We start from the raw sequence: 57,671 nt of genomic DNA on the forward strand, positions 1-57,671 counted from the left end.
GAAGATCCCCCTCTTCTTTGGTCCGTAGACGTTATGCGGTATTAGCCATCGTTTCCAATGGTTATCCCCCACACTAAGGCATGTTCCCAGGCATTACTCACCCGTCCGCCGCTCGTCAGCAAAAGAAGCAAGCTTCTTTCCTGTTACCGCTCGACTTGCATGTGTTAGGCCTGCCGCCAGCGTTCAATCTGAGCCATGATCAAACTCTTCAATTAAAAGTGTTTGCTGCTATAAATAGCGRCTCAATGAAAAACTGTTTTTGTTCATTACCGAAGTAACGAACGAATTGACTGTGCCAAATCATAAGTAAACTTATCATTTGTATTGGTCACTCAGTATCATTGATAATTCTTTTGTTGACTATCATTTCACGAGTGCCCACACAGATTGCATGGTCAAATTGTTAAAGAACAATACTGAGTTACGTCACCGGCTAGCGCCGCTGTCCGTGTCAGTGAGGTCGCATTATAGAGTGTTCGATCACATTGGCAAGGGGCGTTTCAAAAAAACTTCAGATTTCACGTTCGAGTGTGCAATTATCGAACAAAGCCTGTTTTTTATGATGTTAATGCCATCAATAGTGGGCTTCTTATACAGACTTGATTTCTCTTTTTAAGGCATGACTCCATGAATACGCATCTTCGTCCCTATAAAGGAACCTTTCCCATTCTCGCGGCGACGGCTTATGTTGACCCCGCGGCAGTACTCATTGGTGACATCACCTTAGCGGAAGATACCAGTATATGGCCGCTGGTCGCCGCACGCGGTGATGTGAATACGATATCCATTGGTGCCCGTAGCAACATTCAAGATGGCAGCGTCTTACACGTCAGCCGCCCTACGGACGATAATCTACACGGTTATCCTTTATTGATTGGTGAAGACGTGACGGTCGGTCATAAGGCGATGCTGCATGGCTGCCAAATTGGCGATCGTGTATTAGTCGGTATGGGCGCCATCATTTTAGACGGGGCTATCGTCGAGTCTAACGTCATTATCGGGGCAGGTAGCTTAGTCCCACCCAACAAACGATTGGAGAGTGGCTACCTCTACATAGGCAGCCCAATAAAAAAAGCGCGTCCCTTAACCGAGAAGGAGCGCGCTTTTCTACCTCGTTCAGCGGCGAACTATGTCTTGCTTAAAAACACGTATGCTGACGAACGTAATCACCGTTAGCGTTACCCTATCTCGATATCGCCGTCTTGATTGAACGCTTCGTCTTCAATCAAGGCTTCTGCGTCTTCTTCCAAATCGAAACGGCATTCACCAAAGGCCGCTAATATTGCGACCTCTGTTGGCAATGTACGTTGGGTAAATTGCTCTAACCAAGTACGGGTCACCCAGCACGTAATTAACTGTCCGCCTTGCAGGGCAGGGAAGCTCACGGCTTGACGCGTCTCATCCCATGTTTGGCGATCATCAAATAGAATATTTTGGTTCATACTTCTCTTCTTCTATATAGAGGCCGCTTTAGCACAGTGTGATTTAACACTGTAATGTACGGCGCAATTCACGCTGGACTTGTCGGGCTCCCGGACGGATCCCCCGCCATAACATGAAACTTTCAGCAGCCTGACCAACCAGCATCCCTAAGCCGTCCATCACCACCCGGGCGCCCATATCTCGGGCCCATTGATTGAAGGTTGTCGTCCCCGAACCATACACCATGTCATAACACACGGTTTCTGGCTGGATCAGGCTCGCGGGAATGCCCGGTAATTGCTGGCTCAAACTGGCAGAGGTAGAATTGATGATAATGTCAAAACGCTCTCCCTCTAACTGATCCAACGTCAGTGCAGTCACGCTGCCGTGCTGCGCAAACGTCGAAGCCAGTTGCTCTGCTTTTTCAGCGGTACGATTAGCAATGATCAAACCAGCAGGTTGCTGTGCCAACAAAGGCAAAATCACCCCACGTGCCGCACCACCCGCACCAATTAATAGAATACGTTTTCCCGCCAGTGGTAACGCATGCTGCAATAAGTCTTGTACGAGACCTTCACCGTCGGTGTTATCCCCGAGGATCTCGCCATCATCCAGCTTTTTTAAGGTGTTCACTGCCCCAGCCAAACGAGCGCGATCTGTCAGCCTATCGGCATAAGCAAAAGCCTGCTCTTTAAAGGGCACGGTAATGTTGCACCCGCGACCGCCTGCAGCAAAGAAGTGATCGGCCGCCGCCGTGAACCCATCCAATGCCACCCACTGCGCTTGGTATGTCATGCTTTGAGCGGTTTGGCGCGCAAATAGGGTATGAATAAACGGAGATTTACTTTGATCGATCGGGTTACCAAAGACGACATACTTATCCATGCAACATTTTCCTTTTATTTTCGGCGGGCGACCCAATGAGTGACGCCGCATACCAATCCACCCAACAGTGTGCCGACAACTCAACACACCGTGTTTTTTCTACCACTCACGCGGTGTCAGATACTCATCATAGAGTGCGGCTTCAGCCGATCCTGGGACTGGCGTGTACGCATATTCCCAACGGGCGAGGGGAGGCATCGACATTAAAATTGACTCGGTGCGTCCACCGCTTTGCAAACCAAACAAGGTACCGCGATCGTACACCAAGTTAAATTCCACATACCGACCACGACGATACAACTGGAATTCACGTTCACGTTCACCGTAGGGCAGGGCATGGCGCTGTGCGACGATAGGTAAATACGCATCAAGATAACCGTTCCCTACCGCTTGCATATACGCAAAGCTCTTCTCAAAGCCCCATTTATTCAGATCATCAAAAAAGAGCCCACCCACACCACGGGTTTCATCGCGATGAGGCAAATAGAAGTATTTATCGCACCACGCTTTGTGATCGGCATAGACCGTGTCACCAAACGGCGCACACAAAGCTTTGGCTGTATCATGCCAATGCTGGCAGTCTGCCTCAAACGGATAAAACGGCGTCAAATCAAACCCACCGCCAAACCACCATACCGGCGCTTCGCCGTCTTTCTCGGCAATAAAGAAGCGCACATTGGCATGTGAGGTCGGCACATAGGGGTTATTGGGGTGCACCACCAGCGAGACGCCCATGGCTTCAAAACGACGTCCCGCCAACTCCGGACGGTGTGCCGTCGCAGAGGCGGGCATCTGCGCGCCAAAGACATGAGAGAAATTCACCCCCGCCTGCTCAAACACCTGCCCCTGACGCAACACGCGGCTGCGGCCACCGCCGCCCGCTTCACGCTGCCATTCATCTTGCTCAAAGGTTGCCCCTCCATCTTGACAGGTTAAGGCCTCACAGATCCTGTCTTGAAGATCGAGTAAGAACGCCTTTACGGCCGCTTTATCCACTGCCTGCATGCTGTTTATCCTTGTCGGAAGACATTTCCGGTTTGCGCATCCCGGATCTCAGACGGGTTATCCCGCCCCCCTGTTGCTCCGTGTAAAACGGCCGCCAAGTGGTCACCTAACTGCTCCGTCACTTCGGCAACGGTACGACCCGGCTCTAGCCCCGTCAAATTGGCACTGGTTGAGGTGATCGGCTTGCCGAACGCCAAGCATAAAGCCTGTACCTGAGGGTGATCCGTCACACGCACCGCAATGGTGTCAAACTGACCAGTTAAAAACGCGGGCACCTGTGGCTGCGTCGGCATCACCCATGTAACCGGTCCAGGCCAAGAGGCAAAAATACGCGCTTTTTGCGCTTCACTTAATTGGCTGTCATCCACATACGCGGCCAATTGGGCGTAATTGGCGGCAATCAAGATCAGGCCCTTCTCAATCGGACGCTGCTTCAATGCCAACAGTTTCTGTACTGCCTGCTCACTATCAGGATCACACCCCACCCCAAACACCGCTTCGGTTGGGTAGGCAATGACCTCTTCCTGCTGCAAAGCAGCAACCACTTGATTCAGGTTATCCACGTATTCCTCGTTGAGTGCTTTGGCCGCAGCCTTTTTTAACCTTCTTGTTACCTATCTTACCGACTCCTTTGTCACAACTCCATGCTCGTTATGGTTTGTTTCAATTTCACCGACGCAAACGTTTTCCTTCACATATTTTCACCGTATAATGCGACAACACGCAGTAGTACTCTCAACGTTTAGTTACCCCAAAGGAGATCGGGATGAAAGTGGGAATCATCATGGGCTCGAAGTCTGACTGGCCAACCATGCAGCATGCTGCCGAGATGTTAGATCGTTTCAATGTCGCATACGAAACCAAGGTGGTTTCAGCTCACCGGACTCCACACCTGCTGGCGGAATACGCGGAAAGCGCGCAAGCACGCGGCATCAAAGTGATCATCGCAGGGGCGGGCGGGGCGGCTCACCTGCCGGGCATGACCGCGGCCTATACTTGCTTACCTGTACTTGGGGTACCAGTACAATCTCGCGCCTTAAAAGGCATGGACTCCCTGCTATCTATCGTACAGATGCCAAAAGGTATTGCCGTCGGTACGCTTGCTATAGGGGAAGCCGGTGCAGCAAATGCTGGCCTGCTTGCCGCACAAATCATCGGGACACAAGATGACACCGTGCAGGCGGCCATTCATGCCTTCCGCCAAGCACAAACCGATACCGTGCTAAGCAACCCCAATCCGGCAGAGGACACAGAATGAAAGTCTTAGTTCTGGGTGCAGGGCAGCTGGCACGGATGATGTCACTGGCCGGTGCGCCGCTCAATATTGAGGTGTTTGCTTACGACATTGCGACCGGTAATGTCGTGCATCCCTTAACCCAGCAAGTCAGACTAAAAGGACTCGATACCGCCATGACTTACGCCGATGTCATCACGGCCGAGTTTGAGCATGTTCCTCATGACGTCTTAGCGATTTGCGAACAGAGTAAGAAATTTCTACCGACCACTGCGGCCATTAAAGCGGGTGGGGATCGTCGCTTAGAAAAAGCCTTGCTGGATCAGGCTGGCGTTCGCAATGCCCGCTATCACACCATTACCAGCCGTGCCGATCTCGATACCGCCATCGATCACATCGGACTGCCGATGGTATTGAAAAGCGCGCTGGGTGGTTATGACGGCAAAGGGCAGTGGCGTCTGAAACACCTTGAAGACGTTGAGGGGATCTGGGCGGAAATGGCCGACTTTATGGCACAAACGGACAATCAAGCCATTGTGGCCGAAGAGTTTGTGCCGTTTGATCGTGAAGTATCCTTGATTGGCGTACGAGGCAAAGACGGCAGTGTGGCCATCTACCCACTGACGGAAAATGTGCACACCCAAGGGGTATTAAGCCTGTCGACGGCGCTCACCAACAACGAAACCTTGCAAGCGCAAGCTGAATCAATGTTCCACGCCTTGGCAACCTCGCTCGATTATGTCGGCGTATTAGCCATTGAATTTTTTGATGTGGGCGGGCAACTGCTGGTCAATGAAATCGCTCCACGCGTCCATAACTCCGGCCATTGGACCCAACAAGGCGCTGAAACCTGCCAGTTTGAAAATCACCTTCGTGCGGTGACCGATTTACCGCTCGGCAGCACAGCACTGATCCGCCCAACGGCGATGATCAATATCTTGGGTGAAGATAGCGTGTCACCCGCCATCTTGGCCGATGCGCATTGTCACGTACACTGGTATGGAAAAGAAAAACGCCCCGGTCGCAAAATGGGGCACATTAACGTGTGTGCAGCCACACCTGCCGCGTTGCAAGATGCCCTGCGAGACGTCGCCCAACATTTGGATCCCATCGCGTTTCCCGCCCTTGAGCGCGCTTAATCCCACACGCTAAAACGCTCTAAAACGAAAAAAGCCAGCAATCGCTGGCTTTTTTGTGTGTGGTGCGAATTGGGTCGTGGATCTCTGACGTGGACGTTCTACTCTGCCTCGGCAGTATCCTGATAAGCGTGACAACGGCGATCCGCACACTGCAAGCGGAGACCACTCGCCAGTTTCTTTTCGAGCAACAGTGGAAAACCGCACTGCTGACACTGGCCAGCGACAGGCTTCATATTGACGGCAAACCGGCACCCTGGGTAACTGTCACACGCATAGAACACCTTGCCGTAACGCGATTTACGCTCAATCAAATGCCCTTTGCCACACTCCGGACAAGCCAATTGTGTCGCTGCCGATTTTTTCTCTGGCGACGCGATATAGTGGCATGTCGGGTAGCTATGACAGCCGATAAACATGCCATAACGGCCTTGGCGTAAAACCAACTCATCCCCGCAATCCGGACACGCCGTGGCCAGATGCTTCACGATATGGCCATCGTTTTGATGGAGAGGTTTGATATACGCGCAGTCAGGATAACCACTGCAACCCAAAAACGGACCGTGCTTACCATGACGCATCACCAATGCTTGCTGACATTGCGGACATGTTTGTCCATGTTCCAATGCTTGCTCATGGGCGGAAAATAATTGCGGGTTAATTTTACCTGACATACGACTCGACTATCTTAGGGTGTCTCGCCACCCATCAATGGATATGGCCATCTTCCATGCCATACAGCAGCTCTTCCATCTGGCTGTATTCACTTTCATTGCCTGGCGCATTGAACAGCACCATCAAAATGATCCACTTGAGATCATCTAAACAGAAATCGTTCGCTTCAAGTTCCATTACGCGATCAATCACCATTTCACGCGTATCAGCACCCAGCACATCAATTTGCTCAAGATACGTCAGGAAGCCACGGCATGTCACATCCAAACGGATCATTTCTTGCGTCGTATAAATACGCATCGATGTGATCGCGCTGCTCTGCACGTAAGGCGTATTTTCAGTTTCCTGTAGCGCCGCCAGCTTTTCAAGCCAGTTTAACGCTTTATAGATATCATCTTTATGGAAGCCGGCGCGCAGCAATTCCTCAGACAACTCATCCTGATCCACCATCAGATCCACATCGCTGTGGATATAGGTTTCAAACAGGTACATAAGGATATCCATCATAATTAGCCCCTCCTCGTTCTGATATAGCCACCTGGCACGGAAGTGACCCACCCTTGCAGCTCAAATTCTAATAACTGCATCATGACTTCATGGACGGGTAGCCCACTTCGTTCAGCAACTACATCTACGGGTGTTGCCTCACTGCCTACGGTAGCCAACAGTGCTGGAAATGGCAATTCTTCATTTTCAGGTTCCTCACCCCGCCGGTTTGAATGGTTATTTTTCACACACTCCGTCAGTGCGCCCACCTCTTCAAAGATATCAGCCGGGGTTTCAACCAATTTCGCCCCATTCTTAATCAAGGCATGGCAACCTCGACTCCCGGCATAACGGATCGGGCCCGGTAAGGCAAAGACCTCACGCCCTTGCTCCAACGCATAACGGGCGGTGACCAAAGAACCACTCTTTTGCGCGGCCTCAACCACTAATACGCCCACCGACAACCCACTGATCACCCGATTTCGACGCGGGAAGTTCTGTGGACGCGGCGCTTCATCCGGCCAAAACTCGGACACCAAGGCCCCTTGTTCCGCAATCGCTGCGGCCAAATCACGGTGCTTAGCCGGATAAATCCGATCTAACCCCGATCCCAACACCGCCACGGTCGCGCCGCCATTTTTTAATGCGCCATAGTGCGCCTGCCCATCAATGCCCAATGCCAATCCGCTGGTCACCACATAATCGGCCGCCACCAAGGCGGCAGCAAACTCATACGCCGCTTCTCGTCCGTCCAAACTGGCCGAGCGACTGCCAATCACCGCCAATTGCGGTTCATGCAGCCAACGCGTTTCCCCGCGCACAAACAGTAATGGGGGTGGGGAGGCAATTTCTTTGAGCAGTAAAGGATAGTCCGGCGAGTCGAGCGTGAGGAGTGTCTGGCCCGGCTGTTCAGCCCACTTCAGGCTATGGGCAATTTTTGTAACAGGAGGATGGAGATAATGCTGAATTTGCGCGGGTGTCAGGCCAGTTTGCGCTAACTCCACAGCGGTCATGCGCGTTAAGTCTTGCGGGGTCGAGTGTTGCAGTAACCGAGTAATGCGGTGCCCACCCAGGGTCGGCACCGCAGCCAAGCGTAACCAGGCGTGAAGATCAACCATTCGTCTTTGGCGGCAGGGCAAGGGTGCCCGGTGCTACAGGTTCAGACGACTTGGTGATCACGGCAATACTGAAATGCTCGTAAGGGCGGATCACCACAATTTCCCCGACTGGTATTTGATGCAATGTGAAGTTTTTCTGGCTACCCAGCTTCTGGTACTCATAGTCACCTTTACGGCCAACCACATCCACACCGGCACGGAACAGTTGGAACACATGCCCCGCAGCCACACCATCAAGGTGACCATGATCAATCACCACGGTTTCGTGTGTGGCGATGAAATTGATCCCGCTAAAGTGACCTAAAATTTTCGCATTCAAATCTGCTGGCGGCTCAGACGGCGAGAAGCTCAGGTTCAATTGCTCACTCGGCAACGGCGCTGGCAGCAACACATCGTTCTGACGCACTTCGTAGCCCAAGGTCGTCAGCGTCAACGCACTCATCTTATCTTCGGTGCCCGCGACGGTTCCGCGTGCGATCTCTTTCATCGTCATGACTTTCACTTCTCGGCTTTCGCCATCTTCAAGATCACGCTCAAAGACCATGTCAGGACGGTAAATCCACCACTCATCGCCGGTTTCCAGTTCACTGTCGACCCAGACGGTATCGCCTTGCGTCATGAAATCACGGGCATTACTTTCACCCAACACGCGAGGCAAACGCTCAAGGTGTTGCGGGGTCATCAATTTGTCCTGTGCCAAATACGGCATCATCAAGGAAGATTGCAACGTGGTGATCGGCGCACGGATCACACGTGCTTGCGGTGAGAGATGAACGCGTTTTTTCAAACTCAAACGCGGTTGGCCATCCACCCAGATCAGATGTAACTGATCGCCAGGATAGATAAGGTGGGGGTTTTTAATGTAGTCATTAACCTGCCACAGTTCAGGCCACAACCAAGGGTTCGATAAAAAATGTGCCGAGATATCCCACAAGGTATCGCCTTTCTTAACGGTATACACCTCTGGCGCACCTTCGATAAGCTTTAACTGCTGGGCAGTTGCCCAAGCACTCGCAGTCAGACCGGCCAGCACCAATATCATGACTCGCAGCCACATGCATCACATCCTTTTCTTAACTCCGTTGCGTCCCATCCACCATGGGGGACCCATCCCACAACGTTGTAGGCTGACATTGGTGACAACCTCTGTCTAGCGCAAGCCAATAATATTCATCGAGTTTTAGGTCTATCTCACTTTTTAACTCAAGGTGTTGCAAGCGGTTTACCCAATCGCCCCGCGCGCGGCGGATCCCCCCGTCTCGTCGATTCATCGGAGTACTGTTATTTGACCGGTAAAATGACTAGAATTAGACCAACTAAACGCACCACCTATCAGTACTGTCTTTTAAAACGAGTTTCTATGTCTGTATTGCAAGTATTAACATTTCCTGACGACCGCCTACGCACAGTAGCAGCACCGGTTGAAGCCGTTACACCCGAGATCCAGAAAATTGTCGATGACATGCTGGACACCATGTATGACGAAGAAGGGATCGGTCTCGCTGCAACGCAAGTAGATATCCACCAACGTATCGTGGTGATCGACATCTCAGAAGCGCGCGACGAACCAATGGTGCTGATCAACCCAGAACTCATTGAAAAACGCGGTGAAGACGGCATTGAAGAAGGCTGTCTATCGGTACCGGGTGCACGCGCACTGGTTGAGCGCGCGGCAGAAGTGACCGTCAAAGCACTGGATCGCGATGGCAATGCGTACCAATTTGAGGCTGACGATCTGCTGGCCATTTGTGTGCAGCACGAATTGGATCACCTTAACGGCACACTTTTCGTTGACTACCTGTCACCGCTAAAGCGTAAGCGCATTCAAGACAAACTGACCAAAATTAAACGCTTTAACGAAAAAAACGCGCACAACGCGTAGTCAATGACATCAAAAGGAAACGTACCTTGAGCAAACCTTTGAAAATCGTTTTTGCAGGTACTCCGGACTTCGCCGCCCGTCATTTGGCGGCGTTGTTGTCTTCGGAGCACGAGGTTATTGCGGTCTACACCCAGCCTGATCGCCCAGCTGGTCGCGGTAAAAAACTGACCGCCAGCCCTGTGAAACAAATGGCCCTTGAGCACAATATTGCGGTGTACCAGCCGGAAAATTTCAAGTCGGACGAAGCCAAACAAGCCTTAACCGATCTGGATGCCGACCTGATGGTGGTCGTGGCCTATGGCCTACTGCTTCCTCAAGCGGTACTGGATACCCCGAAACTGGGTTGTATCAACGTACACGGTTCGATTTTGCCACGCTGGCGTGGTGCTGCCCCAATCCAGCGCTCAATCTGGGCCGGTGATACCGAAACGGGTGTGACCATCATGCAGATGGATATCGGCTTGGATACCGGTGACATGCTGAGTATCGCCACTTTGCCGATCGACGCGACCGACACCAGTGCCACCATGTATGAAAAATTGGCGGAACTGGGCCCAGTGGCTTTGATTGATTGCTTGGGGGATATCGCGAACGGCACGGCCGTGCCAGTGAAACAAGACGATGAACAAGCGAACTACGCCAAGAAGCTGAGCAAAGAAGAAGCGCAGATTGACTGGGCGATGGACGCGGTGGCGATTGAACGTTGCGTACGTGCCTTCAATCCGTGGCCAATGAGCTACTTCACCGTGGCCGAGCAAAACGTCAAAGTATGGCGCACCGACGTTGTCGCGGTTGATCATGGCCAGCCTGCGGGCACCATTTTGTCTGCGGACAAACACGGTATTGTCGTGGCAACCGGTAAAGACGCGTTGCGCCTGCTGGAACTTCAGCCTCCGGGTAAGAAAGCCATGGGTACACAGGATATCCTGAACTCGCGCCGAGAATGGTTTGAACCTGGCTCCGTACTGTAAATTGTTAAAGGGCCAGTGCTAGCACTGGCCTTACTTTTTCCCCTCTGATCCCACTGCTGCGACAGCGTAGGGGAATCGAATGCAGGATACCCGCATGAATGTAAGAGCCGCTGCGGCGAAAGTCATCTATCAGGTCGTCGATCAAGGTCAGTCCTTGTCAAACGCCCTGCCAGCCGCACAACAAGAGATTAAAGATCGCGATCACGCCCTGTTGCAAGAGATCTGCTACGGCGTATTGCGCTGGCTACCGCGCCTTGAGTCGGTCACCAACCAACTCATGGACAAGCCACTGAAAGGCAAACAACGTGTCTTCCATCACCTGATCCTTGTCGGTCTGTATCAACTAGGCTACATGCGCATTCCTGCCCATGCGGCAGTAGCAGAAACCGTGGATGCCACGAAAACCTTGAAAAAGCCGCAACTGCGCGGGCTTATCAACGCCATTTTACGTAACTACCAACGCCAGAAAGACGCGTTGGACGCACAGGCGCTCAGCCATGATGCGGGTCGCTACGGTCACCCAAGCTGGTTGCTGAAACTGCTGAAAGCCAGTTACCCAGACCAACTGGACAGCATTGTCGAAGCGAATAATACCAAAGCCCCAATGTGGCTGCGTGTAAACCGTCAGCACCATACCCGTGATGCGTACCGCGTGCTGCTGGATGAGGCTGGTATCGCGACCGATCTACACCCAGAAGCCCCTGACGCACTGAAACTGCACAGCCCGTGCGATGTCACCAAGCTGCCAGGTTTTGCCGACGGTTGGGTGTCGGTACAGGATGCCGCGGCGCAATTGTCCGTGGAATTCTTACAGCCCCAGGCGGGTGAATTGATCCTGGACTGCTGTGCAGCCCCTGGCGGTAAAACCGCACATATCATGGAGCGCCAGCCGGATACGCGTGTGGTTGCGATTGACTGTGACGATCACCGTCTCAAGCGTGTGCACGAAAACCTGCAGCGCCTTAACTTGGATGCACAAGTGCTGTGTGCCGATGCCCGTTACCCTGAGCAATGGTGGCAGGGCGAGCAATTTGACCGCATTTTGCTGGATGCACCGTGTTCAGCCACGGGCGTTATTCGCCGTCACCCTGACATCAAATGGCTACGCCGCGCGGATGACATTACGGCACTGGCTGTTTTGCAGGCCGAAATTGTCGATGCCATGTGGCAGCAGTTGAAGCCTGGCGGTACCTTGGTGTACGCAACCTGCTCTATCACCCCACAGGAAAACCGCGATCAAGTCTCGGCCTTCCTGAGCCGCACCGCCGATGCCACTTTGATCGGCAGCGAACTGGATAATCCAGGGCGTCAAATCCTGCCCGGTGAGCATGATATGGATGGCTTCTACTACGCAGTCATGAAAAAATCCGCATAATACCTATGCATTTTAAAGCGGAACTTGGCGACCAAGTTCCGCTTTTTCGTCCCATTATGCGGATAAAATACGACTGTTAATGACACTTTACCCAAAATGGGAAAGGACAGCAGGTAAGCGTTCTGCATGACCCTCATGCCAAAGCGTAGTAACCTACAACGAGTAAATTAATCAGGCACATGCTATGAAAATTATCATTCTCGGTGCAGGCCAAGTTGGCGGCACCTTGGCCGAAAACCTGGTCGGCGAGAACAACGATATCACCATCGTCGATAAGGATCCCGAGCGCCTGCGCGAACTGCAGGACAAATACGATCTGCGGGTTGTGCAAGGCTACGCCAGCCACCCACGCACCTTGCGTGAAGCCGGCGCCCAAGATGCCGACATGTTAGTGTCCGTCACCAACTCTGACGAAACCAACATGATCGCCTGCCAAATCGCGTTTACCCTCTTCAATACCCCTAATCGCGTGGCTCGTATCCGCTCACCGGAATACCTCAAAGAAAAAGAACATTTGTTCCAGTCTGACGCTGTGCCAGTCGATCACCTGATCGCGCCGGAAGAATTGGTCACCGGTTACATCGAACGTTTGATCGAATACCCGGGCGCCTTGCAAGTCGTCGGGTTTGCAGAAGACAAAGTGGGGCTGGTTGCGGTCAAGGCTTACTATGGCGGGCCACTGGTCGGGAACGCGTTGTCAGCACTGCGCGAACACATGCCACACATTGATACGCGTGTTGCCGCCATTTTCCGCCAAGGCCGTCCGATCCGTCCACGCGGCACCACCATCATTGAAGCCGATGATGAAGTCTTCTTCGTCGCTGCCAGCAACCATATTCGCTCGGTCATGAGTGAATTGCAGCGTCTGGAAAAACCATACAAACGCCTGATGATTGTCGGCGGCGGTAACATCGGTGCCGGCTTAGCTCGTCGTTTAGAGCAGAACTACAGCGTCAAGCTGATCGAACGCAACCCTGAGCGCGCTGAAAACCTGTCTGAGATGCTGGAAAACACCATCGTCTTCTGTGGGGATGCCTCCGATCAAGAATTGTTGAGCGAAGAGCACATCGAACAAATCGACGTGTTCATTGCGGTGACTAACGACGACGAAGCCAACATCATGTCAGCCATGCTGGCCAAGCGCATGGGCGCGAAGAAAGTGATGGTACTGATCCAGCGCGGCGCGTATGTCGACTTGGTTCAGGGCGGCACCATTGATATTGCCATTTCGCCGCAGCAGGCCACCATTTCCGCCTTGCTAACGCACGTGCGTAAAGCCGATATCGTGAATGTCTCCTCCTTGCGCCGTGGCGCTGCCGAAGCGATTGAAGCCATTGCCCATGGGGATGCGAGCACCTCGAAAGTGGTGGGGCGTGCCGTCGGTGACATCAAATTGCCACCGGGCACCACCATCGGCGCCGTGGTGCGGGGCGAAGAAGTCCTGATCGCCCACGACCGCACCGTGATCGAGCAAGATGATCACGTCGTGATGTTCTTGGTCGACAAGAAATACATTCCAGACGTTGAGCGCCTATTCCAACCGAGTCCGTTCTTCCTGTAATTATTATGGTTAACTATCGTCCTATCCTGTTCGTGATCGGGCTGGTCTTATCGAAGATCGCTCTGTTCATGTATGTGCCTACATTAGTGGCATTTTTCACCGGCACCGAAGGGTTCATTGATTTTGCCACCTCAGTGATCATCACGCACTGTGTGGCTTTTCTGTGTCTGACATTTGGCCGTACCAGCGATTTCAAACTGGGGGTGCGGGACATGTTCCTGATCACCACCTTGGTCTGGACCATCGCCAGTGCGTTCGCGGCGTTGCCGTTTGTCTTCATCAACCACATCAGTTTCACCGATGCCTATTTCGAGACCATGTCGGGGATCACCACGACGGGATCCACGGTCCTGAGTGGGCTCGATGGTATGGCGCCGAGCATTCTGTTGTGGCGCTCGACCTTGCAATGGCTCGGCGGGATCGGGTTCATCGTGATGGGGGTGGCGATCTTACCGATGCTCAATGTCGGCGGGATGCGTTTGTTCCAAACGGAATCGTCCGATTGGTCAGAGAAAAGCTCCCCCCGTACCAAAAGTGTGGCCAAGAACATCGTTAATGTGTACCTCAGCCTGACCGGCTTGTGCTTCCTCGGCTTTATGCTGGCAGGCATGGACACCTTCGATGCGATCAACCACGCGTTCACCACCTTGTCGACCGGCGGTTACTCAACCTCTGACAGCTCGATGAACGGCTTTTCCCACAGTGCCCACTGGGTGGCAACGCTGTTTATGTTTGCCGGGGGGTTACCGTTCCTGTTGTTTGTGCAGGTGTTGCGTAAGAAAGCCCCGATGGCGCTGCTCAATGATGCGCAGGTGCGCGGCTACACCTTATTAGTGTTGGTCACAGGGATTGCCGTCGCCATCTGGCTCACATTGACCTTGAATTACACCTTCCTCGATGCGTTGCGGGTGTCCTTGTTCAATATCGTCTCTGTCGTCACCACAACCGGCTTTGGTCTGGATGACTTCACGGCATGGGGCCCGTTCCCGATGATCGTGTTTGCCTTCATTATGTTGGTCGGGGGCTGCTCCGGCTCAACCGCAGGCGGGATCAAAATCTTCCGTTTTCAGGTCGCATTTGCGCTGCTGCGTAAGCAGATGATGCAGCTGATCCACCCGTCTGGCGTGTTCATTCAACGCTACAACGGCCGTCCTGTGACCGATGATATCGTGCGCTCGGTGGTCGCCTTCGCACTGACCTTCATCCTGACCATCGTCATTGTGGCGGGGATCTTGGGCATGATGGGGCTGGATGCCGTCACCAGTATTACCGGTGCCGTCACCGCGGTGGCCAACGTGGGGCCGGGCATGGGCACCATTATCGGCCCAACCGGTAACTTCTCGACCTTGCCTGACTTGGCCAAGTGGACCTTGAGCTTTGGCATGCTAATGGGGCGTTTGGAAATCCTGACCGTGTTGGTGGTGTTCTTCCCGGCCTTCTGGCGTAACTAATACGGGCACCCCGTTCATCTCGCGTATCGCGCACAAAAAAAGAGAGCCTCATTGGCTCTCTTTTTTTTCGTTTACAGGCATCACGCGACGGCTATGACGCCACAGGATGCACGTAATAGTAAATCGCGAAAAAGTGACACACCGTACCGCCCAACACAAACAGGTGCCAAATAGCATGGTTATAGGGGATCCGCTTATTGACGTAAAAGATGACGCCCACCGAATACAGCACCCCGCCCAATGCCAGCAACACCAAGCCGCCAGTGGCCAGTGACGTCGCCAACGGATAAATAGCAATCAAGGAGAGCCAGCCCATGGTCAGATAGGTCGCCAGTGACAACCGCTTAAAACGGTAGACGAACACAATCTTGATCACGATACCAATCAGTGCGATCCCCCAAATGACCGCCATCAACGTCATGGCGAACGGCGTGCGTAAGGCAATCAACAAAAAGGGCGTATAAGTACCGGCAATCAATAGATAAATCGCACAGTGGTCGAAGGTTTTCAACGCGCGCTTGGCCCGCTGAAACGGAATGGCATGATAGAGGGTTGACGCCAGATACAGCAATATCATGCTGGCGCCATAGATACTGAAACTGGTGACACTGAGCAGATCGGCGTGGGCTGCCACCGCCTGATTCAAAAGCAACACCAGACCCACGATACCAAACAGCATCCCGATCCCATGTGTCACGCTGTTTGCCACTTCTTCAGCAACAGAATACGCCGCACCGGCGGCTTGCGGTTTTGCCATCTCTGCGATCCCTAAATAGCGTTGAGACACGACGCGAACGCCGCTCATACTTGGTAGAAAAGCAGTATGACACAGTTTAGCTTACAAGCGTACGCCGAAATAATCGTGATTATGTAAGTAAATACCTCACCAGTTTAGGGGAAATGCCTGCCACAGCACCAGACCGTAGCGGCTTGGCATCACATTGTTGTGTTGAGGCATTGAAGTATAGCTGTCGTGTTTAGGTATAGCTGTCGAGGAAGGCCAAGACCTGCTCACCGGCTTGCTGAGGGTGTAAGCTGGCCGGTAATTCACAATACCGGTGCAGCTCGCCGCGGCCGAGCAGCCCCGACAGCATGCCGGATAACCCGTGCTGATGACGATCAACCTCAAACCACAGTTTCAGGCTTTCCGCATCCCGGTAAGCCACAATTTCCAGCTCTCGCCAACGTCCATGGTACGGCCCAGACACTGGCACAAACTCAAATTCTTGGACAAACGGCAAGGCAAACCCTTTCGCCGCTTCGCATTCCACCTGACGGATCCGTAACCCGGCCAATTCCAGCGCGGTAAATACGCCATCCAATAGCGGGTCAGGTCGCACGGTTAAACGATCTTGATCGCGGGGATCAATCGCCAGCGCAATATCCAGCCGCGTGTCTAACCACACTTTGGATTCACCCACCGTGATCGGGGTATTAAAGGGCAGGGCTAAACTCGCCTCAAAGTGGCGCACCTCATCCGGCTGGACGGTAAACGCATAGGGCAGGGTCCAGGCCGCCAGCACACAGGTCTGATTCACTGTTTCGACCCGGTTTTGGCTCTCACCCTGACTGGCGCTCACTTCTTCCTTATAGTGGCAACACAAAGCCAGCTCGATATTATCGACTTGCTGTTCGACTTTACCGCCATGCACCTGCACATCGACCAAGAGCGTGTCACCGGGGATCAACACATCCTGCTGAATGACGGTATCAACACGCGCCGCGCCCATACCTAAACTGGCTAAACTTTTGCGAAATAACGACATCTCAGCGCCTCCTTTGCGTCATACACCAACAGGACATACCCTACCAACATAATAGAATACTATGAACTGAAATTTATATAGCAGGGAATGCGCCGGATCTGCAACCTCTGTCTTGAGGTTCTGCTAGGCAAACAAAAAAACGAAGCGCTCGGCTTCGTTTTTTGCATTATTTGAGGAGGTCTATCGCCGCTTGACGCGCCGCAGCCGGATCGCGGGCCATGATCCCATCGACCACACGCTGGTGAAGATCCAGCTTAATGACCTTATCACGCGTGATCACGCGGAAATAATTTTCAAACACCGCTTTGAATAGGTTGCCAAACGGGCTAATGAAGTGGTTGCCGGAGGCAAAATAAATCAACTGGTGGTAGCGGGTATCGACGTCAATCCAACGGTCTTGATCAAAATGCTCCCCCAACGCATGCATTTCAGCCATCAACACACACAACGCCTCGCGATCTTCCTCGCTCGCGTTAATCGCCGTCAATGCCGCCGCTTCCGGCTCTAGCGCCAAACGCACTCGCTGAAATTCTTGCACCAATTCGTCGTGCTGCTCGAAATTGAGCCACGCGAGCAAATCTTGATCCAAATAATTCCAGTTACGTTTTGGCAGCACGCGAGTACCAATGCGTGGACGTGGCAGTACCATGCCTTTCGCTGCCAGCATTTTGATCGCTTCACGAATGGCGGTACGGCTCACACCGTACATTTCACCCAGTTCCACTTCACCGGGCAAAATCTCACCGGGGGCGGTTTCACCCCGTAAAATTTGCTGACCGATCGACTCCGCCAGTTTATAGGATAGATTACGGCTCGTGACCAGTCGCTGCTCCGCTTGCTCCATTGACTTCCTCCAAAGGCTTTTGTTATTGCCCAATCGGCGATATCGGCCGACAGGCTCTTAGTTGCCAACACGGCAGCATTAGACCATAAAGCGACGACAGAGAAACGGCTTATCTTCAAAGATGCCGATATCGTTAACAGTTCCCCTTTTCATGCGGCAGAGAAGGGGATGAAAGCATCTCGAAATATGGTCAAGAATCACTCGACTTAAGAATAGGTTATTGCTATCCTCGCGGCGAAAAAAACAGCACATCCCCTGATTTCCGGCGAGGAACGGCTCAGCCAGCAACACAGCGTCGGAAATACGGTATTAACTTTGGCCACGGACGCGCCTCATCAACAAGGTGAATCATGCGCCCCGCTTCTTACGCTCGCTCCAGCACACCCCGCAGTCCATCACGTTTTCGCACGACATCTCATGCGCCAACGTACAAAGCCAAGCCGCAAACCGCGACGGTGGCACCGCTGCCAACCCCAGTTGTCGCGCCTGTGACGACTATCCCTGTACAGGGTGAGCACGCCGCATAATGCGCGTATAAAGGCAGCCAAATGGGCTGCCTTTTATTTGTATCATGCCAGCGTTTGTTATACCGTTACCCCACAAAAACTATGACAATAATATTCATCAGCCTTTATTTGTGGAGTGATCTATGAAGACGCATCGCGTAAACGAACTTATCGAACTGTTGCACCCAGAGTGGCAAAAAGATCCGGATTTGAACCTGGTTGAATTCCTGTTGAAATTGGCGCAAGAAGCACAGTATGAAGGCCCGCTTGACGCCTTGACTGACGATGTCCTGATTTACCACCTAAAAATGCGTAACAGCGACAAAGAAGACATGATCCCAGGCCTTGCGAAAGACTGTGAAGATGATTTCAAAACCGCGATCCTTCGTGCCCGCGGCATCATCAAGTAAACCGGCAGCCAGTTAGCCCCACAGCTAACTGGCCTGCGCGTATTTATTCTTCCGCGTTTTATCCCTCTGTTTTTTTGTCTCACTCAGCCCGCTTTCTTCCTCCGGCTTCGCGGTTGGCTCTCTTTGCCTTTTCACCGTATTCCATTTGCCGCCTTTCTCGTTACCGTTATCCCCGCGAGATCTCAATTCTGATCGGCCTGTGCCCATCCGTTGACCGGCTGGGATATACTCGTCCGATAACAATTTCGACCCATTAGCAACGTCTTTATTACAACACCTGATCACAGGGAGGCCGAGCGCGATTCGGCCATTGATCCCTCGCCGCACGGCAGGGTCTTAAAGGAAGCCATGTCATGAGCCAAAATAAAATCGAGATAAAGGATGTCACGCCGTCGGCCGCCCCGGCAACGGTCAATCCATCACGACCAAACAACCCGCACACCCACACAGGCAGCGCCGATCGCTTCAACCCCAGTAACCGCATTTATGTCCGTGCAGTCAAAGGTCTCTACCAACAATTACGCCGCCGCATGGGCGCGATATTAATGTTGCTGTTCATGGGATTACCTTGGCTCCCCTATGGCGACAGACAAGCGATTTTGCTCGACATCGAACAGCAACAATTTCACTTCTTTGGCACCACCTTCTGGCCGCAAGATCTCACCTTACTGGCCACCTTGTTTGTGATCGCCGCCTTTGCCCTGTTTTTTATCACCACCTTTTTAGGCCGTGTTTGGTGTGGTTACCTGTGTCCGCAAACCGTCTGGACCTTCATTTATATCTGGTTTGAAGAAAAGCTCGAAGGCGCCGCCAATAAACGGCGTAAGCAAGACAGTTTGCCCCTGACCCGGCATTTACTGTGGCGTAAAACCCTCAAACACCTTGCCTGGTTGGCGGTGGCCTTAGCCACGGGCTTAACTTTCATTGGTTATTTCCTGCCAATCCACACCTTGGTGATCGACTTCTTTACCGCCAATGTCAGTTTTTGGGCCGGATTCTGGGTCCTGTTTTTCACGGCATGTACCTATGCCAACGCGGGCTGGATGCGCACCATCGTCTGCCTGCACATGTGCCCGTACGCACGCTTTCAATCTGCCATGTTTGATAAAGACACCTACATCGTGGGCTATGACGCCGCGCGCGGTGAACAACGCGGCCCTCGCTCTCGCAAACACGATCACAAAGCGCAAGGGCTGGGTGACTGCATTGATTGCAACTTGTGTGTGCAAGTGTGCCCGACGGGCATTGATATTCGTGATGGCCTGCAATACGAGTGTATTAACTGCGGTGCCTGTGTCGATGCCTGCGATGAAACCATGAAGAAGATGGGCTACGAGACCCGCTTACTCAGCTATACCACCGAGCACAAACTGGAAGGGCATAAGACCACCATCCTGCGCCCCAAACTGCTGGGGTACGGCACCGTGATGGGCGCGATGATCGGCCTCTTTTTCTATTTGCTGCAGGCGGTACAACCAATGGGCTTAGACGTGCTGCGCGATCGCAGCCAGCTATTCAAAATCAACAGTGAAGGCTTGGTAGAAAATACCTATACCCTGAAAATCCTCAATAAAACCCAGCAGCCAGCCCAGTATCAACTGACCGTGCAGGGGCTAGACGCGGTGCAATGGTACGGGGAACAACACATTCATGTGGCGGCCGGTGAGATTTTTACCCTGCCGATCAGCTTAGGGATCGCGCCTGAAGCGCTGACTTCACCGATTTCGGCTATCACCTTCACGCTCACGCGTACCGGTGACGCCCATTACATCGAAACCGAAAGCCGTTTCATCGGGGAGTTGCGCTAACCACCGATGCCAGCCATCCCCGACCCCACAATGAAAAAGAGTGTAAAGACAAGGCCGGCAACGGCCTTTCTTTATTATGATGGGCGCCTTCCATCCACGGGCTTATCTTGCGGGCACTGCCGATATCGCATGGGTTGGATGGTATACTTGTGTACTTTTACTTCGCGGACTTTGTCTTATGACCCAACAGAACGGCTTTAGCTTTGCAGATCTCGGCCCCGATCAGCTTTTAGATGCCCTCGACAGTACCGGCATTCGCGCCGAATCCGGCCTGTTAGCCCTGAACAGCTATGAAAACCGGGTATATCAGTTCACCGCAGAAGACGGCGCACGCTACGTCACCAAGTTCTACCGTCCGCAGCGCTGGACCGATGCGCAAATTGCCGAAGAGCACCAATTCACCCTCGCGCTGGCCGAGCAAGAGATCCCGGTCGCGGCGCCAATTATCCTTAATGGACAGACGCTGCACCATTTTAATGGTCACCGTTTTGCCTTGTTCCCAAGCTTGGGTGGACGCCAGTTTGAAGTGGATAACTTTGACCAACTGGAGTGGGTCGGGCGTTTTCTCGGCCGTATTCACCAAGTCGGTAAGCAACAAGCCTTTGCCCACCGTCCGACCATGGGGCTGGATGAATACCTGCACCAACCGCGTCAGGTACTGGAAAACTCGACACTGATCCCCGATCACTTAAAGCATGCTTTCTTTTCTGATCTCGACCTGCTGATCCGTGAACTGACCCAATATTGGAACACCGACTGGACCAGCGTACGTCTCCACGGCGATTGCCATCCGGGGAATATTCTGTGGCGTGACGGGCCGCTGTTTGTCGATTTAGACGATGCGCGTAATGGCCCGGCGGTACAAGATGTGTGGATGCTGCTCAATGGTGAACGTCATGACCAATTGGCCCAATTAGACACAATTTTGGACGCATATAACGAATTTGCAGATTTTGACCCGCGCCAATTGAAACTCATTGAGCCTTTACGCGGTCTTAGAATGGTACATTACATGGCATGGCTGGCACGACGCTGGGAAGATCCTGCGTTCCCGCTCGCGTTTCCTTGGTTTGCCGATGCCAAGTATTGGGAAGGGCAAGTGCTGGCCTTCAAAGAACAATTGGCCACCTTGCACGAAGCACCATTGCAACTGACGCCGCAATGGTAATAACATTAATAATATCAATGGATAAGTAACGTCGTTATTTCAATCCTTTTTAAGGGAGTAAGTCGCAACATGTTTAAAAAGTTTTTCATTCTGATCAGTGCGGTTCTGTTTTCCGTTTCCGTACACGCTGCGTCATTCAAAGAAGGGGATCACTACACGGTCTTGGATCTGCCAAAATCCAGCAATCCTATTGTGACCGAGTTCTACTCGTTCTACTGCCCGGCCTGTTACCGTTTTGAACCGATGATCCAGGAGCTGAAAAAAGCCCTGCCTGACAACGCGAAATTGCAGAAAAACCATGTCTCTTTCATGGGTGGCAACATGGGTAATTCCATGAGCAAGGCGTACGCAACGTCAGTGGTACTGGGTGTGGAAGACAAGATCACGCCCGTGCTGTTTAACCGCATTCACGACATGCAAAAGCCACCACGTGATGATGCTGAATTGCGTCAGATCTTCATTGATGAAGGCGTAAAAGCTGAAGATTTTGACGGCGCATTCAACAGCTTTGCCGTTAATTCGATGGTTAACCGTTACAACAAGGCGTTCAAAGACAGTGGCCTGACGGGTGTACCGTCTGTTGTCGTCAACAATAAGTACGTGGTACAGACCGGTAAAATCCGCTCGGCTGATGAGTACTTTCAGCTGGTTAACTTCTTGCTGACCAAATAATCCTCGCCCGACGCACCGCGTTCGTCAGCGATAAAAAAGGGCCGACAGGCCCTTTTTTATTACCGCTTTTTTAGGGGCGATATTTTCGCACCGCAGGGATACCCCTCCCGCAAAAACCGCCACGTATCACCGCTGCGTGATCACATCTATACCGTTTGGGCCGTTAACTGGCGCAACAACCTGTCCATCGAACGATAACCAAGTGCCTCCGCTAAGTGACCCCGGGTGATCGCCTCACACCCCGCCAAATCCGCAATGGTGCGCGCCACTTTGATGATGCGGTGATACGCCCGGATCGACAGCCCCAACTGGTGCAGCGCCGTTTCCAAAAACTCCGCATCACTGCGCACTAAGGCACAATGGCTATCCAGCTCACGGGTCGACAGCAGCGCATTGACCTTGCCCGAGCGCGTTAACATTGCCTCACGGGCGGTGTGTACCCGCGCTCGGATCACCTCGCTGGACTCGCCCCGATCGCCGCCTTCCGCTAATGTCCCCCTCGGCAACCCCGGGATCTCAATCGACATATCAAACCTGTCCAACAACGGGCCAGACAAGCGGCTTAAATAACGCAAAATGGCCTGCGGATTGGTGCGCGACTGGTTACCTTCGTAATACCCGGTCGGACTGGGATTCAATGCCCCGATCAGCTGAAAGCGGGCAGGGAAGGTGGTTTTACTGGTGGCACGGGAGATCACGATCTCGCCCGATTCCAACGGTTCCCGCAGGGAATCCAGTACTTTGCGCTCAAATTCCGGCATTTCGTCCAAAAACAGAATGCCATTGTGAGACAGGGAGATCTCCCCCGGCCGTGGCACCGAGCCGCCGCCCACCAAGGCCGCCATCGAACTGGAATGGTGCGGGGTACGAAACGGACGCTGACGCCAATTGCCTTCATGGATCAATTGGGGCGTCAGAGAAGCCACCGCCGCAGTTTGCAGCGCTTCCTCAATACTCATGTCCGGCAATAAATCACGCAGGCGGGAGGCCAGCATGGTTTTACCGGTACCAGGCGGCCCTAAAAACAGCAAATTATGGCCACCGGCCGCGGCTATTTCTAACGCGCGCTTGCCTTGTTGCTGGCCGATAATGTCCTGCATATCCCGCTCATTACCGGTTTTTACGGCGACGGCCGGGGGTGACTGGGTCAGGGTCAAGGCCGTTTGACCATGCAAATGGGCACACACCGCCAACAATGACGGAGCGGATTTGTGCAACGTTTTCCCCACCAGCGCCACTTGATCCCCGTTATTGTCTGGCACCACCAGACAACGCCCCGCCTGCTTGGCGGCCAGCGCCGCAGGCAGCGCCCCTTTCACCGGCCGCAGCTCGCCCGATAACGCCAACTCTCCTAAAAATTCATAATCGCATAGCGACTCCAGCGGGATTTGCTCAGAGGCCGCCAAGATCCCCAAGGCGATCGGCAAATCAAACCGGCCGCCTTCCTTGGGCAGATCTGCAGGCGCCAAATTCACCGTGATCCGCCGGGACGGAAATTCAAACCCCGCATTGACGATGGCACTGCGCACCCGATCTTTCGCTTCTTTGACACTCGTTTCCGGTAACCCCACCAGCGCCAATGCCGGCATACCGTTGCTGATATGGACCTCGACCGTCACGGCTGGCGCTTCCACCCCAACACACGCACGGCTGTGAACTATAGCCAGGTTCATGCTTCACCATCCTGATAACACTTTCATCAAATAAGTTAATGAATTACTTAAAATAAGTTTCACTAATAGACTATTTATGCAGATAAGATGGTAAATAATTTATACTTTTTGCTTGTCATGTGAGCAACCTCTGTGTTACCACTTAGTAAACACAAGGTATAAACACAAAAACCGGACAGACAGTCGATGCGATTTACCGTTCACGCCCTCATTCTCATTCTCAACGTCATCGTGGTGATTATTCAGCCGCGAGGGGGGCGAGCAGGCGGAAAATCGTAACGAAAAGAACGAACGCAAACCAGCCCCCGCAGCCACACGGCTCGGGGGCTTTTTTTTGAATAGCACGTCGCAATGAAGGCACAGGGAGAGCAGCGATGACGGGAGCAGAGTTAGTCGTAAAAGCGCTGCATCAGCAGGGAATTAAAACCATTTTTGGCTATCCGGGCGGGGCGATCATGCCGATCTATGACGCCTTGTACGATGGCGGGGTGGAACACATTTTATGTCGCCATGAACAAGGGGCTGCAATGGCCGCGATTGGCATGGCACGCGCCACGCAAGACGTTGCCGTGTGTATGGCGACCTCCGGCCCCGGCGCCACCAACCTCGTCACCGGTTTGGCAGATGCCTTTTTGGACTCCGTGCCACTCGTGGCGATCACCGGTCAAGTGGCCAGCTCGCACATCGGCACCGATGCCTTTCAGGAAATGGATGTGATTGGCATGTCCTTGGCCTGTACCAAACACAGCTACTTAGTCACCGACATTGCCGACCTGGCCCCCACCTTAGCGGAAGCCTTTGAAGTGGCCAAATGCGGCCGCCCCGGCCCAGTGATTGTCGATATCGCCAAAGATGTCCAGCTGGCGCAAGCGCCGGTTGCCCTCTTACCCCCGATCACGCCACCGCCGCTCCCAACCGTGACACCCGCGCAGCTTCATGACGCCCAAGCCTTGTTGTCCGCCAGTCAACGTCCAGTACTGTATGTGGGGGGCGGGGTCCAATTGGCGAAAGCCACGCACACCGTCCGCCAGTTTCTCGACCTTAACCCGATGCCCTCTGTCAGCACATTAAAAGGCTTAGGCTCGGTGGCACGTCATGACCCCCACTATCTGGGCATGCTGGGCATGCACGGCACCAAAGCCGCCAATTTAATCGTACAAGAGTGCGATTTGCTGATCGTGGTCGGCGCCCGTTTTGATGATCGGGTCACAGGCAAACTCGACACGTTCGCCCCGCACGCGAAAGTGATCCATCTGGATATTGATGCCGCTGAATTTAACAAACTGCGCCATGCGCACGCCCCGCTGCGGGGGGATATCAATGTGGTCTTGCCGCAACTGGAACTGAGCCAAGATATCAGCGACTGGGTGGGCTACAGCGAACAACTGCGTCAGCAATTCAAATGGCGCTACGATCACCCGGGTGAGCTGATTTATGCGCCGTTACTCATGAAGCAACTGTCAGACATGATGCCTGACAGCACCATGGTGTCGACCGATGTCGGCCAGCACCAAATGTGGGCCGCCCAGCATATTCAGCCGCGTGAGCCACAAAACTACATCACCTCCGCCGGCCTTGGCACCATGGGCTTTGGCTTACCCGCCGCCATGGGCGCCAAAGTGGCACGGCCTGACGATGAGTCAGTACTGATCTCCGGTGACGGGTCATTCATGATGAATGTGCAGGAACTGGCCACCCTCAAACGTCGCCAAATCCCGGTCAAAATGGTTCTGATCAATAACCAGCGTCTGGGCATGGTGCGCCAATGGCAGTCCTTGTTCTTTGACGGTCGCCACAGTGAAACCATCCTTGATGACAACCCCGATTTTGTCACGTTGGCGAAGGCTTTTGATATTCCCGGTCACACCATTACCCGCAAGGAAGAGGTGCTTCCGGCACTGCAAACCCTGCTGACCAGCAAGACCGCGTACTTGCTCCATGTGCTGATCGATGAAGAAGAGAATGTGTGGCCGCTGGTGCCACCGGGCGCGGCCAACCAAGACATGCTGGAGAACACCTAATGGATAGATATTTACTCGACATCAAGGCCGATGATAAACCAGTATTACTAGAGCGGATTTTACGTGTGATCCGCCACCGCGGTTTTGTGATCAAGCAAGTGAATGCCACCCAAAACCACGAAAGCAAAATCGCCAGTATCGAAATACTTGTCGACAGTGACCGTCCTATCACCACGCTGATCAACCAAATCGAAAAGCTTTGGGATATCCGCACCGTCGAAACCACGCTCGTTGAGCACCAATCGTTTTTAAGGAAAGAATAACAATGGCAAATACAGCGGATTATATTTGGTTTAACGGTGAGATGGTGCCTTGGGCTGATGCCAACGTCCACGTGCTGACTCATGCAATGCATTACGGCACGTCCGTGTTTGAAGGGATTCGCTGCTACAACACCCCGAACGGTCCGGCCGTTTTCCGCCATCAAGAACACATGGTGAGACTGAAAAATTCCGCCAAAATTTACCGTTTCCCGATCCCTTACAGTGTCGATACCCTGATGGAAGTGTGCCGAGAAACCTTGCGCGCAAACAAACTGGACTCTGCATATATTCGCCCCTTAGCGTATGTCGGTAACGTGGGGTTAGGCGTATGTCCACCCACTGGCACAGAAATGGAGCTCATTGTCGCCGCGTTCCCGTGGGGCTCTTACCTCGGGGAAGAAGCACTGGAAAATGGCGTGGATGCGATGATTTCAAGCTGGCACCGTGCGGCACCCAACACCATTCCCACCGCGGCCAAAGCGGGCGGTAACTACCTGTCTTCCTTGCTTGTCGGGGGTGAAGCCCGTCGTCACGGTTATGCCGAAGGGATCGCCCTAAGTGTCGATGGCTACCTGTCTGAAGGTGCGGGAGAAAACCTGTTTGTGGTCAGCAATGGCGTCCTCTTTACCCCGCCGACCACCAGCGCGATTCTCCCGGGGATCACCCGCGACACCATCATGACACTGGCCAAAGAACGCGGTTATGAAGTGCGCGAAGAAAACATTGCCCGTGAAGCCCTTTACCTTGCCGATGAAGTCTTCATGACCGGGACGGCCGCCGAAATTGTGCCGGTGCGCAGCGTGGATCAAATCACCGTCGGGGAAGGCAAGCGCGGTCCGGTAACCAAAGTGCTGCAAGAAGCGTACTTTGGTCTGTTCAACGGGACCACAGAAGACAAGTGGGGCTGGTTGGATTACGTTTACCCTGCCGACAAGTAATGAATACTCAGCTGCCCGCTGTCACCATCACAGCGGGCAGTGCCATACAGCAAAAGGATTGTCGTTATGCCTAAGTACCGTTCCGCCACCACCACCCACGGCCGCAACATGGCCGGTGCCCGCGCCCTGTGGCGTGCCACCGGTGTCAAAGATGAAGATTTCGGTAAGCCGATCATCGCCGTCGTGAACTCCTTCACCCAATTTGTTCCCGGCCACGTGCACCTCAAAGATCTCGGCCAGCTGGTGGCGAGAGAAATCGAAGAAGCGGGCGGTATTGCTAAAGAATTCAACACCATTGCCGTCGATGACGGGATCGCGATGGGCCACGGTGGGATGCTGTATTCCCTGCCGTCCCGTGAGCTGATCGCCGACTCAGTCGAGTACATGGTCAATGCCCACTGTGCTGATGCCATGGTGTGTATCTCCAACTGTGACAAAATCACCCCGGGCATGCTGATGGCCTCGCTGCGCCTCAATATTCCGGTGATTTTTGTGTCCGGTGGTCCGATGGAAGCCGGCAAAACCAAACTGTCAGATCAGATCCTCAAGCTGGATCTGGTGGACGCCATGATCCAAGGCGCCGATCCCACGGTATCCGATGAACAAAGTGAGCAGATCGAACGATCCGCCTGTCCGACGTGTGGATCATGCTCAGGCATGTTCACCGCCAATTCCATGAACTGCCTGACCGAAGCCCTTGGCCTCAGCCAACCGGGCAACGGTTCAATGCTGGCGACCCACGCCGACCGAGAGCAGCTGTTTATCAAAGCTGGCCAACGTATTGTTGAACTCACCAAACGCTACTACCTTGATGATGACAGTAATGCCTTACCACGCAATATCGCCAACAAAAAAGCGTTCGAGAATGCGATGGCACTGGATATTGCGATGGGCGGCTCCACCAATACGGTGCTGCACCTGTTAGCCGCGGCGCAGGAAGGGGAAATAGACTTTACGATGGAAGATATCGATCGCATGTCTCGCCGTGTTCCCCACCTGTGTAAAGTCGCGCCATCAACGCCTAAATACCACATGGAAGATGTCCACCGTGCGGGGGGCGTCTATGGCATTTTAGGTGAATTGGATCGTGCCGGTCTGTTCCATAGCGAGTGTTATAACATCCTCGGTCAAACCTTCGCCCAAACCCTGCCGGTGTACGACATTGCTGTTACCGATGACCCCGAGATCATCGATTTCTTCCGCGCAGGCCCGGCCGGTATTCGCACCACCAAAGCCTTTTCACAACACTGTCGCTGGGACACGGTCGATGATGACCGTGAAAATGGCTGTATCCGTACCCAAGCCCACGCCTTTAGCCAAGACGGCGGCCTCGCCGTGTTGTCAGGCAACATGGCGTTGGACGGTTGTATCGTCAAAACCGCTGGCGTCGATGACAGCTGCCTCGTCTTTACGGGGCCAGCCGTGGTATTTGAAAGCCAAGATACCGCCGTAGAAGGCATTTTATCCGGTCACGTAAAAGCAGGGGATGTGGTCGTGATCCGCTACGAAGGCCCGAAAGGCGGACCGGGGATGCAAGAAATGCTGTACCCCACCACCTACCTCAAATCCATGGGACTGGGCAAAGACTGTGCGCTGATCACCGACGGACGTTTCTCCGGTGGCACCAGTGGCCTCTCTATTGGCCATGTGTCACCGGAAGCAGCCAACGGCGGCACTATTGGATTGATTGAAAATGGCGACATCATTGCCATTGATATCCCTAACCGCACCATTGATTTGCAGGTTGACGACGCCACGTTAGCCACACGTCGCGAGCAAGCCGACCAACGCGGCTGGAAGCCAGTCGATCGCCAGCGAGAGGTCTCGCTCGCCTTGCGCGCCTACGCCCTTTTAGCCACCAGCGCCGACAAAGGGGCCGTGCGCGATAAGTCTAAATTGGAAGGATAGCGATGATGAATAACGCCCCGCAATGCGAGACACGCGAGAACTCGGCAACCGCCCCCAGCGGGGCCGATTACTTGCGCGAGATCTTACGCGCGCCGGTTTATGAAATCGCGCAAGTCACGCCACTGCAACCAATGAAACGCCTGACTGCCCGCTTGGGCAACCATATCCACCTGAAGCGTGAAGATCGCCAACCCGTGCATTCCTTTAAACTGCGCGGCGCCTACAACATGATGGCCCAACTGACCGAGGCACAGCGTCAGGCCGGTGTGATTGCCGCTTCCGCGGGCAATCACGCACAGGGATTGGCGCTGTCAGGGCAACAACTGGGCGTACAAGCGACCATTGTGATGCCACGTACCACACCCGACATTAAAGTCGATGCGGTGCGCAGTTTTGGCGGCAAAGTGGTGCTTCACGGCAGTAACTTTGACGAAGCCAAAGGGCATGCCGAGCAACTGGCTCATGAACATGGCTACACCTTCATTCCTCCGTTTGATCATCCGGCGGTGATCGCCGGTCAAGGGACGATTGGGGTGGAGTTAGTACAGCAAAATGGCCACCTTGATTACATTTTTGTCCCTGTCGGGGGCGGCGGCTTGGCAGCCGGGATTGCGGTGCTGATCAAACAGCTGATGCCCAACATCAAGGTGATTGGAGTCGAAGCGGAAGATTCAGCCTGTCTGCGAGCGGCGCTGGATGCCGGTCAACCGGTGATGTTGGATCAAGTGGGCATGTTTGCCGACGGGGTCGCGGTCAAACGCATTGGCAGCGAGACCTTTCGGTTGTGTCAGCAGTATTTGGATGATGCCATCACTGTCAGCAGCGATGAAATTTGCTCGGCCGTGAAAGATATTTTTGAAGATACCCGTGCCATTGCAGAGCCCTCAGGGGCGCTGTCACTGGCAGGGTTGAAAAAGTATGCCGACGCCCACCAATTGCAAAACAAACAAATGGCGGCGATTTTATCCGGTGCGAACCTCAACTTCCATGGGCTGCGCTATGTGTCGGAGCGCTGTGAGTTAGGGGAAAAACGGGAAGGATTACTGGCCGTCACGATTCCGGAACAGCCGGGAGCGTTTCTTCATTTCTGCCACCTGCTCGGGGGACGCGCGGTGACAGAGTTTAACTACCGGTACAGCGATGCGCAGTTGGCGAATGTGTTTGTCGGGGTGCGCTTGCTGCAAGGGCAAGACGAGCTCGACAGCATCATTACCGATCTGCGTAAAGGCGGTTATCCGGTGGTGGATCTGTCTGATGATGAAATGGCGAAAGTGCATGTGCGCTATATGATCGGTGGACGACCGTCCAAGCCGCTCAAAGAGCGTCTGTACAGTTTTGAATTTCCCGAATACCCAGGGGCGCTGATCAAGTTCCTCAATACGCTGGGCACGCATTGGAACATCAGCCTATTTAACTACCGCAATCACGGCGCAGACTATGGCCGGGTACTGTGTGGTTTCGAGCTAGAAGAGGCGGATCTGTTGTCGTTCACCAGTCACTTACGTGAACTGGGCTATCAATGGAAAGATGAAACCAACAATCCGGCTTATCGCTTTTTCTTAGCGCAGGGTTAGTGTCTCGAGCGTTCGAGCGTCGTGCTCTAGATCGTGGCGCTTTCGTCATCATGCAACAGCCCCTAACACGTCACCCTGCAAGACGACGTGTTAGGGGCTGTTTTTTGTGTCTTACTGCGCGGTGACATACCGAATACACGCTTGTAATTGCAGCATATGGCTTTCCACCAACGGCTGACGTAGCGTCGCGGGCAGTTGTGCATACAACCGGGGCAACGCGTGTAAATCTCCTTCCCATTCCCCTTGTGGGGTCGGTGACACCTGCTCACCCACGAACCACGCCAGCGGGCGCTGGGTCAGTATCGCAATACTGAGCAAGGTCGTGACGCGCGGCTCGGTTTTGCCGGACTCCAGATCCAAATACGTTTGCCGGGCAATATCCAGCTGTTTGGCCATCGCCACTTGCGAGATCCCAGTCGCTTCCCGTGCCGCTTTGATCCGCTTTGCAATTTGCGGTTTGATGGTGTCCATCTTGTACCCCTTGAACACAATGCTGGCGCGTCCCACACGGACGTGATGGTACTGACGCCATACAGCCATACATAGTCAGGAAATTATCCCTTACCGTCATATGTAAAGACGACGCACAAACTGTCAAAACGTGACCTCTAGTCGTCACTGCCTAGATACAGAGACAACGAGAACCGAGACGTGCCAATATTTACTGACACGCCTGACCATTTATTTATCACGTTGTGTCAGCGCACGGGTATATTCCGCCATAAAACCGGCTAAATTAATGCTTTGCTGCAAAATCACATTACGTGCAGAGTGGGGCAGGCGACTGAAATACTGCAACAAACGGTCAATCTCTTCTTTGTACTCACTCTCTAAGATCTCAATCCCTTCATCCCCGTAGACAAACCAGGTTAACGGGCGTTCTGTAATTTCAGCAATCTCGGACAGCACTCGGACTTTCGGCTCTGTTTTCCCCGTTTCCAAGTCCAAATACGTCTGTCTGGCGACTTTCAGCTGCTGTGCCATATGAACTTGTGTAAGGCCTTTCCACTCACGTGCTTCCTTGATACGCGCTGCTATCTTCGCTTTCGGATCTGTCATGTCACTCCTCCTGCTACCGCATAATGAATAATGCCTAACTTTCATTACTAGGATGCACAACATAAGCCAACTTGCCGAAAACCAACAAAGCACTTTAAAAACAACACTTTAAATTAAACATTAAAAAACCGCGTTGTATTATGAGTTGCATTTCGTCACAGGTCAGCATGCGATTACCAATTCGCAACATGCCAGTCGCCTTCTCATCCGACGCCTTCTCATCTAACGATAACCCCGCCAAAGTCGAAAAAGGCCAAAAACCAAAAGAAGAGGCACCCTTGCCTAGAGAATAGACGCCTCGTCATTCTCTAGGCAGAAAAAAAGCACCCCGAAGGGTGCTTCTTATCGTGCATGTTATGGCTTACTCGACCGTCACGGCTTTCGCTAGATTACGCGGCTGATCCACATCCGTCCCTTTGATCAGCGCCACATGGTAGGCCAGTAGCTGCATCGGTACGGTGTAGAAGATCGGGGCAATCACATCGTCCACACGTGGCATGGTGATGATCTTCATGCCTTCGCACGCTTCAAAACCGGCTTCATTATCGGCAAAGACATACAACAAGCCGCCACGCGCACGCACTTCTTCAATGTTGGATTTCAGTTTTTCCAACAGCTCATTGGTCGGGGCCACCACGATCACGGGCATATCCGCATCAATCAGTGCCAACGGCCCGTGTTTCAACTCTCCAGCAGCGTACGCTTCAGCGTGAATGTAGGAGATCTCTTTCAGCTTCAGGGACGCTTCTACCGCAATCGGGTAAAACTCGCCACGACCCAAGAACAAGGCATGTTGCTTATCAGCAAAATCTTCCGCCAACTGCTCAATCGGCTTATCAAACGCCAAGGCTTTTTCAATGTGTGTCGGCAGGGCATGCAGGGCATCGACAATCTGCTGCTCTTTGGCGCGATCAATCGTGCCTTTTTCTTTGCCCAGTGCCGTGACAAACATCAGCAACGCCACCAACTGGGTGGTGAATGCTTTGGTTGAAGCCACACCAATCTCGGTGCCCGCACGGGTCATGAAGGCCAAATCGGATTCACGCACCAATGACGAACCTGCCACGTTACACACCGTCATGGCTGACATGTAGCCTTTCTCTTTTGCCAAACGCAAGGCGGCGAGGGTGTCAGCGGTTTCCCCCGACTGCGACAAGGTGATCAGCAAGCTGTTTGGGCGAGTCACAAACGGGCGGTAACGGAATTCCGAAGCAATTTCGACATCACAACTGACACCGGCCATGGCTTCAAACCAATAACGGGCGACCATACCGGCGTTATACGACGTACCACACGCCACAATCTGCACGTGCTCCACATTCTCGAGAATGTCTTTCGCGCCGCTACCAATACTTTCCACGACCACAGAGTCGTTGCTAATACGGCCTTCCATGGTGTTGATCAATGCGCTTGGCTGCTCATAGATCTCTTTTTGCATGTAGTGGCGGTACTGGCCCTTATCTGCCGCATCTTGCTGCAACGTCGACTCGTGCACTTCACGCTGTACCGGCTCTCCATGGGTATCAAACACATTGACCGCACGGCGGGTAATTTCCGCCACGTCCCCTTCTTCGAGAAACATAAAGCGGCGAGTCACGTTCAACAGCGCCAGTTGATCGGACGCGAGGAAGTTTTCCCCCACACCAAGCCCAATCACTAACGGGCTGCCCGATCGCGCGACAACCACACGCTCCGGATCGCGGCGATCCATTACCACCGTGCCGTAGGCACCTTCCAGCTGGGTTACCGTTTTCTGTACTGCTTCCAACAACGTTGCAGACGTGCGGAGTTCCCATTCCACCAAGTGAGCAATCACTTCGGTATCGGTCTGAGAGTGGAAGGTATAACCGCGGCCGATCAAGCTATCACGCAGCACTTCATGGTTCTCAATGATGCCGTTGTGCACCAAGGAGATGTGATCCCCCGACATGTGAGGGTGGGCATTGGCTTCTGACGGCTCACCGTGCGTCGCCCAGCGGGTATGGGCAATGCCCGTGCCACCCACCAGTGGCGCTTGCTCAACCGCTTCCGCGAGGGCTTGTACTTTCCCTAAACGACGCACGCGCTGTAGTTCACCTTGCGGATCCACCACGGCCACACCGGCGGAGTCATAGCCGCGGTATTCCAAACGGCGTAAGCCTTCAATCAAGATCTCTGCTACATCACGTTGCGCTACCGCGCCCACAATCCCACACATCGTTGTTCACTCCTAAATTATGCGTCTGTCGCGCAAATCACTAGCACGCCATGTTGTTCAATTTGTTGTTTCGCAACCATGTCCAACCCGTCATCGGTGATCAGGGTGTTAATGTTCGCCCACGGCAATTCCAGATTCGGGATCTTCCGCCCGACCTTGCTGGACTCCACCATCACCACGACTTCACGGGCGACCTCTGCCATCACTCGGCTTAATCCCACCAGCTCATTAAAAGTTGTAGTCCCTCGATCGGTATCTATGCCATCGGCACCGATAAAAAGTTGATCGAAGTCATACGAACGCAGCACGGATTCCGCCACTTGACCTTGAAAGGCCTCAGAATGCGGATCCCACGTACCGCCCGTCATGAGCAAGGTCGGTTCGTTTTCCAACTCATTAAGCGCATTGGCGACATTGAGCGAATTGGTCATGACCACCAACCCGTGTTTATCCCCCAATAAGCTCAGTAAACTGGCCGTGGTACTGCCGCTGTCAATGATGATGCGATTATGGTCTCGGATCCGCGCCGCGGCCGCTTTGGCAATGGCTAACTTACAAACCGAAACCTGCTCTTCCACTTCATTGACCATTTCCGTCGGGATCGCCACCGCACCGCCATAGCGACGCAGTAAAAGGCCATTTTTTTCTAATGAAGCCAAATCCTTACGAATGGTCACTTCGGAAGTAGCAAAGTGTTTTGCCAGTGAGTCGACACTCACTTCGCCCTGCTCATTGACCATCACAAGGATAGAATGGCGGCGTTGTTGGGTATTTCTCTTGGACATGTAGTTACGAACTGATAGCTATAAGTTTCGATATGAAAGATAGAATAGCAGAGCAAAACTTTTAAGATCAAGCCTGTGGCATTAATTTTTCAAACGAAAGAAGACCTTAGATAGCAAGCTGACAAGAAAAGGGGAGAGAGAGGAGACGAAAAAAGCGCACGCATGGGACGTTTCAGAGACAAAAAAGGCAAGGGGAGCCCTTGCCTTCTTTCATTGTCACAGTGAGGATTACTTTTGTTTCACCGGACGTTTCCAGCCTTTAATGGTACGGGCTGGTGCGCGAGTGATCACTAACTCGCCTTCACCGATATTACGGTTAATGGTCGCACCGGCACCGATCGTTGCGCCGTTGGCGATTTTAACCGGGGCGATCAATTGGGTGTCAGAGCCGACAAACACATCATCGCCGATTTCGGTCTTAAATTTGTTCGCGCCATCGTAGTTACAGGTAATCGTACCGGCACCAATATTCACGCGCTCGCCGATTTCCGCATCGCCAAGGTATGTCAGGTGGTTGGCTTTTGAGCCTTTGCCCAAACGCGCTTGCTTGATTTCCACGAAGTTACCCACGTGTGCATTTGTCATCAATTCAGCACCCGGACGCAAGCGGCTAAACGGACCCACCGTACAGTCTTCACCCACGGTCGCGCCTTCAATGATGCTGTAAGGACGTACAATCGTGTTATCGTCGATTTCACAGTCTTTCAGGACACAGCCAGCGCCGATCATCACGTTGTTTCCCAACGACACGCAGCCTTCGATGATCACATTCACGTCGATCTCGACATCGGTACCGCACTGCAGTTCACCACGCAGATCAAAACGGGCCGGATCACGCAGCATCACGCCTTGCTCAAGCAGACGCTCTGCCTGCATCGCCTGGAACGCACGCTCCAGCTTCGCCAATTGAATGCGGTTATTAACGCCTTCTACTTCAATAGCACGCACAGGGTGTACCGCTTCTACCGCGCGGCCTTCATTATGGGCAATTTCAATGATATCCGTCAGGTAGTACTCACCCTGCGAATTGTCATTTTTCAGCGCTGACAACCAACGTTTTAGATCGCCACCGTTGGCCACCATCACGCCGGTATTGATTTCTTTGATCAGCTTCTGCTCTTCGCTGGCATCTTTCTGCTCAACAATCGCCACGACAGGGCCATTGCGACGCACAATACGGCCATACCCGGTCGGATCATCCAATACCACGGTAAGCAAGGCAATGCCGCCGCTCGGCTGCGCATCCAGCAGGTTTTCCAGGGTTTCAGTACTGATCAACGGGACATCCCCGTACAAGATCAGCACTTTCTCTTCATCGGCGAGTGCAGGACAGGCCTGGTTCACCGCATGACCGGTACCTAACTGTTCGGCTTGCAGTACCCACTGCACGGGCTCATCGGCCAACACGGCCTGCATTTGGTCACCACCATGCCCATAGACCAGGTGTACGTTATTCGCCCCGAGACCCATGCACGTGTCGATCACATGTTTGGCCATCGGTTTGCCTGCTAAGGTATGCAGTACCTTTGGCAGATTGGAGTACATGCGGGTTCCCTTACCCGCCGCCAAGATCACAGCACTGAAGCTCATAATCACCTATTCCTCTTGGTGCATATTTAAAGTCATCACTTACCGCATTGTATCGACTTGCAGTAACTGGGTTAAGGAAAAACATTGTTTTTTTACTTAGCCTGACATCATTATGCCACTGTCGCATACCGGCGACTACCGCCTTCCCTTTGCGAACATCGCACAGACATAAAAAAAGCGACCCGAGGGTCGCTTTTTTACATCGTCTGCCGAATTAGCGGGCTTTCTTAGTCAGCTCAATAACACGGAGCTGAGCAATGGCCTTCGCCAGATCACTGGCTGCCTGGGCAAAGTCGATATCACCGTGCTGATTGTGGATTCGCTCCTCAGCCTGGCGTTTTGCTTCTTCCGCTTTCGCCGCATCCAAGTCTTGGCCACGGATCGCCGTATCAGCCAGTACGGTCACCGCACTTGGCTGTACTTCCAGCATGCCGCCCGATAGGTAAATGACCTCTTCGTCGCCATTCTGCTTGGTGATACGTACCATACCTGGGGTGATAGCGGTCAGCAGCGGAGTGTGTCCTGCGTGAATACCCAGTTCACCTTCGCTACCGGTCACCTGAATGTTTTCAGCACGGCCAGAGAACAAACGTTGCTCTGCGCTGACGACGTCCAGATGGAAGGTTATCGCTGCCATGTCGCCTCCTACTTAGCTTAAAGCTTCTTCGCTTTTTCCAATACGTCTTCAATCGCGCCGCAGTACATGAATGCCTGCTCTGGGATATCATCGTATTCGCCAGCAAGAATGCCTTTGAAACTACGCAATGTCTCTTTCAGAGATACGTAGATGCCTGGGTCACCGGTGAAGACTTCAGCAACGTGGTAAGGCTGAGTCAAGAAACGCTCAATCTTACGTGCACGTGATACAGCTTGCTTATCAGCTTCTGATAGCTCGTCCATACCCAAAATTGCAATGATGTCTTTTAGCTCTTTGTAACGCTGCAGCAAGCTCTGAACGCCACGCGCGATGTCGTAGTGTTCCTGACCAACCACCAATGGGTCTAGCATACGAGATGTAGAATCCAATGGGTCGATCGCTGGGTATAGACCCAGAGACGCAATCTGACGAGACAGTACAACCGTCGCATCCAAGTGAGCAAACGTGGTTGCTGGTGATGGATCCGTCAAGTCATCGGCAGGGACGTATACCGCCTGTACAGACGTGATAGAGCCTGACTTAGTTGACGTGATACGTTCCTGAAGCACACCCATCTCTTCCGCCAGCGTTGGCTGGTAACCTACCGCTGATGGCATACGGCCAAGCAGTGCAGATACTTCTGTCCCTGCAAGGGTATAACGGTAGATGTTATCGATGAACAACAGTACATCACGGCCTTCATCACGGAAACGCTCAGCCATGGTAAGACCCGTCAGAGCAACACGTAGACGGTTACCTGGTGGCTCGTTCATCTGGCCGTAAACCATTGCTACTTTTGATAGCTCAGGATTTTCAACGTTTACAACGCCTGCTTCCTGCATTTCAAAGTAGAAATCGTTACCTTCACGTGTACGCTCACCCACACCGGCAAATACCGATAGGCCTGAGTGTTGTAGGGCGATGTTGTTGATCAGTTCCATCATGTTGACGGTTTTACCTACACCGGCACCACCGAACAGACCGATTTTACCACCCTTCGCGAATGGACAAATCAAGTCGATAACTTTCACGCCAGTTTCTAGCAGTTCCGTTACGTTTGACTGATCTTCGTAGCTTGGTGCTTCACGGTGAATCGCGTAACGCTCTTTCTCACCGATCTCACCACATTCATCAATTGGCTGACCCAGAACGTTCATGATACGTCCTAGAGTTGCAGTACCAACTGGAACTTCAATTGGGCGGCCTGTATTTTCAACAGACAAACCACGACGCAAGCCATCAGAAGTACCCATTGCGATACCACGTACAACGCCGCCACCTAGCTGCTGCTGCACTTCAAGAACAAGGATACCGTTCTCTTTTGCATCAACATGAAGGGCATCGTATACCTGTGGTACAGAGTCCTGTGGAAACTCGACGTCGACTACCGCACCGATGATCTGTACGATCTTACCTGTAGCCATCGTTTAATCCTCTAAACTTATTAATTCTTTGCCTTAAACAGCAGCTGCACCGGAAACGATTTCTGACAACTCTTGTGTAATCGCCGCCTGACGGGCTTTGTTGTACACCAGTTGTAGGTCGTTAATTAAATCTCCGGCGTTATCTGTTGCTGCTTTCATCGCAACCATTCGAGCCGCTTGCTCACTGGCAAGGTTCTCAACCACGCCCTGATAAACCTGTGATTCCACATAGCGGATCAACAGGGTATCGAGTAGGGGCTTTGGCTCGGGCTCATAAATGTAGTCCCAAGAGTGGTTACGCTGCATGTCTTCGTCTTCCGACTTAGGCAAAGGCAGCAATTGATCAATCACGGGTTCCTGCACCATGGTATTTACAAACTGGTTGTAAACCAGATACAGGCGATCCAATTGGCCTTCATCATATTTCTTCAGCATCACGCCAACCGTACCAATCAGTTCATCCACTGAAGGCTTATCGCCCAGGCCAGAGACCTGTGCAACCACGTTGCCGCCATAGCTGTTAAAGAATGCCGTTGCCTTCGCGCCAATCAGCGCTAAATCAACCTCGGCACCTTGATCTGTCCAGCCCTGAATGTCGTGGATAGCTTGTTTGAACAAGTTAATGTTCAAGCCACCACACAGGCCACGGTCAGTCGAAACAATGATGTAACCCACGCGCTTGGCTTCACGCTCCTCAAGATAAGGGTGCTTATACTCGAGGCTACCAAGGGCGATATGACCGATCACTTTGCGCATAGTTTGTGCGTATGGACGAGATGATTCCATTGCATCTTGCGTTTTACGCATTTTCGATGCGGCAACCATTTCCATCGCTTTTGTGATCTTCTGTGTGTTTTTCACACTTCCGATCTTGTTACGAATCTCTTTTGCGCTGGCCATCGTTACTCTCCGTTAGTGGGTGATCGCAAGCGATCACCAACCAATTACCAAGTCTGGGTCGCTTTGAAATCTTCAACCAGTTTCACGAACTGAGCTTCAATTTCATCGTTCCACGCACCCGTTTCATCAATCTGAGACACAAGCTCAGCAAATTGACCTTTGGCGAATGAAAGCAACGCAGCTTCGAAGTCAGCAAGCTTAGTCAGCTCAACATCGTTCAAATAGCCTTTTTCAGCAGCAAAAATCACCACAGCCTGCTCAAACACAGACATCGGTGCATACTGCTTCTGCTTCATCAATTCAGTCACTTTCTGACCGTGATCAAGCTGCTTCTTAGTTGCTTCATCAAGGTCAGACGAGAACTGAGCAAACGCCGCCAGTTCACGGTACTGTGCAAGCGCGGTACGGATACCACCAGACAGCTTCTTGATGATTTTTGACTGTGCCGCACCACCTACACGAGAAACAGAGATACCTGGGTCAACCGCTGGGCGGATACCGGCATTGAAAAGCTCTGTCTGTAGGAAGATCTGGCCATCAGTGATGGAGATAACGTTGGTCGGTACGAACGCAGAAACGTCACCGGCTTGCGTTTCAATGATCGGCAATGCCGTCAATGAACCTGTACGACCTTTTACTTCACCGTTAGTGAACTTCTCTACATAGTGTTCGTTAACACGTGCTGCACGCTCTAGAAGACGAGAGTGGAGGTAGAAAACGTCACCAGGGAATGCTTCACGACCCGGTGGACGCTTCAGCAACAGTGAAATTTGACGGTAAGCCACAGCTTGCTTAGACAGATCATCATAAACGATCAATGCGTCTTCGCCGCGGTCACGGAAGTACTCACCCATTGCACAACCTGCATACGGTGCTAGGTACTGCAGTGCCGCTGCTTCAGAAGCAGATGCAACCACAACAATGGTGTTTTCCAACGCGCCATGCTCTTCCAGCTTACGTACAACGTTCGCAATGGTTGAGGCTTTCTGGCCGATAGCAACATACACAGAGTAAATACCAGAGTTCTTCTGGTTGATGATGGCATCGATAGCCATCGCCGTTTTACCTGTCTGACGGTCACCGATCACCAACTCACGCTGGCCACGGCCGATAGGGATCATCGAGTCAACGGCTTTGTAGCCGGTCTGTACTGGCTGATCAACCGATTTACGGTCGATAACGCCCGGTGCAATCACTTCAACAGGAGAGAATGTCTCTGTTTCGATTGGACCTTTACCATCAATTGGCTCGCCCAGGGTATTCACGACACGACCAAGCAGGGCTTTACCCACTGGCACTTCAAGAATACGACCGGTACCGGTTACTTTCATGCCTTCCTGAAGGTTGGCATAAGGACCCATTACAACCGCACCCACCGAGTCACGCTCAAGGTTCAGTGCCAGTGCGTAACGGCCACCTGGTAATTCAATCATTTCACCTTGCATTACGTCTGCAAGGCCATGGATACGAAGGATACCGTCACTCACAGAGATGATCGTACCTTCGTTACGCGCTTCACTTACAACGTTGAAATTTTCAATACGCTGTTTGATCAGTGCGCTAATTTCCGTGGAATTAAGTTGCATGCTCCAATTCCCCAAATCAAGACTGCAAAGCATCGCTCAGGCGGTCTAACTTGCCGCGTACTGAGTTATCGATGACTAAGTCTCCGGCTCTAATTACAACCCCAGCAATCAGGGTCTCGTCTACACTGCAATTCAGCTTCACTTTACGCTCAAGACGCTGTTCCAGCTTCTTGCTGATGGCTTCAAGTTGGCTATCGTCCAACGTAATCGCAGAGATCACATCAGCATCGATAGTCTTCTCCTGCTCACTTTTCAGTAGCAGAAACTCGTCACAGACAGCAGGAAGCGCTTTAAGGCGTCCATTTTCAGCCATCACCTTTAACAGGTTCTGGCCGAATTCGTTGAGTTGCTCACCACACACTGACACGAAAATTTCCGTCAGTTTGTCAGCAGCATAACCGCTATCAAGGATGTCCTTGATAGTCTCGTTTTTTGCTACTTCGGCAGCAAAGGTGAGCATTTCAGCCCATTGGGCCAGCTCACCTTTCTCAACCGCGAAATCAAAGGCTGCTTTAGCGTAGGGGCGTGCGATGGTAGTCATATCCGACATGTGCTTGCCCCTTTAATTACAGTTCTGCAGTGACTTTGTTAAGAAGATCAGCGTGCGCATCTTTATCGATAGTACGCTCAATGATTTTCTCAGCACCAATCACAGCCAGAGTTGCAACTTGTTTTCTTAGCTCATCACGAGCACGGTTACGTTCTGCTTCGATCTCAGCAAGACCTTGAGCCAGAATTTTATCGCGCTCAGCAAGGGCTTCCGCCTTTGCTTCATCAATGATCTGAGACTTGCGCTTATTGGCTTGCTCGACGATCTCAGTTGCAGTACGTTTTGCTTCTTTCAGTTGATCAGAAGCATTTGACTGCGCCAGGTTCAGGTCTTTGGCAGCGCGATCAGCAGCTGCCAAACCGTCAGCAATTTTTTTCTGACGTTCTTCGATCGCTTCCATGATAGGTGGCCACACATATTTCATGCAGAAGACCACAAACATAAAGAAGGCGATTGCCTGACCCAGCAAGGTTGCATTCATATTCACAACGCATCTCCTTAAAAAGGGTTGCTAGGATCCGTTCGTTCGTTGATTAACCAGCTAGCTGGCCAACGAATGGGTTTGCGAATGTGAATAGTAGAGCGATTACGATACCGATCATTGGAACCGCATCAAGTAGACCCGCAATGATGAACATCTTAACTTGAAGCATTGGCGCCATTTCAGGTTGACGTGCAGCACCTTCAAGGAACTTACCACCAAGAAGGGCGAAACCAATCGCAGTACCCAGTGAAGCAAGACCTACAATGATGCCCACGGCAATTGCAGAAAAGCTTAGTAAAGTTTCCATCACTATCTCCAGTTTATAGTTGTCGGCTAAAGTGCCAGTAAAAAATTGAATAATTTACAAATAATCGTTAATGATTGTCTTCATGCGCCTGAGACAGGTACACAATAGTCAACATCATAAACACGAACGCTTGAATTGTAATGACCAGGATGTGGAAAATTGCCCACGGTAACGACCCTAGCCACTGAGCCCACCACGGCATCAATGCCGCAATCAGGATAAACACCACCTCACCAGCGAACATGTTACCGAACAGACGCATGCCCAGTGAAATTGGTTTTGCCAGTAGCGAAACAATTTCAAGAAGCAGGTTGAACGGGATCATGACAGGGTGATTGAACGGGTGAAGAGCCAGTTCTTTCGCAAAGCCACCTAACCCTTTCACTTTGATGCTGTAGTAGATCATCAATGCGAAAACGCCCAGTGCCATTGCCATGGTGATGTTGACATCAGCCGTTGGTACCACCTTAAGATAAGGAATACCCAGCCAATGCTCTGCAGGATAAGGAAGAAAATCAATTGGCACCAAGTCCATGATGTTCATCAGCAAAATCCAACAGAAAATGGTCAGAGCCAGAGGAGCTATCAGCGGGTTGCGGCCATGGAAAGTATCTTTGACGTTAGAGTCAACGAACTCAACCATGATTTCCACAAAACACTGTAGTTTCCCAGGAACTCCTGATGTCGCTGATTTCGCAGCCTTGCGGAACACCCAAAGAAAGAGTAAACCGGTAAGGGCTGAGAAAAACAGGCTATCAATATGAACCGTCCAGAAGCCACCATCACCCACTGCCAAATTGGTCAGGTGGTGAGTAATGTAGCCCGACGGCGTTAGCGCTTCACCTGGCGCAGCCATAACTCATCCTATTTGTTGTTGTTAATGAATAAAACCGGCCCAAAGATGTTGATTCCGAGAGCCAGCAAATAGGTCAGTTTGAGGGGAACAAGTTCCACCTCGACATACAGGTAAACAACGGCAAAGAGAATGACCGTGATGAGGATTTTCAGCACTTCACCACCAAAGAAGGACGCCATGATCAAACGGGCCTTGCGGGCACCGCTGAACAAAAACGCACAGCTGGCAAAGGCGGCGTTAGCGATCACAAAGATGCCACCACCGATTAATGCAGAGATTCCCCAGTCAACACTGACAGCAAAAACTGCCAAGATTGCCGTTGCTAACACGACGCCAGATTGTAGCAACAGTAACCGTTTCGCCAAGTGGCGTCCCGGCTTAACCAGCGCCGATACCATGTATTCGTTCCTCGAGTCCTTTCCTCTGCACATACAGCGTGCTGGGAAAACTGCGAAAATTATACGGCTCATTAGATTGAATGCAATCTAATCGCAGCAAAAAAAAGTGTTAGATTTTACAACACACTAACTTGATCACGGCATTGTAATTTTTGCAACAATTTATGCACGTTTTGTGTCACATTTCGTCGCCGAACATTGCAAGAAGTTGCTTAAGCTTGTCAGCTTCATCAAAGCGAATAACGATCTTTCCCTTACCGCTTTTCTGCTGATCAATCGCCACTTGGGCGCCAAATCGCTCACTTAGGCGATTTTCTACCGCTTCTAACGCCGGATCCATGGTCGCTTTTTTCGGGGCCGCGGTCGGAGTAAGTAGCTGCTTCACCAAGCGCTCGGTTTCACGAACCGTTAACACGCGCGCTACAACCTGCTGAGCGATATCCAGCTGTTGTTCGGCCGTTAATGGCAGCAACGCACGAGCATGACCCATCTCTAACTGCTTACGCTCGACCATTTGCTTCACCGCATCGGTTAACTGGTTCAAACGCAATAAGTTAGATACGGCTGCGCGTGATTTACCGACGGCTTCAGCGATTTGCTGGTGCGTCAGGGAAAACTCCAGCTGCAAACGCGCCAATGCCTGCGCTTCTTCAATCGCATTAAGATCTTCGCGCTGAATATTTTCAATCAATGCAATGGCAATCGTTGCGCGATCATCCACCACTTTGATGATACAAGGCACAGCCTGAAGCCCCGCTTGACGGGCGGCGCGCCAACGTCGCTCACCGGCAATGATCTCAAACTGCTGCGATGCAATCTCACGCACCACAATCGGTTGGATCACCCCTTGCGCACGGATGGATTCTGCCAGCTCAGCCAAGGCTTCGGTCGACATATCACGGCGAGGTTGGTACTGACCCGCGACCAATTGCGTGATCGCTAACGTCTGTAATTGACCGTCTGCCGACAGGGTTTGTGCCTGTTCCGCTTTTTGTTGACGCTGTAGAGCCACCGAGCTGGTTGCCAGTAACGCATCAAGGCCCTTTCCAAGGCCTCGTTTATTCATGTTCATGGTTGACCCTTATGCATCGACCGTGTCAGCACTGCGCGCGATTTCATCGCGTCGAATGATCTCCCCAGCCAATGCCAGGTAGGCTTTTGCACCACTGGAATATTTGTCGTAGTACATGGCAGGGCGACCGTGGCTTGGCGCTTCTGCCAAACGCACGTTGCGTGGGATCACGGTTCGATAGACTTTGTCGCCAAAATGCTTTTTCAGCTGTTGCGACACCTCATTGGCGAGACGGTTACGTGGATCATACATCGTACGTAACAAGCCTTCGATTTTGAGGTTGCTGTTGACGACAGCTGTCAGTTTACTGATGGTATCCATCAACGCTGTCAGGCCCTCAAGGGCAAAGTACTCGCATTGCATCGGTACCAATACCGAATCTGCGGCAGTCATAGCGTTGATTGTAAGAAGGTTTAAGGCGGGAGGACAATCAATAAAGATGAAATCATAGTTACCACGAACACCCTCTAAAGTGGTACGTAAACGTACCTCTCGGGCGAACACTTCCATCAATTTGATTTCCGCTGCGGTGACGTCACCATTGGCAGCTATCAGATGATAGCCGCCCGTGGTTTCTTTGATCACAACATCATTGAATGGGGTTTCTTCGACAAGAAGCTCATACGCCGTCGCATCGACCTGGTATTTGTCCACACCGCTCGCCATGGTGGCGTTGCCTTGGGGATCCAAATCAATCACCAACACCTTGCGTTGCGTCGCAGCTAATGAAGCTGCCAAGTTGACACACGTTGTGGTTTTACCCACGCCTCCCTTCTGGTTGGCTACCGCTATGACTCTTCCCACAAAAAAACCTCATCCATTAACCCTTTGCAGCCAAGATTACTAGATGACGCTCGCCTTCTAACTCGGGAACTTGCAAAGATTTGACCTCTGTCACAGAACACCATGTCGGTAATTCTGCCACTTCCTGTTGATTGAACTGTCCTTTCAGTGCCAAGAAGCAACCTTGCTCCGTTGGCAAATGCTGACACCATGACACCATATCGTTCAGTGAGGCAAAGGCACGGCTCAATACCATGTCAAAACCCACTTCCGGTTGGAACGCTTCCACGCGGCTTTGCACGGCGGTCACATTGGTGATTTTCAGCTCGTGCAAGACCTGGCGAATGAAGCGAATGCGCTTACCCAAGCTATCAAGCAGGGTAAAATCTTTATCCGGATTCATGATCGCCAATGGGATCCCCGGTAAGCCAGGGCCCGTGCCGACATCGATAAAGCGCTCACCCTGCAGGTGAGGGCTGACCACAATACTATCCATGATATGTTTCACTAACATCTCATAGGGATCGCGGACCGAGGTCAGATTATACGCTTTATTCCACTTATCCAGCATGGCGACATAGCCAACCAGCTGATCAATCTGCTGTTCTGTGACCGTCAGGTCAGTTTGCGCGATCAATTGCGCTAAACGTTGTTTCACGATGCACTCCTAAGCGCCTTTTTTTAACACGCCCTGTTTTTTAAGGAAAACCAACAGAATAGAAACCGCTGCTGGCGTAATGCCAGAAATGCGCGAGGCCATGCCGATGGTTTCAGGACGGGCGTCATTGAGCTTCAATACCACTTCGTTCGACAGGCCTTTCACTTGGCTGTAGTCCATGTCTAACGGCAGCTTGGTGTTCTCATGACGCAGGGATTTTTCCACTTCGTCTTGCTGACGATCAATATACCCTTGGTATTTAACCTGGATTTCCACTTGTTCGCTGGCTTGGGCGTCATCATGCGCTGGGCCGAACATGTCAATGGTCGTCAGTTGCTCATACGTCACTTCCGGACGGCGCAGCAGATCTTCACCGCTCGCTTCACGGGCAATCGGCGATTTTAGGATCGCATTCACGGCCGCCACCTGCTCAGAGTTTGGTGTCACCCAAATCCCTTTCAGACGTTGACGCTCAGATTCCATGTTTTCCATTTTCTGGTTGAAGCGCGCCCAACGTGCATCGTCCACCAAACCATATTGGCGACCCATTTCGGTCAAACGTAAATCTGCGTTGTCTTCACGCAACAGCAAACGGTATTCCGCGCGCGAGGTGAACATACGGTATGGTTCTTTGGTGCCCATGGTCGACAAATCGTCGATCAACACGCCCATGTAAGCCTGATCACGGCGTGGGCTCCAGCCTTCTTTGTCTTGAGCAGACAACGCGGCATTCATGCCCGCAAGCAAACCTTGTGCGGCCGCTTCTTCATAGCCAGTGGTGCCGTTGATTTGACCCGCAAAGAACAGGCCATCAATGAATTTGGTTTCAAACGTCTGCTTCAAATCACGCGGATCGAAGAAATCGTATTCAATCGCATAACCCGGACGCATGATAGCGGCATTTTCAAAGCCTTTCATTGAGCGCACGATTTGCATCTGCACGTCAAAGGGCAAACTGGTTGAGATCCCGTTCGGGTACAACTCATGCGTCGTTAAGCCTTCAGGCTCGATGAAGATCTGGTGACTGTTTTTATCGGCAAAACGCATCACTTTGTCTTCGATCGACGGACAATAACGTGGGCCGATCCCTTCGATCACGCCAGAATACATCGGGCTACGATCCAGGTTATTACGGATCACATCGTGTGTTTTCTCATTGGTGTGTGTAATAAAACACGGGATTTGACGCGGATGATCCGACGACTTACCCATAAATGAGAACAATGGCGTTGGGTTATCGCCGTGCTGGGCTTCCAATTGACTGAAATCGACCGTACGCGCATCAATACGTGGAGGCGTACCGGTTTTCAGACGATCCACGCGGAAAGGCAATTCACGCAGACGTGATGCCAATGCGATCGACGGTGGATCCCCCGCGCGGCCGCCGCTGTAATTTTCAAGACCAATGTGGATCTTACCGCCCAAGAACGTACCGACTGTCAGTACGACCGCTTTGGCACGGAACTTCAGTCCCATTTTCGTTACAGCTCCCACCACACGGTGGTTTTCAATGATCAAATCATCAACAGATTGCTGGAACAACGTTAGGTTGGGTTGGTTTTCCAACGCTTCACGGACAGCGGCCTTGTACAGGGCACGGTCGGCTTGGGCGCGGGTTGCACGCACCGCAGGGCCTTTGGACGCGTTGAGGGTACGGAATTGGATCCCGCCCTTATCAATGGCCTGGGCCATCAAACCACCCAGGGCATCAACTTCTTTAACCAGGTGTCCTTTCCCGATCCCGCCGATCGCCGGGTTGCATGACATCTGTCCCAACGTATCGATGTTGTGTGTCAGCAATAAGGTTTTTTGTCCCATACGGGCGGCCGCCAATGCGGCTTCTGTCCCAGCATGGCCGCCACCAACGACGATGACATCAAAATTGTCCTGGTAAAACATGAAACTACCTCGGGTATTCAAAATTGGCAGTGCGTTGTCTTTGCGCAAAGGAGGATCATTCTATCCTGTTTCGCGAAAAGAGAGAATCTTTCCTGAAGATCATTTGATCCAAGATTATTGGCTCTTTAAATATATATAAGATCTTTTAAAGAGATCTTCTGTTAGATCTATTATATAGATCGCCCGATCGTGTGGATAAGTGATAAATGATCCTAATGATCATGTTGTTAGGGAGGATCATTTGCTGTGGAGCAGCTTGGATCTTCATAAGGATTAGCTGGGATCAAAATCGCCACTTATCAACAAGGGGATCCGAGTGGATAAGTTATTAAATGGATAACTATGGGTTGATCACCGTTTAGATCTATAGTTATCCACAGAAAAAAGATCAAAAAAAGCTAAAAATGAGGACTCTTTTTGGCCGATTTTTACGGATTCAGGGTGGTTTTCCACGTTTCCAGCCACTGTTCAGCAGGATCTTCAGGCACCGGATCGCGTGATACATCGATATCAAGGCGATCCCCTAAGCGTGTCGCCCCCAATGCCTGCAGTTGTTGATCAATATTTAGCGCGGCAGCACAGAAGGTATCGTAACTGCTATCCCCTAAGCCAACCACGCCGTATTTTAGGCCACTGAGATCGGGTTGTGTGTCGCGTAATTGTGTCATGAACGGTTGGATATTGTCTGGGTAGTCGCCGGCACCGTGTGTAGCACAGACAATCAGCCATACAGAGGCAATATCGAGGTCGTTAAGGTCCGCGTGATTGTGGATATCGGTGTCATGACCGGCTTGGTCAAGTAAATCGGCCAGATGATCGGCGACGTACTCAGCACCGCCGAGGGTACTGCCGGTGATCAAAGTGATTAAGCTCATGGTTTCTCTCTTGGCTACGCGTTGGGATATTCATGCACAGTCAGGCTATGCACAGGCATTGTATCGCCTCTGGCCAAAGATATCAGTAGGATCCAAGGAGAAAGAAGGGGATGTGCAGGAGGGTTATGCACAGCCTGTCCAGATGATCCCAGACAGACTGCGGAGGGGATCGTATGCCCGTGACGGGCCGGATCCGTTATTTACCGATACAGAACGAGGTGAAGATCCGACCCAATAGATCGTCGGAGGTGAACTCACCGGTGATTTCACTGAGGTGCTGTTGCGCTAAACGCAACTCTTCCGCCAGAATTTCACCGGCCATGTAGCCTTCAAGCTGTTCTTTGCCGATTTCCAAGTGACTCGCGGCACGCTCCAGCGCATCCAAGTGGCGACGACGCGCCATGAAGCCGCCTTCTGTCGTCCCAGCAAAGCCCATGCATTCTTTCAAGTGGTCACGCAGGCTGTCGATACCGTCATTGGTACGGGCTGATAGGCGGATCAATGTCGGGTTATTCACGTGGCAGATCCCGGCGGTTTCACCGGTCAGTTCTACCTTGTTACGGATCACCGTGATACCCAGACCCGCTGGCAGGCGCTCGATAAACTCCGGCCAAATCTCTGCCGGATCGGTGGCGTCGGTGTCGGTACTGTCGACCATAAACAGGACGCGGTCGGCTTGCTGGATTTCATCCCATGCACGCTCAATACCAATGCGTTCTACCTCGTCAGAGGCCTCACGCAGGCCGGCAGTGTCGATAATGTGCAGTGGCATGCCATCGATGTGGATATGCTCACGCAGGACGTCACGGGTGGTCCCTGCGATGTCAGTCACGATGGCACTGTCTTTGCCTGACAGGGCGTTCAGCAAGCTGGATTTACCGGCGTTCGGACGTCCAGCAATCACCACCTTCATCCCTTCACGCATGATCGCGCCTTGGTTGGCTTCACGGCGTACCGCTTCCAGACGGTCAATGATGCCGTGCAGATCGCCCGTGACTTTGCCATCAGAGAGAAAATCGATTTCTTCTTCTGGGAAATCAATGGCTGCTTCGACGTAGATACGCAGGTGGATCAGCGCTTCGACCAATTCGTTCACACGCTGCGAGAAGGCGCCTTGCAGCGATTTGAAGGCACTCTTCGCGGCTTCTTCAGAACTGGCATCGATCAAATCGGCAATCGCTTCCGCTTGCGCCAAATCGAGTTTGTCGTTCATGAACGCACGTTCGGAGAATTCCCCTGGGCGGGCTGGACGGATACCGTCAATCTGCAGGATACGGCGGATCAACATGTCCATCAGTACCGGGCCACCGTGGCCTTGCAGTTCCAGCACGTCTTCCCCTGTGAAGGAATTCGGGCCTTTGAAGAACAAGGCGATACCTTGGTCCAGTGCGGTGCCGTCGTCGTTTTTAAACGGCAGGTATTCGGCGTAACGCGGTTTCAGTTCACGGCCTGCCACGGCATGTGCCACGGTGGTAGCCAGTGGGCCGGAGACGCGAATAATGCCGACGCCGCCACGGCCGGGCGGTGTTGCCTGGGCAACAATGGTATCTGTATGTGCGATCATATTCTTAGCTTATTAATAAAGACGCTGTAATTGTAAACAGAGGCAATAAAAAAGGCGACCCGAAGGTCGCCTTTTCAACAAAGAGTGTCACCAGAGTTACTTGGTGTGCAGCCCTTTCTTCTCCAACGAACGGTAAATCAACGTTTGCTGGATCAGGGTTACGATGTTCGATACCAACCAGTACAGTACCAGACCTGCTGGGAACCATAGGAAGAAGAACGTGAACATGACTGGCATGAACGTCATGATCTTCTGCTGCATTGGATCGGTAACGGTGCTTGGGCTCATCTTCTGGATCATGAACATCGTGATACCCATCAGGATAGGTAGCACGTAGTACGGGTCTTGTGCCGACAAGTCATGGATCCAACCGAAGAATGGCGCGTGACGCAGTTCAACGGATTCCATCAGTGCCCAGTACAGTGCAATGAAGATAGGCATCTGTAGCAAGATCGGGAGACAGCCACCCAATGGGTTCACTTTCTCTTTCTTGTACAGTTCCATCATTTCTTGGCTCATGCGCTGGCGGTCGTCGCCAATACGCTCACGCATTGCTTGCAGCTTAGGCTGTAGCATGCGCATTTTTGCCATCGAGGTGTACTGTGCTTTCGTTAGCGGGTACATCGCACCACGTACGATGAACGTCAGGATGATGATTGCAACACCCCAGTTACCCACCAAGCCGTGAATGAATGACAGCAAGCTGTGTAGCGGGCTGGCAATAAACCATAGCCAACCGTAGTCCACGGTCAGGTTTAGGTTCGGTGCCGTCGCTTCCATTTGCTTTTGCAGTTTTGGACCGACCCACAAGGTGCTCTTGATGGTATCAGTTTGGCCTGAGGCGATGGTGGTCATTGGCAGACGCACGCCCATGTAGCCATAGTCGCCTACAGTACGGGTGTACAGGTTGCTGACACCTTGCTCGCGTGGGATCCACGCGGTCACGAAGTAGTGCTGCATCATCGCAGCCCAACCGTGTTGCTTGATTTCTAGAGACAGGTTCTTGTCCTGCATCTCATCAAAGCTGTACTTCTTGTAGTTAACGTCGTCAGCTGAGTAAGCGCCGCCACGGTACGTTGGCATCGTTAGGCTGCCACCGTCATCCATCAGGTTCTGCTTCAACTGCGCATACATCTGAACCGTTGTTGGTGCGTCACTCTGGTTGTCGATGGTGTAATCCACGTCAACCGCGTAGTCACCGCGTTTTAGCACATAGGTTTTGGTGTAGCTGATGCCGTCTTTGCTGTACGTCAGTGGTACACGCAATTCGTCTTGACCCGCAGCAAGCGTGAAGCTGTCTGCGGTGGCATGCAGTTGTGCACGGCTCGTCGAATCAATGCCGTTCGCGCCGATCAGGCCCGATTGTGCAGTGTAAACGTGGTTTTTAATATTTTTAAGCAGGACGAAGGGATCGGTTGAATCCAATTCGTTGTTGTAAGCAAGCAGTTTTGCTTCAACAATGTCGCCACCTAGCGTATCGACTGTAAGCGACAGGACATCGGTGTTAATGGTGATAAGGTGTTGAGAAGTGCCTTGATCGGGAATGGTCTGGCCTTCATCGGAATGCGAAGGAACATCACCACTGATGTTGGTTTGTTGCGCTACACCCTGGCTTTCTGGCTGTGGGTTGCTGTCCATGTTCCATTGCTGAAATAGCAGGAAAGAGACAAACAGTAGGGCAATTAACAGAATATTGCGTTGGGAATCCATCGTTAATTATCTCTGTCGTTATGCTTGGTTAGCGGAACGGGGTCGTAGCCACCGTCGGTTAAAGGATGACATCTTAATAGACGTTTCGCTGCGAACCAACCACCTTTTATCGCTCCATGCGCTTTTATTGCTTCAATGGCATATTGAGAACATGTGGGGGTAAAGCGACAACGGGGCCCAATAAGCGGACTTATTGCCAGTTGGTAAAAGCGGACTAGTCCTACGACTAGCCACGCGAAGGGCGAGACAGGCGATGCCATAATTTGTCTAGCAATGTGAAAAGTTCTTCATTGCTCAACTCACTGGCACTCTTCTTGGCGATAACAACAAAATCCTTGGCTGGCAGATCAGCTTGCGTTAGACGAAAACTCTCACGCGTGATGCGCTTGAATTGATTTCGACCGACAGCGGTTTTAATCTGTTTTTTGGGTACAGCAAGGCCGAGACGTGGATGGTCAAGGTTGTTAGGACGGGCAAGAATGGTCAAGTGGGGAGAGCCAGCACGTTGAGCTTGCTGGAAGACTTTTTTGTAATGTTCGGGAGTTAGCAGACGTAACTCCCGAGGAAAAGCGAGCTTATTCAAAATAATCAGTGATTATTTAGAAAGACGCTTACGGCCTTTAGCGCGACGAGCATTGATTGTTGCGCGACCGTTCTTAGTAGCCATGCGTGCACGGAAGCCGTGAGTACGCTTGCGCTTTAGAACTGTTGGTTGAAAAGTGCGTTTCATGGGTATTACCTTAAATTAACTGATCAGTTTTTAAGTATTGTCTAGGTTTCCGACTGTGAACAATCGGCTGCCTCTAAACAAAGAGGCGGAATTGTAATCACTGGCTTTTAAATAGTCAATCATTACAGCCGTAGAAACTACGGGCGCTGAATTATACTTCGTCTGCGGCAGAGTTCAAGGATCCTGCGTGGATCCCTACCTGTTTTTGGCGTTTTTTTAACCGAGGATCCGGCTAAAGGGGCGCGATCTGATGTTGGAAACCGTTTTTTTATTTATTTCTCTCTATATAACGATCATCCGAGCAGTGATTTTCCGTGGCAAGGGCCCTTTATCGATGTGCTTGTGGGCGGACGATGGGGAATGCGGGAGACGCATAGTCGGTCGATTTTTTTCTCTGCGTTGATGTGTTTTGTCGTGTTGCGTCTTTTGGGAACCCTTTATTCATCACTCAACGAGGTGCGTTGTGTCGGGTAAACGGAACAGAAAACGCGAGGGTGCATCCTGTTTATTGTCCAATGAGGTGAGGGAGGGGGTTATGGTGTGTCGTGGCGGGCATACTCTGCGGTAAAAGGCCTTTTTTTTTCGATAACGCGGAATAATGTCAAATCCCCGTTTATTCGGTGTATTTGGGGCAATTGTTCATGACTTTGTGGGTAAGCAGGGGTAAAAGTGTGTTGATCTTCCCTTTTTATGTGCGATCCATGTGAATAAGTCCGATCTTATTCACCGGATCTGCGATCTCTTTGCTGGCGATCCTGCGCCAGCGGGTATAAAATTGCATCCCTTTTTGTGTTTAGTTATTCAGTGTGGAGTCGAACTTGTCATCTTCGTTATGGTTGCAGTGCCTTCAACGCCTTCAAGAAGAACTCCCTGCAACAGAATTCAGTATGTGGCTTCGACCGCTTCAGGCCGAGTTGAGCGACAATACGTTGACCTTGTTCGCGCCGAACCGTTTTGTACTTGATTGGGTTCGCGATAAGTACCTCAACAATATCAACCGTCTGCTGAATGAGTTCTGCGGAAATGATGTGCCGATCCTGCGATTTGAGGTCGGTAGCCGTCCGGTCATCGTGCCCCCTCCGCAGCCTGCTGCTGTGCCAGCGCCGGTATTTGCCCCTACCGCTGTGTCCACACTGAACGATGAACCGCCTGCCCGTCGCTGGGAGCCTGCGCCGTCACCGGTTCAGCCGGAGTCGCAATCGGGCTACCGCTCGAACGTGAACCCGAAGCATAACTTCAATAACTTTGTTGAAGGTAAGTCGAACCAGTTAGGTTTGGCGGCGTGCCGTCAGGTGGCCGATAATCCGGGTGCAGCATATAACCCACTGTTTTTATACGGCGGCACCGGTCTGGGTAAAACCCACTTGTTGCATGCGGTGGGCAACGCGATAGCCGATCGCAAACCCAATGCCAAAGTGGTGTATATGCACTCCGAGCGTTTTGTGCAGGACATGGTGAAAGCCCTGCAAAATAATGCGATTGAAGAGTTCAAGCGTTACTACCGCAGTGTTGATGCGTTGTTGATCGATGACATCCAGTTTTTTGCCAACAAAGAACGCTCACAAGAAGAGTTCTTCCATACCTTTAATGCGTTATTGGAAGGCAATCAGCAGATCATTTTGACCTCTGACCGTTACCCGCGTGAAATTAATGGGGTGGAAGACCGCCTTAAATCACGCTTTGGTTGGGGGCTGACGGTGGCCATTGAGCCGCCTGAACTGGAAACCCGCGTTGCGATTTTAATGAAGAAGGCGGAAGATCATAATATTCGTCTAGCTGACGAAGTGGCCTTCTTTATCGCCAAGCGCTTACGCTCAAACGTGCGTGAGCTGGAAGGGGCGCTGAACCGTGTGATTGCCAATTCCAACTTTACTGGCCGCGCGATTACCATTGATTTTGTCCGTGAAGCCTTGCGTGATTTGCTGGCGCTTCAAGAAAAACTTGTCACGATCGATAATATTCAAAAGACCGTGGCAGAGTACTATAAGATAAAGATGGCGGACATGTTGTCCAAGCGCCGCTCGCGCTCGGTTGCTCGTCCTCGCCAGATGGCCATGGCACTCTCGAAAGAGCTGACAAACCATAGCTTGCCGGAAATCGGTGATGCGTTTGGTGGTCGTGACCACACCACGGTGCTGCATGCGTGTCGTAAGATCGAGCAGCTTCGTGAAGAAAGCCATGACATCAAAGAAGATTATTCCAACCTCATTAGAACACTGTCGTCTTAATATGAAATTTACCGTAGCACGCGAACACTTATTGAAACCCCTTCAGCAGGTCGCTGGTGCCTTAGGTAGCCGCCCATCACTGCCCATTTTAGGTAACATCCTGATGGTAGTTGACGACGGTTGCTTGTCGATGACCGGCACCGATCTGGAAGTGGAAATGATTGCCCGTCTGGCGCTGGAAGGGGATTTTGCCCTGGGTGCCGTCACGGTCCCGTCGCGTAAATTCCTGGATATCTGCCGTGGTCTGCCTGACAGCGCGGTGATCACGGTGGCGCTAGAAGGCGATCGCGTGATTATTCGCTCTGGCCGTAGCCGTTATACGTTATCGGTGTTGCCGGCCGCGGACTTCCCGAACATTGAAGACTGGCAAAGTGATGTGGATCTGCGTTTGCCGCAGGGCCGGATGCGTCAGCTGATAGACAGCACCCAATTTTCCATGGCGCACCAAGATGTGCGTTATTACTTGAACGGTATGCTGTTTGAAACCGACGGTCAGCAGTTGCGTTCTGTCGCGACTGATGGCCACCGTATGGCGGTGTGCGCCATTGAATTGGAAGAGGCCATGCCCGCCAAGCAGATCATTGTGCCGCGCAAAGGGGTGATGGAGCTGATGCGTCTGCTCGACAGCCCGGACGACGACGTACAGATCCAAATCGGTCACTCAAACATGCGCGCGCAAGTGAACAATTACATTTTCACTTCGAAATTGGTGGATGGCCGCTTTCCTGATTACCGCCGTGTGTTGCCGCAAAACAGCAACAAAGTGGTGGAAGCGAGCTGTGATGAACTGCGTAAAGCGTTCTCTCGTGCCGCGATTTTGTCGAACGAGAAATTCCGTGGCGTCCGCGTGAACGTGTCTGAGGGTGAGATGCGCATTACCGCCAATAACCCTGAGCAGGAAGAAGCCGAAGAGTTCTTGGATGTGAACTACCAAGGCGAGCCGCTGGAGATCGGGTTCAACGTCAGTTACGTGCTGGATGTGTTGAATACCCTGAAATGCGATCAGGTGCGCTGGTCACTGACCGACGCCAATGCCAGTGCGTTGCTGGAAGACAGCGCCAATGGCGATGCCATGTATGTGGTCATGCCAATCAGGCTCTAAGACATGGCGTTAACCCGTCTTATTGTCAAAGACTTCCGCAACCTTGAAGCCTGCGACATGACCTTGTCGCCAGGCTTTAATTTTTTGGTCGGTGCCAATGGCAGCGGCAAAACCAGCGTGCTGGAAGCCATTCATTTTCTCGGTCATGGTCGCTCGTTCCGCAGTCATTTGACCGGCCGGGTGATCCGCCATGAACAGCCGGAGCTGTTTGTGCATGGCCGGTTGCAATCCGCCTCACACATTGAATTGCCGGTAGGCATTAACAAAAAACGCGATGGCACCACCGAACTGAAAATCGGTGGCGAAGGGAGCCAAAAATTGGCCCAGTTGGCGCAGGTGCTACCGTTGCAACTCATTACTCCGGAAGGGTTTGATTTGCTCAGTGGTGGGCCGAAATTTCGTCGCGCTTTCATTGACTGGGGGGTCTTTCACGTTGAGCCTGCGTTTTATCACGCATGGAGTCGCGTTAAACGCCTGACCAAACAGCGCAATGCCTTGCTCAAAACGGCACGGCATTACCGTGAGTTGAGCTACTGGGATCAGGAATTGGCCGTCTTGGCGGAACAGATCGACCAATGGCGCGACACCTACCTGAGTGAGGTGAAAGCCAAAGCGGCGGAAATCTGCCAAGGTTTTTTACCCGAGTACGATATCCAACTGGGGTATTACCGCGGTTGGGAAAAAGAGACCCCCTATGCCGAGTTGTTACGCCGCAATTTTGAGCGTGATTGCCAGCTGGGGTATACCGCAAGTGGGCCGCATAAAGCGGACTTGCGGATCAAGGTCGCCGGGACACCGGTTGAAGATGTACTTTCCCGTGGTCAGCTTAAACTGATGGTGTGTGCGTTGCGTTTAGCGCAAGGGGTACACCTCACTGAGGCGACGGGCAAGCAGTGTATCTATTTAATTGATGATTTTGCTTCCGAGCTGGATAGCCATCGTCGCACCTTGTTAGCACAACGGTTACAGGCCACTGGCGCCCAAGTGTTTATCAGTGCGATCAGCATTGAACAGATAGCTGAAATGCATGATGAAAATGGCAAGATGTTTCATGTGGAACACGGTAAAATAACCGCAGGATAATTTAAGCGAGAGTAACTCAATGTCCAACAACTACGATTCATCAAGTATCAAGGTATTAAAAGGCCTTGATGCGGTACGTAAGCGCCCAGGGATGTACATTGGCGACACCGATGACGGTACTGGTTTGCACCATATGGTCTTTGAGGTTGTCGATAACTCTATCGATGAAGCGCTTGCCGGTCACTGTGAAGATATTATTGTCACTATCCATGAAGATGGGTCAGTGTCGGTGAGCGATGATGGTCGTGGTATCCCAACAGAGATACACGAGGAAGAGGGTGTCTCGGCCGCTGAAGTTATCATGACGGTATTGCACGCCGGTGGTAAGTTTGACGATAACTCCTACAAAGTGTCAGGTGGTCTTCACGGGGTGGGCGTTTCCGTTGTGAACGCACTGTCTGAAAAAGTGGAATTGACCATCAACCGCGGTGGTGAAATCCAT

The 57,671-nt window shown here is 52.2% G+C and carries 58 protein-coding genes and 1 rRNA gene (1 of these 59 running past the window's edge); 22 read left to right on the forward strand and 37 right to left on the reverse strand.

The window, feature by feature from the left end; translation table 11 throughout:
* Window positions 1-215: ribosomal RNA gene (locus tag L4C36_RS12460) — 16S ribosomal RNA — on the reverse strand; the annotation flags it as partial.
* Window positions 216-627: 412 nt separating this feature from the next.
* On the opposite strand from L4C36_RS12460, the gene L4C36_RS12465 reads away from it, so the two are divergent.
* On the forward strand, window positions 628-1,176 hold the full coding sequence (locus tag L4C36_RS12465) for a gamma carbonic anhydrase family protein (RefSeq protein WP_428478132.1): 549 nt from the start codon (window positions 628-630) through the stop codon (window positions 1,174-1,176).
* A 2-nt stretch (window positions 1,177-1,178) separates the two neighbouring features.
* On the opposite strand, the gene L4C36_RS12470 is transcribed toward L4C36_RS12465, so the two are convergent.
* The 4 genes from L4C36_RS12470 to tsaC all read right to left on the reverse strand — a co-directional run bounded on the left by L4C36_RS12470 (window position 1,179) and on the right by tsaC (window position 3,875).
* Window positions 1,179-1,442 (reverse strand): DUF1488 family protein, encoded by a 264-nt coding sequence (locus L4C36_RS12470; RefSeq protein ID WP_428478133.1) that lies wholly within the window; start codon window positions 1,440-1,442, stop codon window positions 1,179-1,181.
* A 43-nt stretch (window positions 1,443-1,485) separates the two neighbouring features.
* Window positions 1,486-2,307 carry a shikimate dehydrogenase gene (gene aroE / locus L4C36_RS12475; protein ID WP_428478134.1) on the reverse strand — a complete coding sequence of 274 codons (822 nt, stop codon included), beginning with the start codon at window positions 2,305-2,307 and terminating at the stop codon, window positions 1,486-1,488.
* A gap of 99 nt (window positions 2,308-2,406) precedes the next feature.
* A complete protein-coding gene (gene hemF, locus L4C36_RS12480; RefSeq protein WP_428478135.1) occupies window positions 2,407-3,312 on the reverse strand; it encodes an oxygen-dependent coproporphyrinogen oxidase in 906 nt (301 codons plus the stop codon).
* Window positions 3,313-3,317: 5 nt separating this feature from the next.
* Window positions 3,318-3,875 (reverse strand): L-threonylcarbamoyladenylate synthase type 1 TsaC, encoded by a 558-nt coding sequence (gene tsaC, locus L4C36_RS12485; RefSeq protein ID WP_428478136.1) that lies wholly within the window; start codon window positions 3,873-3,875, stop codon window positions 3,318-3,320.
* A gap of 203 nt (window positions 3,876-4,078) precedes the next feature.
* Here tsaC and purE point away from each other — a divergent pair, with 203 nt between their 5' ends.
* Window positions 4,079-4,570 carry a 5-(carboxyamino)imidazole ribonucleotide mutase gene (purE, locus tag L4C36_RS12490; protein WP_428478137.1) on the forward strand — a complete coding sequence of 164 codons (492 nt, stop codon included), beginning with the start codon at window positions 4,079-4,081 and terminating at the stop codon, window positions 4,568-4,570.
* Entirely contained in the window at window positions 4,567-5,685 is a 1,119-nt protein-coding gene (locus L4C36_RS12495; RefSeq protein ID WP_428478138.1) for a 5-(carboxyamino)imidazole ribonucleotide synthase, read from the forward strand. Before purE ends, L4C36_RS12495 begins: the two co-directional genes overlap by 4 nt.
* 98 nt (window positions 5,686-5,783) lie before the next feature.
* Here the strand turns inward: L4C36_RS12495 and L4C36_RS12500 are convergent, their stop codons facing one another.
* The 4 genes from L4C36_RS12500 to L4C36_RS12515 are packed head-to-tail and all read right to left on the reverse strand — an operon-like array spanning window position 5,784 to window position 9,018.
* Entirely contained in the window at window positions 5,784-6,356 is a 573-nt protein-coding gene (locus tag L4C36_RS12500) for a DNA topoisomerase family protein (protein WP_428478139.1), read from the reverse strand.
* Between the two features lie 34 nt (window positions 6,357-6,390).
* On the reverse strand, window positions 6,391-6,867 hold the full coding sequence (locus tag L4C36_RS12505) for a DUF494 family protein (protein ID WP_428478203.1): 477 nt from the start codon (window positions 6,865-6,867) through the stop codon (window positions 6,391-6,393).
* Complete coding sequence (dprA, locus tag L4C36_RS12510) at window positions 6,867-7,961, reverse strand: DNA-processing protein DprA (protein ID WP_428478140.1); 1,095 nt, start codon at window positions 7,959-7,961, stop codon at window positions 6,867-6,869. The genes L4C36_RS12505 and dprA overlap by 1 nt, the downstream gene beginning before the upstream one ends.
* The gene (locus L4C36_RS12515; RefSeq protein WP_428478141.1) at window positions 7,954-9,018 is read right to left on the reverse strand and encodes a LysM peptidoglycan-binding domain-containing protein; all 1,065 of its coding nucleotides are present in this window, start codon (window positions 9,016-9,018) and stop codon (window positions 7,954-7,956) included. Before L4C36_RS12515 ends, dprA begins: the two co-directional genes overlap by 8 nt.
* A gap of 303 nt (window positions 9,019-9,321) precedes the next feature.
* Here L4C36_RS12515 and def point away from each other — a divergent pair, with 303 nt between their 5' ends.
* The 5 genes from def to L4C36_RS12540 all read left to right on the forward strand — a co-directional run bounded on the left by def (window position 9,322) and on the right by L4C36_RS12540 (window position 15,201).
* Complete coding sequence (gene def / locus L4C36_RS12520; RefSeq protein ID WP_428478142.1) at window positions 9,322-9,843, forward strand: peptide deformylase; 522 nt, start codon at window positions 9,322-9,324, stop codon at window positions 9,841-9,843.
* Window positions 9,844-9,869: 26 nt separating this feature from the next.
* Window positions 9,870-10,814, forward strand: coding sequence for a methionyl-tRNA formyltransferase (gene fmt / locus L4C36_RS12525; protein WP_428478143.1), 945 nt, complete (start codon window positions 9,870-9,872; stop codon window positions 10,812-10,814).
* A 79-nt stretch (window positions 10,815-10,893) separates the two neighbouring features.
* The gene (gene rsmB / locus L4C36_RS12530; protein ID WP_428478144.1) at window positions 10,894-12,189 is read left to right on the forward strand and encodes a 16S rRNA (cytosine(967)-C(5))-methyltransferase RsmB; all 1,296 of its coding nucleotides are present in this window, start codon (window positions 10,894-10,896) and stop codon (window positions 12,187-12,189) included.
* Window positions 12,190-12,373: 184 nt separating this feature from the next.
* Window positions 12,374-13,750 (forward strand): Trk system potassium transporter TrkA, encoded by a 1,377-nt coding sequence (trkA, locus tag L4C36_RS12535; RefSeq protein WP_428478145.1) that lies wholly within the window; start codon window positions 12,374-12,376, stop codon window positions 13,748-13,750.
* 5 nt (window positions 13,751-13,755) lie between these two features.
* On the forward strand, window positions 13,756-15,201 hold the full coding sequence (locus L4C36_RS12540) for a TrkH family potassium uptake protein (protein WP_428478146.1): 1,446 nt from the start codon (window positions 13,756-13,758) through the stop codon (window positions 15,199-15,201).
* A 91-nt stretch (window positions 15,202-15,292) separates the two neighbouring features.
* Here the strand turns inward: L4C36_RS12540 and trhA are convergent, their stop codons facing one another.
* The 3 genes from trhA to L4C36_RS12555 all read right to left on the reverse strand — a co-directional run bounded on the left by trhA (window position 15,293) and on the right by L4C36_RS12555 (window position 17,811).
* Window positions 15,293-15,958, reverse strand: coding sequence for a PAQR family membrane homeostasis protein TrhA (gene trhA, locus L4C36_RS12545; protein ID WP_428478147.1), 666 nt, complete (start codon window positions 15,956-15,958; stop codon window positions 15,293-15,295).
* Between the two features lie 220 nt (window positions 15,959-16,178).
* Window positions 16,179-16,967, reverse strand: coding sequence for a sporulation protein (locus L4C36_RS12550; RefSeq protein WP_428478148.1), 789 nt, complete (start codon window positions 16,965-16,967; stop codon window positions 16,179-16,181).
* Window positions 16,968-17,133: 166 nt separating this feature from the next.
* Window positions 17,134-17,811 (reverse strand): FadR/GntR family transcriptional regulator, encoded by a 678-nt coding sequence (locus tag L4C36_RS12555; protein ID WP_428478149.1) that lies wholly within the window; start codon window positions 17,809-17,811, stop codon window positions 17,134-17,136.
* 350 nt (window positions 17,812-18,161) lie between these two features.
* Here L4C36_RS12555 and L4C36_RS12560 point away from each other — a divergent pair, with 350 nt between their 5' ends.
* The 5 genes from L4C36_RS12560 (at window position 18,162) to L4C36_RS12580 (ending at window position 22,375) form a co-directional block, all read left to right on the forward strand.
* Entirely contained in the window at window positions 18,162-18,338 is a 177-nt protein-coding gene (locus L4C36_RS12560; protein WP_428478150.1) for a hypothetical protein, read from the forward strand.
* 122 nt (window positions 18,339-18,460) lie between these two features.
* Complete coding sequence (locus L4C36_RS12565) at window positions 18,461-18,727, forward strand: YihD family protein (RefSeq protein ID WP_428478151.1); 267 nt, start codon at window positions 18,461-18,463, stop codon at window positions 18,725-18,727.
* 353 nt (window positions 18,728-19,080) lie between these two features.
* Window positions 19,081-20,535 (forward strand): cytochrome c oxidase accessory protein CcoG, encoded by a 1,455-nt coding sequence (ccoG, locus tag L4C36_RS12570; RefSeq protein ID WP_428478152.1) that lies wholly within the window; start codon window positions 19,081-19,083, stop codon window positions 20,533-20,535.
* 178 nt (window positions 20,536-20,713) lie between these two features.
* Window positions 20,714-21,703: a serine/threonine protein kinase gene (locus L4C36_RS12575; RefSeq protein ID WP_428478153.1), complete on the forward strand. Its 990-nt coding sequence runs from the start codon at window positions 20,714-20,716 to the stop codon at window positions 21,701-21,703.
* Window positions 21,704-21,772: 69 nt separating this feature from the next.
* Window positions 21,773-22,375, forward strand: a complete 603-nt coding sequence (locus L4C36_RS12580; RefSeq protein ID WP_428478154.1) for a DsbA family protein — start codon at window positions 21,773-21,775, stop codon at window positions 22,373-22,375.
* A gap of 146 nt (window positions 22,376-22,521) precedes the next feature.
* Here the strand turns inward: L4C36_RS12580 and L4C36_RS12585 are convergent, their stop codons facing one another.
* Window positions 22,522-24,048 carry a YifB family Mg chelatase-like AAA ATPase gene (locus L4C36_RS12585; protein ID WP_428478155.1) on the reverse strand — a complete coding sequence of 509 codons (1,527 nt, stop codon included), beginning with the start codon at window positions 24,046-24,048 and terminating at the stop codon, window positions 22,522-22,524.
* Between the two features lie 374 nt (window positions 24,049-24,422).
* On the opposite strand from L4C36_RS12585, the gene ilvG reads away from it, so the two are divergent.
* The 5 genes from ilvG to ilvA all read left to right on the forward strand — a co-directional run bounded on the left by ilvG (window position 24,423) and on the right by ilvA (window position 30,752).
* A complete protein-coding gene (ilvG, locus tag L4C36_RS12590; RefSeq protein WP_428478156.1) occupies window positions 24,423-26,069 on the forward strand; it encodes an acetolactate synthase 2 catalytic subunit in 1,647 nt (548 codons plus the stop codon).
* Window positions 26,069-26,332, forward strand: a complete 264-nt coding sequence (gene ilvM, locus L4C36_RS12595; RefSeq protein WP_428478157.1) for an acetolactate synthase 2 small subunit — start codon at window positions 26,069-26,071, stop codon at window positions 26,330-26,332. The genes ilvG and ilvM overlap by 1 nt, the downstream gene beginning before the upstream one ends.
* Window positions 26,333-26,334: 2 nt before the next feature.
* Window positions 26,335-27,270 (forward strand): branched-chain-amino-acid transaminase, encoded by a 936-nt coding sequence (gene ilvE, locus L4C36_RS12600; RefSeq protein ID WP_428478158.1) that lies wholly within the window; start codon window positions 26,335-26,337, stop codon window positions 27,268-27,270.
* A 66-nt stretch (window positions 27,271-27,336) separates the two neighbouring features.
* Window positions 27,337-29,178 (forward strand): dihydroxy-acid dehydratase, encoded by a 1,842-nt coding sequence (gene ilvD, locus L4C36_RS12605; RefSeq protein ID WP_428478159.1) that lies wholly within the window; start codon window positions 27,337-27,339, stop codon window positions 29,176-29,178.
* A gap of 5 nt (window positions 29,179-29,183) precedes the next feature.
* Window positions 29,184-30,752, forward strand: a complete 1,569-nt coding sequence (gene ilvA / locus L4C36_RS12610) for a threonine ammonia-lyase, biosynthetic (protein WP_428478204.1) — start codon at window positions 29,184-29,186, stop codon at window positions 30,750-30,752.
* 111 nt (window positions 30,753-30,863) lie between these two features.
* Here ilvA and L4C36_RS12615 read toward each other — a convergent pair whose 3' ends face one another.
* The 24 genes from L4C36_RS12615 to rpmH all read right to left on the reverse strand — a co-directional run bounded on the left by L4C36_RS12615 (window position 30,864) and on the right by rpmH (window position 52,816).
* Window positions 30,864-31,223, reverse strand: coding sequence for a helix-turn-helix domain-containing protein (locus L4C36_RS12615; RefSeq protein ID WP_428478160.1), 360 nt, complete (start codon window positions 31,221-31,223; stop codon window positions 30,864-30,866).
* Window positions 31,224-31,433: 210 nt separating this feature from the next.
* Complete coding sequence (locus L4C36_RS12620; protein WP_428478161.1) at window positions 31,434-31,811, reverse strand: helix-turn-helix transcriptional regulator; 378 nt, start codon at window positions 31,809-31,811, stop codon at window positions 31,434-31,436.
* Between the two features lie 361 nt (window positions 31,812-32,172).
* A complete protein-coding gene (glmS, locus tag L4C36_RS12625; RefSeq protein WP_428478162.1) occupies window positions 32,173-34,008 on the reverse strand; it encodes a glutamine--fructose-6-phosphate transaminase (isomerizing) in 1,836 nt (611 codons plus the stop codon).
* A 17-nt stretch (window positions 34,009-34,025) separates the two neighbouring features.
* Window positions 34,026-34,793 carry a DeoR/GlpR family DNA-binding transcription regulator gene (locus L4C36_RS12630; RefSeq protein WP_428478163.1) on the reverse strand — a complete coding sequence of 256 codons (768 nt, stop codon included), beginning with the start codon at window positions 34,791-34,793 and terminating at the stop codon, window positions 34,026-34,028.
* A 228-nt stretch (window positions 34,794-35,021) separates the two neighbouring features.
* A complete protein-coding gene (glmU, locus tag L4C36_RS12635) occupies window positions 35,022-36,383 on the reverse strand; it encodes a bifunctional UDP-N-acetylglucosamine diphosphorylase/glucosamine-1-phosphate N-acetyltransferase GlmU (protein WP_428478164.1) in 1,362 nt (453 codons plus the stop codon).
* Between the two features lie 214 nt (window positions 36,384-36,597).
* The gene (locus L4C36_RS12640) at window positions 36,598-37,020 is read right to left on the reverse strand and encodes a F0F1 ATP synthase subunit epsilon (RefSeq protein WP_428478165.1); all 423 of its coding nucleotides are present in this window, start codon (window positions 37,018-37,020) and stop codon (window positions 36,598-36,600) included.
* 17 nt (window positions 37,021-37,037) lie between these two features.
* Window positions 37,038-38,444, reverse strand: a complete 1,407-nt coding sequence (gene atpD, locus L4C36_RS12645) for a F0F1 ATP synthase subunit beta (protein ID WP_428478166.1) — start codon at window positions 38,442-38,444, stop codon at window positions 37,038-37,040.
* Between the two features lie 33 nt (window positions 38,445-38,477).
* Complete coding sequence (gene atpG / locus L4C36_RS12650) at window positions 38,478-39,344, reverse strand: F0F1 ATP synthase subunit gamma (RefSeq protein ID WP_428478167.1); 867 nt, start codon at window positions 39,342-39,344, stop codon at window positions 38,478-38,480.
* A 44-nt stretch (window positions 39,345-39,388) separates the two neighbouring features.
* Entirely contained in the window at window positions 39,389-40,930 is a 1,542-nt protein-coding gene (gene atpA, locus L4C36_RS12655; RefSeq protein ID WP_428478168.1) for a F0F1 ATP synthase subunit alpha, read from the reverse strand.
* Between the two features lie 16 nt (window positions 40,931-40,946).
* Window positions 40,947-41,480, reverse strand: coding sequence for a F0F1 ATP synthase subunit delta (gene atpH / locus L4C36_RS12660; RefSeq protein ID WP_428478169.1), 534 nt, complete (start codon window positions 41,478-41,480; stop codon window positions 40,947-40,949).
* A 16-nt stretch (window positions 41,481-41,496) separates the two neighbouring features.
* Entirely contained in the window at window positions 41,497-41,967 is a 471-nt protein-coding gene (gene atpF, locus L4C36_RS12665; RefSeq protein ID WP_428478170.1) for a F0F1 ATP synthase subunit B, read from the reverse strand.
* 46 nt (window positions 41,968-42,013) lie between these two features.
* The gene (gene atpE, locus L4C36_RS12670) at window positions 42,014-42,271 is read right to left on the reverse strand and encodes a F0F1 ATP synthase subunit C (protein ID WP_005372317.1); all 258 of its coding nucleotides are present in this window, start codon (window positions 42,269-42,271) and stop codon (window positions 42,014-42,016) included.
* 67 nt (window positions 42,272-42,338) lie between these two features.
* Window positions 42,339-43,127: a F0F1 ATP synthase subunit A gene (gene atpB / locus L4C36_RS12675; RefSeq protein WP_428478171.1), complete on the reverse strand. Its 789-nt coding sequence runs from the start codon at window positions 43,125-43,127 to the stop codon at window positions 42,339-42,341.
* A gap of 8 nt (window positions 43,128-43,135) precedes the next feature.
* Window positions 43,136-43,525: a F0F1 ATP synthase subunit I gene (locus L4C36_RS12680; RefSeq protein ID WP_428478172.1), complete on the reverse strand. Its 390-nt coding sequence runs from the start codon at window positions 43,523-43,525 to the stop codon at window positions 43,136-43,138.
* Window positions 43,526-43,703: 178 nt separating this feature from the next.
* On the reverse strand, window positions 43,704-44,597 hold the full coding sequence (locus L4C36_RS12685; RefSeq protein WP_428478173.1) for a ParB/RepB/Spo0J family partition protein: 894 nt from the start codon (window positions 44,595-44,597) through the stop codon (window positions 43,704-43,706).
* A 9-nt stretch (window positions 44,598-44,606) separates the two neighbouring features.
* Window positions 44,607-45,401 carry a ParA family protein gene (locus L4C36_RS12690; RefSeq protein WP_428478174.1) on the reverse strand — a complete coding sequence of 265 codons (795 nt, stop codon included), beginning with the start codon at window positions 45,399-45,401 and terminating at the stop codon, window positions 44,607-44,609.
* 16 nt (window positions 45,402-45,417) lie between these two features.
* Window positions 45,418-46,038, reverse strand: coding sequence for a 16S rRNA (guanine(527)-N(7))-methyltransferase RsmG (gene rsmG, locus L4C36_RS12695; RefSeq protein ID WP_428478175.1), 621 nt, complete (start codon window positions 46,036-46,038; stop codon window positions 45,418-45,420).
* 9 nt (window positions 46,039-46,047) lie between these two features.
* Window positions 46,048-47,937, reverse strand: a complete 1,890-nt coding sequence (gene mnmG / locus L4C36_RS12700; protein ID WP_428478176.1) for a tRNA uridine-5-carboxymethylaminomethyl(34) synthesis enzyme MnmG — start codon at window positions 47,935-47,937, stop codon at window positions 46,048-46,050.
* A gap of 428 nt (window positions 47,938-48,365) precedes the next feature.
* Window positions 48,366-48,812 (reverse strand): FMN-binding protein MioC, encoded by a 447-nt coding sequence (gene mioC, locus L4C36_RS12705; protein ID WP_428478177.1) that lies wholly within the window; start codon window positions 48,810-48,812, stop codon window positions 48,366-48,368.
* Between the two features lie 196 nt (window positions 48,813-49,008).
* Complete coding sequence (gene mnmE / locus L4C36_RS12710) at window positions 49,009-50,376, reverse strand: tRNA uridine-5-carboxymethylaminomethyl(34) synthesis GTPase MnmE (RefSeq protein ID WP_428478178.1); 1,368 nt, start codon at window positions 50,374-50,376, stop codon at window positions 49,009-49,011.
* Window positions 50,377-50,472: 96 nt separating this feature from the next.
* Entirely contained in the window at window positions 50,473-52,086 is a 1,614-nt protein-coding gene (yidC, locus tag L4C36_RS12715) for a membrane protein insertase YidC (RefSeq protein WP_428478179.1), read from the reverse strand.
* A gap of 2 nt (window positions 52,087-52,088) precedes the next feature.
* A complete protein-coding gene (yidD, locus tag L4C36_RS12720) occupies window positions 52,089-52,346 on the reverse strand; it encodes a membrane protein insertion efficiency factor YidD (protein WP_428478180.1) in 258 nt (85 codons plus the stop codon).
* A complete protein-coding gene (gene rnpA / locus L4C36_RS12725) occupies window positions 52,313-52,669 on the reverse strand; it encodes a ribonuclease P protein component (protein WP_428478181.1) in 357 nt (118 codons plus the stop codon). The genes yidD and rnpA overlap by 34 nt, the downstream gene beginning before the upstream one ends.
* Before the next feature lie 12 nt (window positions 52,670-52,681).
* Entirely contained in the window at window positions 52,682-52,816 is a 135-nt protein-coding gene (gene rpmH, locus L4C36_RS12730; RefSeq protein WP_004735800.1) for a 50S ribosomal protein L34, read from the reverse strand.
* An 818-nt stretch (window positions 52,817-53,634) separates the two neighbouring features.
* On the opposite strand from rpmH, the gene dnaA reads away from it, so the two are divergent.
* The 4 genes in view from dnaA to gyrB are tightly spaced (at most 19 nt apart) and all read left to right on the forward strand, a layout consistent with a single transcriptional unit that may run on beyond the window.
* Complete coding sequence (dnaA, locus tag L4C36_RS12735) at window positions 53,635-55,044, forward strand: chromosomal replication initiator protein DnaA (protein WP_428478182.1); 1,410 nt, start codon at window positions 53,635-53,637, stop codon at window positions 55,042-55,044.
* A gap of 1 nt (window position 55,045) precedes the next feature.
* The gene (gene dnaN / locus L4C36_RS12740; RefSeq protein WP_428478183.1) at window positions 55,046-56,146 is read left to right on the forward strand and encodes a DNA polymerase III subunit beta; all 1,101 of its coding nucleotides are present in this window, start codon (window positions 55,046-55,048) and stop codon (window positions 56,144-56,146) included.
* 3 nt (window positions 56,147-56,149) lie between these two features.
* Window positions 56,150-57,229, forward strand: a complete 1,080-nt coding sequence (gene recF, locus L4C36_RS12745) for a DNA replication/repair protein RecF (protein ID WP_428478184.1) — start codon at window positions 56,150-56,152, stop codon at window positions 57,227-57,229.
* 19 nt (window positions 57,230-57,248) lie between these two features.
* Window positions 57,249-57,671, forward strand: partial view of a DNA topoisomerase (ATP-hydrolyzing) subunit B gene (gene gyrB, locus L4C36_RS12750; RefSeq protein ID WP_428478185.1) — the beginning only. It continues 1,992 nt past the right edge of the window; only the first 423 of its 2,415 coding nucleotides appear in the window; the start codon lies at window positions 57,249-57,251; its stop codon lies beyond the right edge, outside the window.

Origin of the sequence: Photobacterium japonica (genome assembly GCF_050337005.1) — a bacterium.
Classification (GTDB): domain Bacteria; phylum Pseudomonadota; class Gammaproteobacteria; order Enterobacterales; family Vibrionaceae; genus Photobacterium; species Photobacterium japonica.

Bases quoted from the DNA above. Each gene is read 5' to 3' on its own strand.
- L4C36_RS12685 (WP_428478173.1), bottom strand. From the start codon at position 44,597: ATGAACATGAATAAACGAGGCCTTGGAAAGGGCCTTGATGCGTTACTG.
- L4C36_RS12465 (WP_428478132.1), top strand. From the start codon at position 628: ATGAATACGCATCTTCGTCCCTATAAAGGAACCTTTCCCATTCTCGCG.
- L4C36_RS12555 (WP_428478149.1), bottom strand. From the start codon at position 17,811: ATGGAGCAAGCGGAGCAGCGACTGGTCACGAGCCGTAATCTATCCTAT.
- purE (WP_428478137.1), top strand. From the start codon at position 4,079: ATGAAAGTGGGAATCATCATGGGCTCGAAGTCTGACTGGCCAACCATG.
- dprA (WP_428478140.1), bottom strand. From the start codon at position 7,961: ATGGTTGATCTTCACGCCTGGTTACGCTTGGCTGCGGTGCCGACCCTG.
- mnmE (WP_428478178.1), bottom strand. From the start codon at position 50,376: ATGATCGCACATACAGATACCATTGTTGCCCAGGCAACACCGCCCGGC.
- atpH (WP_428478169.1), bottom strand. From the start codon at position 41,480: ATGTCGGATATGACTACCATCGCACGCCCCTACGCTAAAGCAGCCTTT.
- rsmB (WP_428478144.1), top strand. From the start codon at position 10,894: ATGCAGGATACCCGCATGAATGTAAGAGCCGCTGCGGCGAAAGTCATC.
- aroE (WP_428478134.1), bottom strand. From the start codon at position 2,307: ATGGATAAGTATGTCGTCTTTGGTAACCCGATCGATCAAAGTAAATCT.
- L4C36_RS12640 (WP_428478165.1), bottom strand. From the start codon at position 37,020: ATGGCAGCGATAACCTTCCATCTGGACGTCGTCAGCGCAGAGCAACGT.
- L4C36_RS12580 (WP_428478154.1), top strand. From the start codon at position 21,773: ATGTTTAAAAAGTTTTTCATTCTGATCAGTGCGGTTCTGTTTTCCGTT.
- L4C36_RS12495 (WP_428478138.1), top strand. From the start codon at position 4,567: ATGAAAGTCTTAGTTCTGGGTGCAGGGCAGCTGGCACGGATGATGTCA.
- L4C36_RS12615 (WP_428478160.1), bottom strand. From the start codon at position 31,223: ATGGACACCATCAAACCGCAAATTGCAAAGCGGATCAAAGCGGCACGG.
- ilvA (WP_428478204.1), top strand. From the start codon at position 29,184: ATGAATAACGCCCCGCAATGCGAGACACGCGAGAACTCGGCAACCGCC.
- ilvG (WP_428478156.1), top strand. From the start codon at position 24,423: ATGACGGGAGCAGAGTTAGTCGTAAAAGCGCTGCATCAGCAGGGAATT.
- atpE (WP_005372317.1), bottom strand. From the start codon at position 42,271: ATGGAAACTTTACTAAGCTTTTCTGCAATTGCCGTGGGCATCATTGTA.
- L4C36_RS12540 (WP_428478146.1), top strand. From the start codon at position 13,756: ATGGTTAACTATCGTCCTATCCTGTTCGTGATCGGGCTGGTCTTATCG.
- L4C36_RS12515 (WP_428478141.1), bottom strand. From the start codon at position 9,018: ATGTGGCTGCGAGTCATGATATTGGTGCTGGCCGGTCTGACTGCGAGT.
- glmU (WP_428478164.1), bottom strand. From the start codon at position 36,383: ATGAGCTTCAGTGCTGTGATCTTGGCGGCGGGTAAGGGAACCCGCATG.
- glmS (WP_428478162.1), bottom strand. From the start codon at position 34,008: ATGTGTGGGATTGTGGGCGCGGTAGCGCAACGTGATGTAGCAGAGATC.
- trkA (WP_428478145.1), top strand. From the start codon at position 12,374: ATGAAAATTATCATTCTCGGTGCAGGCCAAGTTGGCGGCACCTTGGCC.
- mnmG (WP_428478176.1), bottom strand. From the start codon at position 47,937: ATGTTTTACCAGGACAATTTTGATGTCATCGTCGTTGGTGGCGGCCAT.
- hemF (WP_428478135.1), bottom strand. From the start codon at position 3,312: ATGCAGGCAGTGGATAAAGCGGCCGTAAAGGCGTTCTTACTCGATCTT.
- L4C36_RS12585 (WP_428478155.1), bottom strand. From the start codon at position 24,048: ATGAACCTGGCTATAGTTCACAGCCGTGCGTGTGTTGGGGTGGAAGCG.
- L4C36_RS12620 (WP_428478161.1), bottom strand. From the start codon at position 31,811: ATGACAGATCCGAAAGCGAAGATAGCAGCGCGTATCAAGGAAGCACGT.
- trhA (WP_428478147.1), bottom strand. From the start codon at position 15,958: ATGGCAAAACCGCAAGCCGCCGGTGCGGCGTATTCTGTTGCTGAAGAA.
- L4C36_RS12680 (WP_428478172.1), bottom strand. From the start codon at position 43,525: ATGGTATCGGCGCTGGTTAAGCCGGGACGCCACTTGGCGAAACGGTTA.
- recF (WP_428478184.1), top strand. From the start codon at position 56,150: ATGGCGTTAACCCGTCTTATTGTCAAAGACTTCCGCAACCTTGAAGCC.
- rpmH (WP_004735800.1), bottom strand. From the start codon at position 52,816: ATGAAACGCACTTTTCAACCAACAGTTCTAAAGCGCAAGCGTACTCAC.
- atpB (WP_428478171.1), bottom strand. From the start codon at position 43,127: ATGGCTGCGCCAGGTGAAGCGCTAACGCCGTCGGGCTACATTACTCAC.
- atpA (WP_428478168.1), bottom strand. From the start codon at position 40,930: ATGCAACTTAATTCCACGGAAATTAGCGCACTGATCAAACAGCGTATT.
- ccoG (WP_428478152.1), top strand. From the start codon at position 19,081: ATGAGCCAAAATAAAATCGAGATAAAGGATGTCACGCCGTCGGCCGCC.
- L4C36_RS12565 (WP_428478151.1), top strand. From the start codon at position 18,461: ATGAAGACGCATCGCGTAAACGAACTTATCGAACTGTTGCACCCAGAG.
- L4C36_RS12550 (WP_428478148.1), bottom strand. From the start codon at position 16,967: ATGTCGTTATTTCGCAAAAGTTTAGCCAGTTTAGGTATGGGCGCGGCG.
- atpD (WP_428478166.1), bottom strand. From the start codon at position 38,444: ATGGCTACAGGTAAGATCGTACAGATCATCGGTGCGGTAGTCGACGTC.
- L4C36_RS12560 (WP_428478150.1), top strand. From the start codon at position 18,162: ATGCGCCCCGCTTCTTACGCTCGCTCCAGCACACCCCGCAGTCCATCA.
- L4C36_RS12470 (WP_428478133.1), bottom strand. From the start codon at position 1,442: ATGAACCAAAATATTCTATTTGATGATCGCCAAACATGGGATGAGACG.
- yidC (WP_428478179.1), bottom strand. From the start codon at position 52,086: ATGGATTCCCAACGCAATATTCTGTTAATTGCCCTACTGTTTGTCTCT.
- ilvD (WP_428478159.1), top strand. From the start codon at position 27,337: ATGCCTAAGTACCGTTCCGCCACCACCACCCACGGCCGCAACATGGCC.
- L4C36_RS12630 (WP_428478163.1), bottom strand. From the start codon at position 34,793: ATGTCCAAGAGAAATACCCAACAACGCCGCCATTCTATCCTTGTGATG.
- yidD (WP_428478180.1), bottom strand. From the start codon at position 52,346: ATGGCATCGCCTGTCTCGCCCTTCGCGTGGCTAGTCGTAGGACTAGTC.
- L4C36_RS12575 (WP_428478153.1), top strand. From the start codon at position 20,714: ATGACCCAACAGAACGGCTTTAGCTTTGCAGATCTCGGCCCCGATCAG.
- def (WP_428478142.1), top strand. From the start codon at position 9,322: ATGTCTGTATTGCAAGTATTAACATTTCCTGACGACCGCCTACGCACA.
- ilvE (WP_428478158.1), top strand. From the start codon at position 26,335: ATGGCAAATACAGCGGATTATATTTGGTTTAACGGTGAGATGGTGCCT.
- dnaN (WP_428478183.1), top strand. From the start codon at position 55,046: ATGAAATTTACCGTAGCACGCGAACACTTATTGAAACCCCTTCAGCAG.
- atpG (WP_428478167.1), bottom strand. From the start codon at position 39,344: ATGGCCAGCGCAAAAGAGATTCGTAACAAGATCGGAAGTGTGAAAAAC.
- mioC (WP_428478177.1), bottom strand. From the start codon at position 48,812: ATGAGCTTAATCACTTTGATCACCGGCAGTACCCTCGGCGGTGCTGAG.
- ilvM (WP_428478157.1), top strand. From the start codon at position 26,069: ATGGATAGATATTTACTCGACATCAAGGCCGATGATAAACCAGTATTA.
- L4C36_RS12500 (WP_428478139.1), bottom strand. From the start codon at position 6,356: ATGTCAGGTAAAATTAACCCGCAATTATTTTCCGCCCATGAGCAAGCA.